General features: G+C 61.1%; 51 protein-coding genes (2 of these 51 cut by a window edge). 19 read left to right on the forward strand and 32 right to left on the reverse strand.

What is annotated here, in order from left to right:
• The 5 genes from B9A97_RS01955 to B9A97_RS01975 all read right to left on the reverse strand — a co-directional run.
• Positions 1-316, reverse strand: the beginning of a protein-coding gene (locus B9A97_RS01955) for a biuret amidohydrolase (RefSeq protein WP_084363277.1). Its footprint begins 404 nt before the window's first position; only the first 316 of its 720 coding nucleotides appear in the window; it begins with the start codon at positions 314-316; its stop codon lies beyond the left edge, outside the window.
• Between the two features lie 10 nt (positions 317-326).
• Positions 327-1,247 (reverse strand): ABC transporter permease, encoded by a 921-nt coding sequence (locus B9A97_RS01960; RefSeq protein WP_084363278.1) that lies wholly within the window; start codon positions 1,245-1,247, stop codon positions 327-329.
• The gene (locus B9A97_RS01965; RefSeq protein WP_084363279.1) at positions 1,244-2,350 is read right to left on the reverse strand and encodes an ABC transporter permease; all 1,107 of its coding nucleotides are present in this window, start codon (positions 2,348-2,350) and stop codon (positions 1,244-1,246) included. The genes B9A97_RS01960 and B9A97_RS01965 overlap by 4 nt, the downstream gene beginning before the upstream one ends.
• A gap of 175 nt (positions 2,351-2,525) precedes the next feature.
• Complete coding sequence (locus tag B9A97_RS01970; RefSeq protein ID WP_084363491.1) at positions 2,526-3,635, reverse strand: BMP family ABC transporter substrate-binding protein; 1,110 nt, start codon at positions 3,633-3,635, stop codon at positions 2,526-2,528.
• A 283-nt stretch (positions 3,636-3,918) separates the two neighbouring features.
• Entirely contained in the window at positions 3,919-5,253 is a 1,335-nt protein-coding gene (locus B9A97_RS01975; protein WP_084363280.1) for an 8-oxoguanine deaminase, read from the reverse strand.
• Between the two features lie 173 nt (positions 5,254-5,426).
• Here B9A97_RS01975 and B9A97_RS01980 point away from each other — a divergent pair, with 173 nt between their 5' ends.
• Entirely contained in the window at positions 5,427-5,741 is a 315-nt protein-coding gene (locus tag B9A97_RS01980; protein ID WP_084363281.1) for a hypothetical protein, read from the forward strand.
• 61 nt (positions 5,742-5,802) lie between these two features.
• Here the strand turns inward: B9A97_RS01980 and B9A97_RS29260 are convergent, their stop codons facing one another.
• The 16 genes from B9A97_RS29260 to B9A97_RS02055 form a co-directional block, all read right to left on the reverse strand.
• A complete protein-coding gene (locus B9A97_RS29260; RefSeq protein WP_244564087.1) occupies positions 5,803-5,931 on the reverse strand; it encodes an NAD(P)(+) transhydrogenase (Re/Si-specific) subunit beta in 129 nt (42 codons plus the stop codon).
• A gap of 2 nt (positions 5,932-5,933) precedes the next feature.
• Positions 5,934-6,791 (reverse strand): DUF4261 domain-containing protein, encoded by an 858-nt coding sequence (locus B9A97_RS01985; RefSeq protein WP_084363282.1) that lies wholly within the window; start codon positions 6,789-6,791, stop codon positions 5,934-5,936.
• A 59-nt stretch (positions 6,792-6,850) separates the two neighbouring features.
• Entirely contained in the window at positions 6,851-8,284 is a 1,434-nt protein-coding gene (locus tag B9A97_RS01990) for an NAD(P)(+) transhydrogenase (Re/Si-specific) subunit beta (protein WP_084363283.1), read from the reverse strand.
• An 18-nt stretch (positions 8,285-8,302) separates the two neighbouring features.
• Entirely contained in the window at positions 8,303-9,877 is a 1,575-nt protein-coding gene (locus B9A97_RS01995) for a Re/Si-specific NAD(P)(+) transhydrogenase subunit alpha (RefSeq protein ID WP_084363284.1), read from the reverse strand.
• A gap of 297 nt (positions 9,878-10,174) precedes the next feature.
• Positions 10,175-10,900 (reverse strand): ParA family protein, encoded by a 726-nt coding sequence (locus tag B9A97_RS02000; RefSeq protein ID WP_084363492.1) that lies wholly within the window; start codon positions 10,898-10,900, stop codon positions 10,175-10,177.
• A gap of 120 nt (positions 10,901-11,020) precedes the next feature.
• Entirely contained in the window at positions 11,021-12,112 is a 1,092-nt protein-coding gene (locus B9A97_RS02005) for a protein-glutamate methylesterase/protein-glutamine glutaminase (RefSeq protein WP_084363285.1), read from the reverse strand.
• 8 nt (positions 12,113-12,120) lie between these two features.
• Positions 12,121-12,981 (reverse strand): CheR family methyltransferase, encoded by an 861-nt coding sequence (locus B9A97_RS02010; RefSeq protein WP_084363286.1) that lies wholly within the window; start codon positions 12,979-12,981, stop codon positions 12,121-12,123.
• 10 nt (positions 12,982-12,991) lie between these two features.
• Entirely contained in the window at positions 12,992-13,474 is a 483-nt protein-coding gene (locus B9A97_RS02015; protein WP_084363287.1) for a chemotaxis protein CheW, read from the reverse strand.
• Positions 13,475-13,476: 2 nt separating this feature from the next.
• Complete coding sequence (locus B9A97_RS02020; RefSeq protein WP_084363288.1) at positions 13,477-15,387, reverse strand: methyl-accepting chemotaxis protein; 1,911 nt, start codon at positions 15,385-15,387, stop codon at positions 13,477-13,479.
• A 169-nt stretch (positions 15,388-15,556) separates the two neighbouring features.
• A complete protein-coding gene (locus tag B9A97_RS02025) occupies positions 15,557-17,380 on the reverse strand; it encodes a methyl-accepting chemotaxis protein (RefSeq protein WP_084363289.1) in 1,824 nt (607 codons plus the stop codon).
• 196 nt (positions 17,381-17,576) lie between these two features.
• Positions 17,577-19,499: a HAMP domain-containing methyl-accepting chemotaxis protein gene (locus tag B9A97_RS02030; protein ID WP_084363290.1), complete on the reverse strand. Its 1,923-nt coding sequence runs from the start codon at positions 19,497-19,499 to the stop codon at positions 17,577-17,579.
• Positions 19,500-19,689: 190 nt separating this feature from the next.
• On the reverse strand, positions 19,690-21,372 hold the full coding sequence (locus tag B9A97_RS02035; RefSeq protein WP_084363291.1) for a methyl-accepting chemotaxis protein: 1,683 nt from the start codon (positions 21,370-21,372) through the stop codon (positions 19,690-19,692).
• 41 nt (positions 21,373-21,413) lie between these two features.
• Positions 21,414-21,896: a chemotaxis protein CheW gene (locus B9A97_RS02040; protein WP_084363292.1), complete on the reverse strand. Its 483-nt coding sequence runs from the start codon at positions 21,894-21,896 to the stop codon at positions 21,414-21,416.
• 14 nt (positions 21,897-21,910) lie between these two features.
• Entirely contained in the window at positions 21,911-23,941 is a 2,031-nt protein-coding gene (locus B9A97_RS02045) for a chemotaxis protein CheA (RefSeq protein ID WP_084363293.1), read from the reverse strand.
• Positions 23,938-24,306, reverse strand: coding sequence for a response regulator (locus B9A97_RS02050; protein ID WP_084363294.1), 369 nt, complete (start codon positions 24,304-24,306; stop codon positions 23,938-23,940). Before B9A97_RS02050 ends, B9A97_RS02045 begins: the two co-directional genes overlap by 4 nt.
• Positions 24,307-24,308: 2 nt before the next feature.
• Entirely contained in the window at positions 24,309-24,623 is a 315-nt protein-coding gene (locus B9A97_RS02055; RefSeq protein ID WP_084363295.1) for an STAS domain-containing protein, read from the reverse strand.
• Between the two features lie 311 nt (positions 24,624-24,934).
• Between B9A97_RS02055 and B9A97_RS02060 the strand changes: the two genes are divergently transcribed.
• Positions 24,935-26,674: a hypothetical protein gene (locus B9A97_RS02060; protein ID WP_084363296.1), complete on the forward strand. Its 1,740-nt coding sequence runs from the start codon at positions 24,935-24,937 to the stop codon at positions 26,672-26,674.
• 114 nt (positions 26,675-26,788) lie between these two features.
• On the opposite strand, the gene B9A97_RS02065 is transcribed toward B9A97_RS02060, so the two are convergent.
• The 9 genes from B9A97_RS02065 to B9A97_RS02105 form a co-directional block, all read right to left on the reverse strand.
• On the reverse strand, positions 26,789-28,747 hold the full coding sequence (locus tag B9A97_RS02065; RefSeq protein ID WP_084363297.1) for a polysaccharide biosynthesis protein: 1,959 nt from the start codon (positions 28,745-28,747) through the stop codon (positions 26,789-26,791).
• Complete coding sequence (locus B9A97_RS02070) at positions 28,731-29,291, reverse strand: sugar transferase (protein WP_084363493.1); 561 nt, start codon at positions 29,289-29,291, stop codon at positions 28,731-28,733. Before B9A97_RS02070 ends, B9A97_RS02065 begins: the two co-directional genes overlap by 17 nt.
• Before the next feature lie 167 nt (positions 29,292-29,458).
• Positions 29,459-30,445 carry an NAD-dependent epimerase/dehydratase family protein gene (locus tag B9A97_RS02075; RefSeq protein WP_084363298.1) on the reverse strand — a complete coding sequence of 329 codons (987 nt, stop codon included), beginning with the start codon at positions 30,443-30,445 and terminating at the stop codon, positions 29,459-29,461.
• Between the two features lie 90 nt (positions 30,446-30,535).
• Positions 30,536-31,387, reverse strand: coding sequence for a GNAT family N-acetyltransferase (locus tag B9A97_RS02080; RefSeq protein ID WP_084363299.1), 852 nt, complete (start codon positions 31,385-31,387; stop codon positions 30,536-30,538).
• Positions 31,384-32,130, reverse strand: coding sequence for an aspartate/glutamate racemase family protein (locus tag B9A97_RS02085; protein WP_084363300.1), 747 nt, complete (start codon positions 32,128-32,130; stop codon positions 31,384-31,386). Before B9A97_RS02085 ends, B9A97_RS02080 begins: the two co-directional genes overlap by 4 nt.
• Before the next feature lie 17 nt (positions 32,131-32,147).
• Positions 32,148-32,963: an ABC transporter permease gene (locus B9A97_RS02090; protein ID WP_084363301.1), complete on the reverse strand. Its 816-nt coding sequence runs from the start codon at positions 32,961-32,963 to the stop codon at positions 32,148-32,150.
• 2 nt (positions 32,964-32,965) lie between these two features.
• Positions 32,966-33,871 carry an ABC transporter permease gene (locus B9A97_RS02095; RefSeq protein WP_084363302.1) on the reverse strand — a complete coding sequence of 302 codons (906 nt, stop codon included), beginning with the start codon at positions 33,869-33,871 and terminating at the stop codon, positions 32,966-32,968.
• Positions 33,872-34,140: 269 nt separating this feature from the next.
• Positions 34,141-35,430: an ABC transporter substrate-binding protein gene (locus B9A97_RS02100; RefSeq protein WP_084363303.1), complete on the reverse strand. Its 1,290-nt coding sequence runs from the start codon at positions 35,428-35,430 to the stop codon at positions 34,141-34,143.
• 56 nt (positions 35,431-35,486) lie between these two features.
• A complete protein-coding gene (locus tag B9A97_RS02105) occupies positions 35,487-36,566 on the reverse strand; it encodes an ABC transporter ATP-binding protein (protein ID WP_084363494.1) in 1,080 nt (359 codons plus the stop codon).
• A 259-nt stretch (positions 36,567-36,825) separates the two neighbouring features.
• On the opposite strand from B9A97_RS02105, the gene B9A97_RS02110 reads away from it, so the two are divergent.
• Positions 36,826-37,539, forward strand: a complete 714-nt coding sequence (locus tag B9A97_RS02110) for a GntR family transcriptional regulator (protein WP_084363304.1) — start codon at positions 36,826-36,828, stop codon at positions 37,537-37,539.
• A gap of 45 nt (positions 37,540-37,584) precedes the next feature.
• On the opposite strand, the gene B9A97_RS02115 is transcribed toward B9A97_RS02110, so the two are convergent.
• Positions 37,585-38,352, reverse strand: coding sequence for an IclR family transcriptional regulator (locus B9A97_RS02115; protein WP_084363305.1), 768 nt, complete (start codon positions 38,350-38,352; stop codon positions 37,585-37,587).
• Between the two features lie 156 nt (positions 38,353-38,508).
• On the opposite strand from B9A97_RS02115, the gene B9A97_RS02120 reads away from it, so the two are divergent.
• The 8 genes from B9A97_RS02120 (at position 38,509) to B9A97_RS02155 (ending at position 47,084) form a co-directional block, all read left to right on the forward strand.
• The gene (locus B9A97_RS02120) at positions 38,509-39,261 is read left to right on the forward strand and encodes an SDR family oxidoreductase (protein WP_084363306.1); all 753 of its coding nucleotides are present in this window, start codon (positions 38,509-38,511) and stop codon (positions 39,259-39,261) included.
• Between the two features lie 7 nt (positions 39,262-39,268).
• Positions 39,269-40,150, forward strand: a complete 882-nt coding sequence (locus B9A97_RS02125; RefSeq protein ID WP_084363307.1) for an amidohydrolase family protein — start codon at positions 39,269-39,271, stop codon at positions 40,148-40,150.
• Entirely contained in the window at positions 40,147-41,667 is a 1,521-nt protein-coding gene (locus tag B9A97_RS02130) for a sugar ABC transporter ATP-binding protein (RefSeq protein WP_084363308.1), read from the forward strand. The genes B9A97_RS02125 and B9A97_RS02130 overlap by 4 nt, the downstream gene beginning before the upstream one ends.
• The gene (locus B9A97_RS02135; protein WP_084363309.1) at positions 41,664-42,662 is read left to right on the forward strand and encodes an ABC transporter permease; all 999 of its coding nucleotides are present in this window, start codon (positions 41,664-41,666) and stop codon (positions 42,660-42,662) included. The genes B9A97_RS02130 and B9A97_RS02135 overlap by 4 nt, the downstream gene beginning before the upstream one ends.
• Before the next feature lie 126 nt (positions 42,663-42,788).
• Entirely contained in the window at positions 42,789-43,736 is a 948-nt protein-coding gene (locus B9A97_RS02140) for an ABC transporter substrate-binding protein (RefSeq protein WP_084363310.1), read from the forward strand.
• A gap of 56 nt (positions 43,737-43,792) precedes the next feature.
• A complete protein-coding gene (locus tag B9A97_RS02145) occupies positions 43,793-44,647 on the forward strand; it encodes a fumarylacetoacetate hydrolase family protein (protein WP_084363311.1) in 855 nt (284 codons plus the stop codon).
• Between the two features lie 67 nt (positions 44,648-44,714).
• The gene (locus B9A97_RS02150) at positions 44,715-45,491 is read left to right on the forward strand and encodes an L-fucose dehydrogenase (protein ID WP_084363312.1); all 777 of its coding nucleotides are present in this window, start codon (positions 44,715-44,717) and stop codon (positions 45,489-45,491) included.
• Between the two features lie 75 nt (positions 45,492-45,566).
• Positions 45,567-47,084, forward strand: coding sequence for a UxaA family hydrolase (locus B9A97_RS02155; RefSeq protein WP_084363313.1), 1,518 nt, complete (start codon positions 45,567-45,569; stop codon positions 47,082-47,084).
• 28 nt (positions 47,085-47,112) lie between these two features.
• Here B9A97_RS02155 and B9A97_RS02160 read toward each other — a convergent pair whose 3' ends face one another.
• Complete coding sequence (locus B9A97_RS02160; protein WP_084363314.1) at positions 47,113-48,054, reverse strand: LysR family transcriptional regulator; 942 nt, start codon at positions 48,052-48,054, stop codon at positions 47,113-47,115.
• A 168-nt stretch (positions 48,055-48,222) separates the two neighbouring features.
• Here B9A97_RS02160 and chvE point away from each other — a divergent pair, with 168 nt between their 5' ends.
• The 8 genes from chvE to B9A97_RS02200 all read left to right on the forward strand — a co-directional run.
• Positions 48,223-49,293 (forward strand): multiple monosaccharide ABC transporter substrate-binding protein, encoded by a 1,071-nt coding sequence (chvE, locus tag B9A97_RS02165; RefSeq protein ID WP_084363315.1) that lies wholly within the window; start codon positions 48,223-48,225, stop codon positions 49,291-49,293.
• A 120-nt stretch (positions 49,294-49,413) separates the two neighbouring features.
• Positions 49,414-50,949, forward strand: coding sequence for a multiple monosaccharide ABC transporter ATP-binding protein (gene mmsA / locus B9A97_RS02170; RefSeq protein ID WP_084363316.1), 1,536 nt, complete (start codon positions 49,414-49,416; stop codon positions 50,947-50,949).
• Entirely contained in the window at positions 50,949-52,160 is a 1,212-nt protein-coding gene (gene mmsB, locus B9A97_RS02175; RefSeq protein ID WP_084363317.1) for a multiple monosaccharide ABC transporter permease, read from the forward strand. Before mmsA ends, mmsB begins: the two co-directional genes overlap by 1 nt.
• Before the next feature lie 10 nt (positions 52,161-52,170).
• Positions 52,171-53,142, forward strand: a complete 972-nt coding sequence (gene araD1 / locus B9A97_RS02180) for an AraD1 family protein (RefSeq protein ID WP_084363318.1) — start codon at positions 52,171-52,173, stop codon at positions 53,140-53,142.
• A gap of 56 nt (positions 53,143-53,198) precedes the next feature.
• Positions 53,199-54,944 (forward strand): L-arabinonate dehydratase, encoded by a 1,746-nt coding sequence (gene araD, locus B9A97_RS02185; RefSeq protein WP_084363319.1) that lies wholly within the window; start codon positions 53,199-53,201, stop codon positions 54,942-54,944.
• A gap of 116 nt (positions 54,945-55,060) precedes the next feature.
• Entirely contained in the window at positions 55,061-55,996 is a 936-nt protein-coding gene (locus B9A97_RS02190) for a Gfo/Idh/MocA family protein (RefSeq protein ID WP_084363320.1), read from the forward strand.
• Positions 55,997-56,026: 30 nt separating this feature from the next.
• A complete protein-coding gene (locus B9A97_RS02195) occupies positions 56,027-57,541 on the forward strand; it encodes an aldehyde dehydrogenase (NADP(+)) (protein WP_084363321.1) in 1,515 nt (504 codons plus the stop codon).
• Between the two features lie 7 nt (positions 57,542-57,548).
• Positions 57,549-57,671, forward strand: the start of a protein-coding gene (locus B9A97_RS02200; RefSeq protein WP_348532385.1) for a 2-dehydro-3-deoxygalactonokinase. 840 nt of this gene lie beyond the right edge of the window; the window shows 123 of its 963 coding nt (coding positions 1-123); it begins with the start codon at positions 57,549-57,551; its stop codon lies beyond the right edge, outside the window.

The raw sequence follows: 57,671 nt of genomic DNA on the forward strand, positions 1-57,671 counted from the left end.
GCTGCGAGCGCCAGCGCTTGTTGGCCGGCAGGTCGGCAAGGTCAGGCCGGTGTCCCTCGCGGGTGTGGATGATATGGAAACCCTTCTCGCGCATCGCCCCCAGCAACTTGCGGATCGGCTCGATTGGCGCACGCGTCAGCGACAGGTCATAGCCCATGCTGTCGACATAGCCGCCGGGACCGCAGAAATCCGTCTGCATGTCGATGATGATGTGTGCGGTGTTTTCAGGCCGCAGATCGCCATCGAAAGGCCAGCTATAGGGCGTGGCCGCGACCGGGCCTTCCACCTCAAGCGTCGTTTGGGTTCTGTCCAGCATGACCTTCCTCCTATTTGACGATCGAGAGTTCGCCCGGCGCCTCGCGCGCCGAAGCCTTGGATTTGGCCGCCGCAATCATGATGAACAGCGTCAGGATGTAGGGAGCGGCATTGAAGAAATAGTAGCCCTGACTGATTCCGACAGATTGCAGCGCCGGACCAATGGCGCCGGCGGCGCCGAACAGCAGGGCGGCGGCAATGCAGCGCAGCGGGTTCCACCGGGCGAAAATCACCAGTGCCACCGCCATCAGGCCCTGGCCCGAGGACAGCCCTTCGTTCCAGCTGCCGGGATAGGACAAAGACAGGAAGGCCCCGCCAATGCCGGCGAGAAAACCGCCAAGCGCCGTTGAGAGAAGCCGCACCAGATCGACATCGATACCCATGGCGCGAGCGGCTGGTGCCGAATCCCCCGTGATGCGCACCACAAGACCAAAGCGCGTATTGGCAAAGGCCCACCAGAAGAACAGCGCAACCAGGATGCCGACGAAAAACAGCGGATTGACCTCAAGCGCGGCCCTGAGTTCCGGGACGTCGCTCCAACCGCCAAGCGGCAGGGATTCCAATCGCGGCGCCGAGGGCTGGATGTAGGGCTTGCCGAAGAAGAAGGCGAGGCCGGTGCCAAGCGACATCATGGCGATGCCGACCGCGATGTCGTTGACCCGCGGCAGCTTGCAGATATAGCCGTGCATCACACCGAGGCAGAGCCCACCACCGCCGGCGGCGAGAACACCGAGCCAGGGAGAGCCGCTGTGATAGGAGATGGCATAGGCCAACATGGCGCCGAGCACCAGATTGGCCTCTAGCCCGAGATTGATCCGGCCCGACTTTTCCGTCAGCGTTTCGCCCAGTGCCACGAACATGAATGGCGTCGAGACCCGGATGGCACCGCCCAGCATGGCGATCAACACAGTTCCAAATGCAACCTCGTTCATGTGCGTTGCGCCTCCGCAGGCTGTTTGAAGATCTTGAAACGGCCATAGAAGGTCTCGCTGACCAACAGCACCACGAACAGGATGCCCTGCAGCACCAGCGCTGTTGCATCCGGCATGGCCATGCGCCGCTGGATCAATCCGCCCGAGGCATCGATCGCGCCGAAGAGGATGGCGACCGGGACGATGACAAGCGGATTGTGGCGGGCAAGGAAGCTGACCAGGATGCCGGTAAAGCCATAGCCGGCCACCAGCGAGGCATTGGCCTGGCCATGGATCGCACCCACCTCATAGTATCCGGCCAGCCCGGCGCAGGCGCCGGCAATCGCCGTGCAGGCCAGCACCAGAAAGCCGACGGGCAGGCCCTGCGCCAGCGCCGCCCGCGGATTGCCGCCGGTGACGCGCGCCGCAAAACCAAATGTGGTGCGCGACATCAGGAACTGCAAAAACACCGCCATGACGATGCCGGCCACCAGACCCCAATGCACATCGGTGCCGGGAATGTTGCCGACCATGTAGTCTTTACCAACAGGGACCGTGGACGGCTTGTTGGCCGAGGCCGGATCGCGCAGCGCCCCCTCGACAAAGAAATTCATGATGGCAATGGCGATATAGGTCAAAAGCAGGCTGGAAATGGTCTCGTTGACACCACGACTGTGCCGCAGCCAGCCGGCAATCGACATCCAGGCGCCCCCGGCCGCCATGGCCGCAAGCGCCATCAGCGGCATGGTGAGGATGGGCGGCACACCGGCCTGCACCAAGGGAACACCGATCGCCGCTGCGGCAAACCCGCCAAGCACCAGCGCGCCCTCGCCGCCCAGCACCGTCAAGCCAAGCTGCGCCGGGATGGCAAAGGCAAGCGCAGCCAGGATCAGCGGCGATGCCCTTTGCAGCGTGTTCTGGAAGGAAAAGGAAGTGCCGAAGCCACCCGTCCAGACCAGCCGGAAATAATCGATTGGCGATTTGCCTAGAAGAAGGAGAAACAGCGAGAAGATCAGCGCCGAAACCAGAACCGCGCCGAGCGGTATGGCGATCTTTTCCGCCATCGAACGTAACATGGCGCCATCGGGCGCGGATCGGGCATTCGCGGAGACTATGGTCGCCATGGGGTTCCCTCGCTGAACTAGCCTTGCTGGATTGCGGTCCGTTAGGTCTCGATGCCTTTTAGACAGCACAAAGAGACTGCCCCTCATCCGCCTGCGGATCCCCTCGCTCCATTACGGAGAGAGGGTGCGCCGAGCGAAGCGGAGGTCAGGGGCAGCCTGAAACGCTACCCAAACATCAGGTCACAGAACCAATGACGCCTTCCAGGAGATAGCCCATGCCGTCGAGCGCCGGGTCGTAGTTGTCATATTCCTTGTCGATCACGACAGTGCCCTTGTTGTCCTTGAGCGGACCGACATAGATCGGCTTCTTGGCCTTGAGATCGGCAATCGCTGCGTCCGCAGCCTTGATCGCCTCCGGCGTCGCGCCCGCGCCATAGGGCGTGTTCTGGATCATGTCGTTGTGATAGCCGCCGGCGACGAAGTTCGGCAGCGCCTCACCCTTCGAGAGCAGGTCGGCATACATCTGGTAGATCGTCGTCCACTTGTATTCTGCGCCGGTGATGAAGCCTTTGGGAGCCAGGGGTGCCTGGCTGGCATTGTGACCGCAGGTCTTGGCTCCCCGACCTTCGGCCGTTTCGATGACAACCTTGGGACCATCGACATGGCAGGTGATGACATCGCAGCCGGCATCGATGAGCGCATTCGTCGCCTCGGCCTCGCGCACGGGCATGGACCATTCACCGGTGAAGATCACCTGCACTGTCGCGTTCGGGTTGGTCTTGCGCGCGCCCAGCAGGAAGGAGTTGATGTTGGACAGCACCGAGGGGATCGGCTTTGCCGCGACGAAGCCCAGCTTGCCTGTGGGGCTGGACGCGCCAGCAGCAACACCATCGACATAATGCGCCTGGTTGAGATAGCAGAAGTAGGAGCCGGCATTCTTGGGATCGCCCTCCTTCCACAAGGGCGCGGCATGGCGGAATTCCACATCAGGATATTTCTTCGCCAGATCCACCACGAACGGGGTGTAATAGCCGAACGAGGTCGCCAGGATCAGGTTGGCGCCATCGAGATTGATCATCGATTCCATGGACTTGGAAACGGCATCCGTCTCCGGCACGTTCTCTTCTTCAAGCACGGTGACGCCAGGCACCTTCTTCAGCACTTCCATGGCCACCGCATGCGCCTGGTTCCAGCCGAAATCGTCCCGGGGGCCGACATAGACCGCACCGATGACCACGGGCTCAGCGGCCTGGGCTGCGACGCGCCCGAACGGCAACGTTGAAGCGGCAAGCCCCGCAGCACCAACCTGCAAGAGTTTACGTCGGGAAATTGCATGATGAGGCATGATCGAGCTCCCTGTAGCTGTGTTGATCAGGCGGAACCACATCCGGGCGCCATCCTGACCAATAAGGAATGCAATCGCCGTGCCAGATTATACAATTGGAAACCAACGCGCTTTCCTATGGTTTTCAGGCGCTCTGCCACGTCACTCCGAACCGCATCGTCTGAATTTTGGCTATAAAACAGACACGTGTAGTTCATGTGTCTGTTTTTTGATCTACTGACATAAAATTGCATACAATTACTGCGGCCTATTTAGTGAGCTGTGAAGTCAGGCGTCCCCCAGCTCACAAAAACTTTCGTGCTGCTGCACTGTGCTCGATCATCAGCCTTTCCAGATCGACGCCGACGGGCATCCGGTCTTCCACCCGCCATTGCCCGGCCACCATCATGCGGTCGGCACGGTTGGCACCGCAATGCACCAGGGCCGCAATCGGATCATGCGCGCCGGAGAACCGCAATTCATCAAGCGTGAAAAACGCCATGTCGGCCTGCATGCCCACGGCGATCCGCCCGATATCCTTGCGTCCGAGGCAACGCGCAGACCCCTCGGTCGCCCAACGCAGGGCATCCCGATGCGTCACGTCTTCCGCCGATTTGTAGTGCAGCCGGTTGACCATGAGGGCATGACGAACCTCCTCCATCATGTTCGAGCCATCATTTGACGCCGAGCCGTCGACACCCAGGCCGACGGGGCTGCCGGCGGCCTCAAGCTCGCGGGTCTTGCAAAAGCCGGAGGCCAAGACCGCATTGGAGGTCGGGCAATGGCAAACGCCGACACCGTGGCGGCCCAGCTTTTCGCAATCGTCGCATGTGAAGTGAATGCCATGACCGAGCCAGACGCGCGGCTGCAGCCAATGGGCATCCTCCAGCCAGTCGATCGGCCGATAGCCGAATTTCTCCAGGCAAAAGGCCTCTTCATCCTCGGTTTCGGCGAGATGGGTGTGCAGCCGCAGATCATGCTTTTCCGCAAGGGCCGCGCTCTCCCGCATCAGGCGCAGCGACACGCTCATCGGCGCACAGGGGGCCAGGGCAATCTGTGTCATCGAGCCTTCGGAGGCATCATGATAGAGCCCGACAACTCTTTCGCAATCCGCGAGGATCTCGTCTTCGTCCTGCGCCACGTGATCCGGCGGCACGGCGCCATCCTTGACCGACAAGGAAATACTGCCGCGGGTGATCGTCGCGCGGATCCCAAGCGCCCGCGCCTCCTGCACCTCGATATCGACGGCGTCGCGGACATCAGGCGGAAACATGTAGTTGTGATCCATGGCCGTGGTGCAGCCGGACATCAAGAGCTCAGTCAGCGCCACCCGCACACCCAAACGAAACATGTCGCGATCAAGACGGCCCCAGATGGGATAGAGCGTCGTCAGCCATGGAAACAATTGCTTGTTGATCGCCTGGGGATGCGCGCGGCTCAGCGTCTGGAAGAAGTGGTGATGGGTATTTATGAGGCCGGGAATGATGACGTGACGGCGCGCATCCCACCATTGATCAACCGGCCTCAGGGGTTCACCGCCAGACGCGATCAGCTCGACGATCCGGCCGTTTTCCACGACGACACCACCATCCGCGTTCTCTGCCAGAATGGCCAGCGGGTTCTTGATCCAAATGCGCATGAGAGACCTCCAAAGGACAATGGAAATCTCAAAGCAAACCGCATGCCAGCCATCATCAAGACCGGCAGGCGGTGGTTGACTAAGCAATAGCGTTAATAATCTCGGAACTTTTGCGTCTGGTGAGGGGTTGTGACCGTGTAAATGATCCCAAGACAGTGAGAGGAGTCACGTCTATGAAAACCAAATTGATGACCGCGACCGCTTTTTCGTTGCTGATGGCATTCGGTGCCGCCACCGCCCAGTCGACCTCTGACGGCGCGTCCGGTTCGCAGAATTCGGGCACCGGCTCAGTAACCCAGCAGCCCTCTCAGGGCACTGGCGGCCAGCAGATCGACCCTGGTGTGACCAACAGCACGACCCAGAGCACCACGGGTGACTCCACCGCCCAGCCCGACTGCGATCCGTCGAACACCCTGACGGGCCAGGAGCAGACCGCCGCTCCGCAGCAGAACACGGACGGCACGACGGCTCAGCGCCCCGCCTGCTGAACCTAAGGGTTCCCACATCCATGGCCGGAACATCAAATGGTGTTCCGGCCATTTCCTTTGCTTATTTTATCATCGGCAGAAGTTCGCTGACGGACTTCTTGGCGTCGCCGTAGAACATCCGCGTATTCTCCTTATAAAACAGCGGATTTTCGATCCGCCCGTAAAATCTACCTGAGAAACAATCCCCCACCGTCAATTTACCGTTTGAGGAACCAGCGTGTATGAGGGGCCATCACTCGACAAGGCTTTTTCCCTTTTCTGTATACGCATCATCAGGCTGCCAGGCTCTTCACCACCGAGCGTATCGTTATGTTTAATTTTCTTCCAGTTACCCAATATGTATGATGATACATCCAGCAACAAGGATACCGCCTCATCTCGGCGGGTTAAGTCGACCTCCATTTCGACCTCCCTGCCGACGAACTCCGACATACCCACCGTGGTGAGTCCCCAACTACCGCCTTCTTCCCCGGACTTGAAAGATAATACGCGCTGCACAAAAGAGGTTGGCCTGGCTATCTTGAACCACTCCAACCTGTGCCATAATATGGCAGGCCATCTGCCTTGATAAGCTTCCGCAGCGGCTTTAACGACGATCTGTGCCGGCATTAAATTTCGAGCTTTCAGCCCCCAATGCCCGGTTATCGCCCCAGGAAAACGGCTTGCCGCTCCCGCGAGCAAAGTAAGGCCGCGCGCGACTCTAAGAGGGTTAGCACTTTCGTGGGATCGAATTCCAATGACCAAATGCGCCTTGGTCCTGACAATTGCCTCCGAACCACCTCCCCACAATATGTTCTGCCGGGCCGCCCAATGAAATTCGTCCATGGTAGGAGCGACAGGATATAGGATAAGGCCATAAAGCTGATCGTCGACCGAAACTATCCATATGTTTTCTGGATTCTCATTCGAATCGAGAATGTCGAAACGAACATTTGGAAACTGACTTGCGAATACCGTGGCTAAATCTTGCAGTAGGTTGGGCACCACGCGATCAAAAAATACCATAGATATGAACTGCATGAACACGCCACGAGTGAAATCATCAGCCACAATACAGAAGGACCCGCGAATGATACGCAGGCCCTTCCATAAGCATCACGATATTACGATCACTTTATCATCGGCAGCAGTTCGCTGACGGACTTCTTCGCGTCGCCGTAGAACATCCGCGTATTCTCCTTGTAGAACAGCGGATTTTCAATGCCGGAATAGCCCGTGCCCTGGCCACGCTTGGACACGAAGACCTGCTTGGCCTTCCACACCTGCAGCACCGGCATGCCGGCGATCGGCGAGTTCGGATCCTCCTCGGCGGCCGGGTTGACGATGTCATTCGAGCCAATGATGATGACCACATCCGTCTGCGGAAAGTCCTCGTTGATCTCGTCCATCTCCATGACAATGTCATAGGGAACCTTGGCTTCGGCCAGAAGCACGTTCATGTGCCCCGGCAGACGACCTGCCACGGGATGGATGGCGAAGCGCACTTGTTTGCCCGCGGCCCGGAGCTTGCGGGTGAGTTCCGACACCGCCTGCTGCGCCTGTGCCACCGCCATGCCGTAACCGGGCACGATGATCACGCTGTCGGCGTCATTCAGCGCGTTGGCGACACCTTCCGCATCAATGGCGATCTGCTCGCCTTGGATTTCCATCGCCGGACCCGTGGTCGTGCCGAAGCCACCCAGGATGACGGAGATGAAGGAGCGGTTCATCGCCTTGCACATAATATAGGACAGGATCGCACCGGACGAGCCGACCAGAGCGCCGACGACGATCAGCAGGTCGTTGGACAGCGAGAAGCCGATTGCCGCGGCAGCCCAGCCCGAATAGCTGTTCAGCATGGATACCACCACCGGCATGTCGGCGCCCCCGATGCCCATGATCAGGTGATAGCCGATAAAGAAGGCCAGCAACGTCATCAGGATCAGCGTCCAGGCGCCGGCACCGTTGACATACATGAACAGGAAGATCAGCGAGAAGATCGCCGCGCTGGCATTCAGCGCGTGACCGCCGGGCAGCTTCTTCGCCTTGCCGTCCACCTTGCCGGCCAGCTTGCCGAAGGCAATCACGGAGCCGGTGAAGGTAACCGCGCCGATGAAGACGCCGAGGAAAACCTCGACCTTCAGAATAACCTGCTCGACGCTATCCTTGTGAGCGAGCACGGCGGCAAAGCCTTCAAGCGACGCACGAGCAGCCTCGTCCATGGCCAGCACGCGCACCAGTTCGATATGGGCGTTATAGCCGATGAAGACCGCGGCCAGGCCAACCAGCGAATGCATGGCCGCAACGAGTTGCGGCATCTCGGTCATCTGCACGCGCTGCGCGACGATCCAGCCGATCACGCCGCCACCTGCAATCAGCAGCACGGAAAGGAGCCAGAGACCCGCGCCGGGACCGACCAGCGTCGCGACAACCGCCAGACCCATGCCGGCAATGCCATACCAGACAGCGCGCTTGGCACTTTCCTGGCCGGATAGGCCACCGAGAGAGAGGATGAAAAGAACTGCCGCAACAACATAGGCGGCCGTGGTGAAACCGTAATCCATCTGATCTATCCCGCCCACTTACGACTTCTGGAACATGGCAAGCATGCGTCTGGTGACCATGAAACCGCCGAAGATATTGATGCCTGCCATGAAGACCGACAGCGCGGCCAGCACGATCACGAGATAGCTGCCGGAACCGATCTGCATCAGGGCGCCCAGGATGATGATCGACGAAATGGCGTTGGTCACCGCCATCAGCGGCGTGTGCAGCGAATGCGACACGTTCCAGATGACCTGGAAGCCGACGAAGCAGGACAGGACGAACACGATGAAATGGCTCATGAAGCTCGCCGGCGCAAAGAGACCGGCCAGCAGGATAAGCGCACCGCTGCCGACGAGCAGCGCAACCTGGTTGCGGGTCTGCTCCTTGAAAGCGGCCACTTCCTTGGCGCGCTTTTCCTCAGGCGTCAGCTCCTTGACCTTTTCCTTCGGCTTGGCGGCGGCGATGGCCTGTACCTTAGGCGGCGGCGGCGGGAAGGTTATGGCACCCTCATGGGTGATCGTCGCACCACGGATAACATCGTCCTCCATGTTGTGGACGATCTTGCCATCCTTGGCCGGCGTCAGGTCCGTCATCATGTGACGAATGTTGGTGGAGTAGAGCGTCGAGGCCTGGGCGGCCATCCGGCTCGGAAAATCGGTGTAGCCGATGACGGTGACGCCATTCGGTGACACGATCTTCTGGTCGGCGACGGTCAGGTCGCAGTTGCCGCCGCGCTCGGCGGCGAGATCGATGATGACCGAACCCGGCTTCATCGCCGCCACCATGTCGGCGAGCCACAGCTTCGGAGCGTCGCGGCCAGGGATCAGCGCCGTGGTGATGACGATGTCGATGTCAGGCGCGATCTCGCGGAACTTCTTGAGCTGCGCCTCGCGGAATTCCGGCGACGACGGGGCTGCATAGCCGCCTGTCGCGGCGCCATCCTGGGCGGGGCCGGCAAAATCGAGGAACACGAAATTGGCGCCCATGGATTCGATCTGCTCGGCCACTTCAGGGCGAACGTCGAAGGCATAGGTGATCGCGCCAAGCGACACGGACGTGCCGACGGCCGCGAGACCCGCAACGCCGGCGCCGATGACCAAAACCTTGGCCGGCGGGATCTTGCCAGCGGCGGTTACCTGGCCGGTAAAGAAGCGGCCGAAATTGTTGCCAGCCTCAATCACAGCGCGATAGCCGGCGATATTGGCCATGGAGGACAAGGCGTCCATCTTCTGGGCGCGCGAAATGCGCGGCACCATGTCCATGGCGATCACGTTTGCGCCGGTGCCCTTCGCCTGCTCCAGCAGATCCTTGTTCTGCGCGGGATAGAAGAAGGAAATCAGCGTCTTGCCGGCGGAGAGCCGGGACACTTCCGATGGCTCCGGCGGCCGCACCTTGGCGATCACATCGACAGAAGCCCACAGGTCCTCGGCTGACGGTGCCACCTCGACGCCCGCTGCACGATAGGCATCATCCGAAAAACCGGCGGCAAGCCCGGCGCCCGTCTCTATCGCGCAATCATAGCCCAGTTTTTTCAGCTGGGTGGCGCTGTCAGGGGTCATCGCAACACGCGCTTCCCCGGCAAAAATCTCTCTTGGCGACCCGATCTTCAAGCCAATCTCCCTAACAACATTTCAGGAGATGCGGCCTCGCGGTCCCTTATGCCCGCGCGACCAGCCCCCCTCTGGTGCGCGCGATCATAGAGAAACGAATTCGGTGTGCCAACCATTCGTTAACGGTTCGAACCGATTGAAATTGAGTGGATTAACCGGAATTTCGACCTGCCCCAGGCGACCGTCACAAAAGCGACATTCATAGCGTTTTGGGGGCCAACTTGTGCCTGCCAGCACAATATCCACTGGCGGATTCGCCTGTGGAAAGGCTTGGCCGCGGCGTGAATATCGACGATATTAGGCCGCTGTGCGCACCTGAGGCGTCATTCCGGCCTTTGCACCGACATGGGTCAGCGCCAGACGCATGGCGGCATAGGAGAGGATCTCCTCGGCAAAGGCACGGGCATTTTCCTGCGCCTTGTAGAGATTGGTGACGCTCGCCGGATCCATGGTGTAGAGCGTCCCGCCGCTGGAGAAGATGTCGCGGAAGGCGGCGCGCTCGATGATCGGCGTGTCGAGCACATGCACCCGACGTTCCGCTAGCAACTGCTTGACCACCTGCAGCGCGCGGGTCGTCACCATCGAATTGACCCGCGTCAGCACCACCGAATGCGGAATGCGGATGCTGGCCTTGTCCTCCAGGTATTGCAGTAGCTCGATGACATGGGCGCCGCCCTGGGCATCCATGGCGCAACCCTGGATCGGGATCAGCACGTGGTCGGAATAGCCGATGGTCTTGGCCAGGAGCGGGCTTCTCGCTCCGGGCAGATCGACCAGGATGAAATCCGAGACCGCCTTGTATTCCGTGATCAGCCGCTCGATGGAGGCCATCGTCACATAGGGAATGACCTTGATAGTCGTCCGGTCGCCGGTGGTTTCGCTCCAGCGATTGATCCAGTATTGCGGATCGGCATCGAGAATGGTGACCCGATAGCCCATGCGCTCCAGTTCGGTCGCCAGCAGCATGACCGCTGTTGTCTTACCGGCGCCACCCTTCGTATTGGCAAAGGTTATAACGGGCATGGATCGGTCCTTCGCAAGAACTTTGTTCCGCCTCGCAGCCCCCACGACCCGAAGCAGTTTCATACTTCCATGGTCGCTAATTATGGTTAACAAAGTCTGAAGGCCCGATGGCACCCAGTGCTATCTTCGCTTGTCCGCCGCCTGGATTTCGCGTGCGATCTGGTCAAGCGGCACGATCTTGTCGACCCCGCCGCGGGCAATCGCTTCCTTGGGCATGCCGAAGACGATGGAACTCGCCTCGTCCTGCGCCACCGTGAAGGCTCCGGCCTCATGCATCTCCAGCATGCCGCGGGCGCCGTCGTCGCCCATGCCGGTCATGATCACCCCCATCGCATTACCGCCGGCGGCCCGGGCGGCCGAGCGGAACAGCACGTCCACAGAAGGCCGGTGGCGGGAGACGAGCGGACCCTGCCGCACGGACACATGGTAGCGGGCTCCCTGCCGCTCCAGCAGCATGTGGTGATCGCCGGGCGCGATCAGCACGTGGCCACGCAGCACGGGATCGCCGTTCACCGCCTCCTTCACCTCCATCTCGCATAGAGAGTTGAGGCGCTTGCTAAATGCCGCCGTGAAGCCGGCCGGCATATGCTGGACGATGATGATGCCGGGCGTATTGGCTGGCAGCTTTTCCAGCATCTCCCTGAGCGCTTCGGTGCCGCCGGTGGAGGCGCCAACGCAGACCACCATTTCCGTGGTCTTCGCCATCGCGCGACCGCTGGGCGGCGGAAGCACGGCATCGGCAGTGAGCTTCGCGGGCGCCCCCGCGAGGGAAGCCGAGCGACGCTCGGCCTTACGCGGCCCACCGAGCCTTGCCTGCGCGGCGCTCTTGACCACCTCGCAAATCCGCATGCCCGATTCCGCCAGATGATCCGCCGCGCCGATCTTTGGCTTCAGGATCACGTCGACGGCACCCGCTTCGAGCGCCTGCAGCAGGGTTTCCGACCCCTCTTCCGTCAGCGAAGAGCACATCACGACGGGAATGGGATGCTGGGACATGAGCTTGCGCAGGAAGGTGATGCCGTCCATGCGCGGCATCTCCACATCAAGCGTGATCACATCAGGTATCTCTTCCTGGATGCGCCGCGCCGCGACGAAGGGATCCGAGGCGACGCCGATGACTTCGATACCGGGATCCTGTTCCAGAACATGGGTCAGAGCCTGCCGCACGCTGGCGGAGTCGTCGATGATCAGTACGCGGACACGCTTTGGCATATGCTGGCCTACACTTTGCGAAAGATCGTATTGGCAACCTGCTTGATAGGCAGGTCGAAGCCTGACACCGTCTCGGAGTGACCTATAAACAGATAGCCGCCCGACACGAGATTGTTGCAAAGCCGCGTCAGCACCCTCTGCTGGGTCGGCTTGTCGAAGTAAATCATCACATTGCGGCAGAAGATGATCTGCATCGGATCCCCGACCCGATATTCTTCATCCATCAGGTTCAGACGGGCAAAGCCAACCCGAGAGCGCAATTTCGGATGAATGCGAATCTCCGGGCGGCTGGGATCAACATGCTGAAGCGCATATTTCTGCCGAAGCGCGGGCGGAACAGGAGCCACCATGTCACGCGGATAGATGCCCTTGCGTGCCGTCTCCAGCACTTCCGTGCTAAGGTCGGTGGCGAGAATACGGTAGTGCGAATTCAGCGCCGGCTCGATATGCTCTTCCAGGAGCATGGCAATCGTATAGGGCTCCGCCCCCGTGGAACAGGCAGAGCTCCAGACACGCAGCTTCGGGCCGAACACCTGATCATAGGTCGGCAGCACATGCCGGACCAGATATTCGAAATGGTTCGGCTCGCGAAAGAAGTCGGTCTTGTTGGTGGTAACTGCATCGATGAGATAGATCGTCTCCGATTCCAGCCCATCTTCCTTGAACAGATACTCGCAATAATCATCAAAGGTGCCATGGCCCGTCACGCGAAGGCGACGGCGCAGCCGCCCCTCCAGCATGGTCCGTTTGCCCGGCGGCATCTTGATGCCGGAATAATCATAAATGAAAGACGCCAGTCGGTTGAAGTTCCGATCACTGATCCGGTCTTCACCGAAGGCACTACGCGCTGCGGACGCACTCATACTCATACTCCGGTGGTCAGGCCACCTGTCTCGGTGCCAGAATTGCCGTATCGTCGCTGGACAACAGGCGAGTCAGGTCGATGATCACGACGAAACCGTTATCGCGGCGTACTACACCGGCAATATAGTCCGATTTCCAGCGGATCCCGATCTCGGGTGCGCCTTCGATCTGGTCCTGCCGGAATGGCGCGACCTCGAAAACCCTGTCCGCGACCATGCCCAGGGTCAGGAGCCGGCCCTCGAACGGAATGTCGAGCACCAGCACGCGCGTATTGGGCGTCGGCTCCGTGGCCGTGAGGCCGAGCTTCAGGCGCAGGTCTATGGTGGGAACGCCCTGCCCCCGCACGTCCCGAAGGCCCATCAGGTAATCGGGGCCATTGGGGATCTTGAACAGTTCCTCATGATCGAGGATTTCGCGAACCACCCCGACGGGGACGGCGAAGATCTCGCGGCCCAAGGCGAAAGTGACATACTGTGCTTCTGCTGATGATGCGGCCATGATTATGCGCTCTCTCTATAGTGAATATCATCGGTATCCGGTCCGCCCATCGTCATATCAAGGGCGAAACCCTTGAGGCGCGCCTGCTGGGCGGAAAGGCTGTGTTGCTGCTGGGATGACATGCCCGGCGCTGCGGCCGGCCGATGCGCGGCCCTGGTGGCGGCCTTAGGCGCTGCCTTGGCAGCCGCATCCACCTTGAAGAAGGCAATCGAATTCTGGAGTTCTTCCGCTTGAGCGGCCAGTTCCTCCGAGGTTGCCGACATTTCTTCCGAGGCCCCGGCATTCTGCTGGGTGACCTTGTCGAGCTGCTGGATCGCCTCGTTGATCTGCATGGCGCCAACATCCTGCTCGCGGCAGGCGGCGGAGATTTCCGAGACCAGCTCGGCGGTTCGGCGGATGTCCGGTACGAGTCGGCTCAGCATTTCGCCGGCTTCCTGGGCGGACAGGACGGTTTCCGCAGACATCATGCTGATTTCGGCGGCAGCCGACTGCGAACGTTCCGCAAGTTTGCGGACCTCGGAGGCCACCACGGCAAAACCCTTGCCATGTTCGCCGGCACGAGCGGCCTCGACAGCGGCATTGAGGGCCAAGAGATCGGTCTGCCGGGCGATTTCCTGGACGATGGAAATCTTGGCGGCAATCGTCCGCATGGCGCCGACGGCCTTGTTGACGGCCGCTCCGGAAGCGTCCGCATCCTTGGCGGACTGGCGGGCGATCTTCTCCGTCTGGGCAGCGTTTTCGGCATTCTGCTTGATGTTGGCAGCCATCTGCTCCATCGAGGCCGAGGCCTCTTCCGTTGCGGCAGCCTGCTCCGTTGCCCCCTGCGAAAGCTGTTCCGAGGAGGCCGAGAGCTGCTGGCTTCCGGCCGAAACATTGACGGCGGCGGCGAGCGTGTCAGACACCACGCCGCGCAGGCGCTGCACCATGCTCTGCAGCGCAACACCGAGTGTATCGCGCGGTGACAGCGGCCGTGGAGTGGCCATCAGGTTGCCCTCGGCAATCACATTGGCGACCTCGGCGGTTGTCCTGAGGTTTTTGACCATCGACTGCATGGCGATGCCCAGCGCGTCCTTATCCGACAACGGCTTCACGTCGACGGAGAGATCGCCGGCGGCGATCTGATCGGCAATCGCTGCGGTGTTGCGCAGGTTGGCGGTCATGACATTGACCGTGGCCACCACATCCTTGATCTCGTCGTTGGACTTGACCGAAAGCCGATGATCGAGATCACCGATGGCAACGGCGCCAACGGCTTCGGAGACGGTCCGCAAGCCACGGCTGATGCCGAGCGTAATGAAAAATGCTGCGACGATGGCGATCATGGTGGCTGCTGCTGCAACCGCCAGCATGATATTCCGCGTCAGGACATAATTGGCTTCGGAAAACTGCTCGGCCTCATGAAGATGAACCACTGTCGTCTTGATGATCTCGCCAAGCGGATCGGTGACCGCATCGGCAGCCGCACCCATGGCCTTTTCCGTCGAGCGGATGATGGCATCCTCCCTCTGGCCTGATCTGATCAGGGCGATGACGGACTCGTCACGCGCGTGGAACGCATCGAGGCCGGACACTGCCTGTCTCCAAAGATCTCGCTGCTCGTCCCCGGCCGTCGCCGCCAGATCCTTCAGCATCGCCTCGCTTTGCTGCCGCGACTCCGCCCGGCTTTGCGAAAAGCGGTCGATATCTGCCGGCGTCGTCAGCACCAGCATCGTGCGCTGCATGCGCAGCGTGTCGAAGATGAGGGCCTGGGTCTGGCGCATCTTGTCGAGGCGCAAGGCATAGCGTTCAACGACCGTCATCATTTCAGAGCGGGCCGACGACAGGGAAAACAAGCCCGCCGCCGCGATGCCGGCCAAGCACAAGATGAGAAAGCTGAAGGCCAGCACCAATTTCAATCTGATCGTAAATCTCATGCTGCGTCTCCTTGACTCCGGAAAACGGACCAATTCCGCCAGGCATCAACCATTCGCGTTGTCGAGGGCCCGCGACATGCCGTTCCCTCTCGCCTTTACTCCCGGCTAGCCGGAACAAACTCGGATCGAAGTCCCCGCCCGGAACGCTCCAGCCGGGGACAACAGAATCTTAGGCGCTTTCACGGAAATGAGCGTCGTCCTCGTCGGGTCCGCCCATCGCCATGTCGAGCGCGAAGCCCTTGACCCGAGCCTGCTGGCCAGCAACGCTGTGCTGCGGCGCAGGCGCCCTCGGAGCGGCAGCCGGTTTGCGTGCGTGGGCCGGAGCAGCGGCGCTGCGAACGGGAGCCGGCTTGCGTGCCGTCGCCTTGCTACCGGCCATATCTACCTTGAAGAAGGCGATGGAGGTCTGCAGCTCTTCCGCCTGGGCGGCCAGCTCTTCCGAGGTTGCCGACATCTCTTCCGAGGCCCCGGCATTCTGCTGGGTCACCTTGTCGAGCTGCTGGATAGCCTCGTTGATCTGCGAAGCCCCGACATCCTGCTCACGGCAGGCGGCGGAGATTTCGGAGACGAGTTCCGCGGTCTTGCGGATATCCGGAACCAGGCGGTTCAGCATATCGCCGGCTTCCTGGGCCGACAGAACGGTATCGGACGACATGGTGGAGATTTCCGCAGCCGCAGACTGCGAGCGTTCTGCAAGCTTGCGGACTTCCGACGCGACGACGGCAAATCCCTTGCCATGTTCGCCGGCACGAGCGGCCTCGACGGCGGCGTTGAGGGCGAGCAGGTCGGTCTGACGGGCGATTTCCTGGACGATGGAAATCTTCTCGGCAATGGTGCGCATGGCGGCCACGGCGCGGGTCACGGCCTCGCCACTGACTTCGGCATCCCTGGCAGACTGGCGCGCGATCTTTTCCGTCTGGGCCGCATTGTCGGCGTTCTGCTTGATGTTGGCTGCCATCTGCTCCATCGAGGCAGAGGCCTCTTCAGCGGAGGCCGCCTGTTCGGTCGCACCCTGCGATAGCTGCTCGGACGAGGCCGACAGTTCCTGGCTGCCGGACGAGACGTTGTCGGCGGCAGACAGAGCATCGGCAACGACGCCTCGCAGACGCTCAACCATGCTTTCCAGCGACAGACCCAGCGTGTCCTTGTCCGATAGCGGCTTCGGAGCAACGGTCAGGTCGCCATTGGCAATCTGGTTGGCGATGTTCGCGGTATTGCGCAGATTTCCGGTCATTGTCTGCATCGACGAGACCAGATCCTTGATCTCGTCATTGGAGCCATGGTTGATCTCGTGATTGAGGTCACCAATGCTCACCGCATTCGACAATTCGATGGCCCGACGAAGACCTCGGGAAATGCTGAGCGAAATCCAGATGGCAACGACTGCGGAAAAAACCAGAACCGCAATGACGGTACCGATCAAGAGGTTTTTGGAGGTTTCATACTGGACGTTAGTAGCTTGGTCGGTAGCGCTGAGATCGTTGGCGATCGCATCGTTCAACTGGCCAAGGGCAGCCAAAAGCGTGGCGGTAACCTTCGCGCCCTCGCCCATGGAGATCACGCCAGCACGCGTATTGGATTCGGTGGTATTCTCCCGGGCCAGCGCGAGAATCTCGTCCTGCAGTTCCAGCCATTGCGGGAGGGTCGTCCTGAACTCAGCAACCTTTTCCCCGATCGCCGGAGCCTGTTCTTTGTCCAGATTTGCCAGGATTTCCGTAATCCTGCCGCGCGCGTCCGCAACCTCTTTGAAATAACCGGAGATTTGATCCGGGTCGGTATTCAGGATCGCGTTCTTTTCAGCCCTGATCGAAAGATAGACGGTGTCGGACAGATCGCTGGAATTGCGAAGATTAGCAGCGGGGCCTTGAATGATGTCGGTGATCGCCTGGTTCAAGCCAGACAGGTTCGTGATTGCGAGCATAGCCATCCCGCAGGTCATCATGATGATGAACCCGAAGGTCAAAGCCAGTTTCAGTTTAATCGTAAATCGCATCGATGCCCCCTGGCTGCGAAATCTATCCTGAGCCTTTGACAATTCGCAGGCTCTGCTCCTCCGGTCTCGATGATGCAGGGGGGCGATGCATTCACGCCTGCAGCTTGTCTTCCGGCTGTCGCGACCCGAGACGCTCATGATCCGGGTCTCGCCTCGGCTTCGGGCCGAGGCTTATTCGTGTAGGCGGGACTGTGCGTCAGGCACTTTCCCGGAAATTCCTGTCATCGGCATCAGGCCCACCCATGCTCATATCAAGGCTAAACTCCCTTGCACGTGCCTGCTGGGCTGCAACGCTCGTAGCCGAATACGCCGGGCGCTGGGCGACCACCGGCTTGCGGCTCGCGGCACTCGCCGCGCGACCATTGCCAGGCTTGGCCGCAGATTTTGCGTCCGCCGTCTCCACCTTGAAGAAGGATATGGAGTTCTGCAGTTCCTCGGCCTGCGCTGCCAGCTCTTCCGAGGTCGCCGACATTTCTTCAGAGGCGGCGGCGTTCTGCTGGGTCACCTTGTCGAGCTGTTGGATGGCCTCATTGATCTGGCTTGCACCGATGTCCTGTTCGCGGCAGGCCGCCGAAATCTCGGCAACGAGTTCGGCTGTCTTGCGAATGTCAGGCACGAGCCGGTTCAGCATTTCACCGGCTTCCTGTGCCGACTTCACGGTGTCGCCGGACATGGTCGAGATTTCTGCGGCGGCAGACTGCGAGCGCTCGGCGAGCTTGCGCACCTCCGAAGCGACGACGGCAAAGCCCTTGCCATGTTCGCCGGCACGGGCGGCTTCGACAGCAGCGTTAAGTGCCAGCAGGTCGGTTTGCCGCGCAATCTCCTGCACAATGGAGATTTTCTCGGCGATGGTGCGCATCGCTGCGACAGCGCGGGCAACGGCCTCACCGCTGGTCTCGGCGTCCTTGGCGGACTGCCGGGCAATCTTCTCCGTCATGGAGGCATTGTCGGCGTTCTGCTTGATGTTGGCCGCCATCTGCTCCATCGAGGCGGAAGCTTCTTCGGCTGCCGCTGCCTGTTCCGAGGCGCCCTGCGACAGCTGCTCGGAGCTGGACGATAGCTGCTGGCTGCCGCTGGACACGTTGTCGGCGGCCGAAAGCGAATCCGCCACCACGCCGCGCAGGCGCTGCACCATGCGCTCCAGCGCCAGGCCCAGCATGTCCTTGTCGGACATCGGCTTCGGCGTCGCCATGAGATCGCCGTTGGCGATGCGGTCGGCCACTTCGGCGGTCGCCCGCAGATTGGTCACCATGCCCTTCATGGCCAGGCCGAGCACATCCTTGTCGGACAGCGGCTTTGCCATCACAGTCAGGTCGCCCATGGCAATCCGATCGGCCATGGAAGCGGTTTCCCTGAGGCTGGCGGTCATCACGTTGACGGTGTCGACCAGGTCCTTGATCTCGTCATCGGTCTTCACATCGACCTTCTGGTCGAGGTCGCCGACCGCAACCGCCTTGGCAACGCCAATCACCTTCTGCAGGCCGCGATTGATGCCAACGGCGATCCAGATGGCGGCGGCAATGGCGAACAGAGAGGCGATCACGGCAACGGCGATCAGCTCAAGCCGTGTCAGCTCGTAGTCACTGTCGGATTTAACCTTGGCTTCCTGAAGATGGCCCCGATAGGTCTCGATGCCCTTGTCCAGCGTCTCCGTCAGAGCCAGGGCATGTTGGTGCCCTTCGCCCGCAGAGAAGGCGATCGCCGCATCCTTGTTGCCGGAAAGGACGAGGTCCTGGAGATGATCGTCTCCGGCAACGAACCTGTCGGTCGCGGTCTTCAACTCGTCCCAATAGGCTCTGGTCGCAGCGGTCGCCGTGGCGGACAAATCCGCCAGGTGCTTCTGCAACTCCTTATGCCCTTCCTTGCTCTGCGCGATAAAGCGCTGAGCATCTTGTGCTGTGGTCGCCAGGATCATGTTCTTCTGGGCATCGACCACGTCAAGGGTGATGTCATTGAGCTCATGGATGCTGTCAAGGCGAGCGGCCGTGACATCCACCACCTCATCCATGCCATCCTTCATCGAGGACAGGCTCAATATCCCAAATCCGGCGGTACCCGCCAGCACGAGTACCAGAAACGCAAAGACCAAAGTCAGCTTCAGTTTAATCGTAAACCGCATTGATAGCCCCTGTTCCTGACCAAATTTCCAAGGTCATCGCGCTTTGGCGACAAGCTTCCTGGTTCGGTATGCCAAGCAGGGGGGCGATGCATTCACGCCTGCGGTAGACTTTTTCAGCTCATGAAGCTGTCATGCTCCAAGTGCCGGCCCCGACCATCCGCCGGGGCCCTGTATGCGATGGCAGCCGAAATCACGCGCTTTCGCGGTAGTGAATGTCGTCGGCGTCCGGTCCACCCATGGCCATATCAAGAGCGAAGCCCTTGACGCGAGCCTGCTGGCCGGCGACCGAATTCGGCGCCACCCGATGCTGCGGCATATGCGCAACTTGCGTCTTGCGGGCGGGCGTTGCTGCCGGCTTCTTGGCAACCGGTTTCGTGCCTGCCATATCCACCCTGAAGAAGGCGATGGAGGTCTGCAGCTCTTCCGCCTGGGCGGCCAGCTCTTCCGAGGTCGCCGACATTTCTTCCGATGCCCCGGCATTCTGCTGGGTCACCTTGTCGAGCTGCTGGATCGCTTCGTTGATCTGAGACGCTCCGACATCCTGCTCGCGGCAGGCAGCGGAGATTTCCGAGACAAGTTCGGCGGTCTTGCGGATATCGGGAACCAGGCGGTTCAGCATGTCACCAGCTTCCTGGGCCGACAGCACGGTGTCCGACGACATGGTGGAGATTTCCGCGGCCGCAGACTGCGAACGTTCTGCAAGCTTGCGCACTTCGGAAGCAACAACCGCAAAGCCCTTGCCATGTTCGCCGGCACGGGCAGCCTCGACGGCAGCGTTCAGGGCCAGAAGGTCGGTCTGACGGGCGATTTCCTGGACGATGGAAATCTTCTCGGCAATGGTACGCATGGCGGCAACGGCACGGGTAACGGCATCGCCCGAAGCTTCGGCGTCCTTTGCGGACTGACGTGCAATCTTTTCCGTCTGGGCCGCGTTGTCGGCGTTCTGCTTGATGTTGGCTGCCATCTGCTCCATCGAGGCAGAGGCTTCTTCAGCGGATGCCGCCTGTTCGGTCGCGCCCTGGGACAGCTGCTCGGACGAGGCCGACAGTTCCTGGCTACCGGACGAGACGTTGTCGGCGGCGGAGAGAGCATCGCCGACGACACCGCGCAGACGCTCGATCATGACATTCACGTAGCCAAGCAGTTCGCCGATTTCGTCCCGGGTGGTGATGGCCGCGGTCTTGGTCAGGTCACCTTCGGACACGTCGCGCACGGCAACCATCGCCCGGTTCAGGCCGCGGCTGATCGTGATGGAGATCCAGACGGCAGCGGCGAGCGCGATGAGGATAGCACCCGTTGCCAGGGCGATCATGGTGTTGCGGGTATCGTCATACAGCTTCTCGGTATTCGCCTTGGCTTCCGTCATCTGCTGCTTCGACAAGACGACGAGTTCGTCGATCAACGTGCCCAGATCGTTGGCAAGTTCCCGAGCCTCGGTCACGGACAGGCGCTGCGCCATATCCGTATTGCCGGCCAGGATGCTCTCACGGATCCGATCATCAACGGATTCAAACTTGCGAGAAACCTCGTCGATTTTCAACCAGCGCGGCTTGCCCTGTTCCGTTGCCAGCAACAATGCTGCATCCAGCGCCTGGTGCAGATCCTTGCGGGCCAGATCGCCCTTTTGCTGGGAATTGGCAATCTCGGCGGGCGAGGTGGCCACGAGCATGTTCTTCTGCTGCCGGATGCCTTCAAGCTGGGCGATGTTGATCTGCTGGGCATATTCCAGGCGAGCGGCAGGACCTGCAATCAACCTGCCGATCTCGTCATTCATGGAGGAAAGACTGATCATGCTGTAGCCGACGGCTACCCCAAGCAGCACGACAAGAAATCCAAAGGCCAAAGCCAGTTTCAGTTTGATAGTAAACCGCATCTCAAAAAATCCCCCGAGATAGCCCCCTAAGTGGCCCCCGTTTAGTGCTCGTTCCGTGAGGCGAAGATCGCCTGCATGTTCGGTACGATGATGAAGTCCTGTCCGCGTTTGACGAGGCAGTGGATGAAATCCGGCCGCCAGCGCATGCCGACACTCGGCGGCGGCTCACTGGCGGTACGGTCTAGCGTGGTAACTTCATGTACCTTGTCGGTGCGCACACCGATCAGCGTCGGCTCGCCTTCAATCTCGAGCTCAATGACGACTATGCGGCTTTCGATTGTCGGCTCAGTTGCCTCCATGCCGAAAGCCAGACGGATATCCGCAAGCGGTATGACCTTGCCGCGGAAATTGATGACACTGCCGACGAACGCACGGGCGCCCGGTACGGCGGTTTCCGGCAACAGGTCCAGGATTTCCTGGACGATCACCGCGTCGAAAGCGAAGGTTTCACCTGCCAGTTCGAAGGTGAGAACCTCTGCCTCGCTGGCCGTCCCCCAATAGTCGGCCGCTACACTGTTTGTCATGGATATTGCTTCACTCATCCGGCCGCGCGCAAATGCGCCTCCTGCTGTTGGCCCGATGCCACCAGATGGGCGACATCGAGGATAAGAGCGACGCTGCCATCCCCGAGGATGGTTGCACCCGAGAAGGTCGCGACGTCATGGTGCAGCTTGGATAGAGACTTGATAACGGTCTGGTGGTCGCCGATGATCTGGTCGACAACGAGCCCGACGCGTTCAGTGCCGGTCGAGATGACGACGATCTTCTGGAACGGATCCGGCTTGGTGCCTGTCCTGAACAGCTCACGCAAGCGGATATAGGGCACGAGGCTTTCGCGCAGCGAGATGAAGCTGCGGCCGCGCGAGCGCATATCGTCCTCGATCGACAGTTCCAGGCATTCCTCGACAGCCGAAAGCGGTATGACATAGGCGCCCTTGCCGACCCGGATCAGCAGGCCATCGATGATGGCGAGCGTCAGCGGAATGCGCAGCGATATCTCCGAGCCCTGGCCAGGATTGCTGACCACGTCGATCGCGCCGCGCAGGGCTTCCACCGTCTTCTTCACCACATCCATGCCAACACCGCGGCCGGAAAGATTGGTGATCGTGGCGGCAGTGGAGAAGCCCGGCTGGAAGATCAGTTGCAGCAGTTCCTGGTCGGACAGGACAGCGCCCGGCTGAATGATGCCGGAGGATTCCGCCTTGGCGCGCACCCGCTCCCGATTGATGCCGCGGCCATCATCCTTGATGGTGATGATGACTTCGCCACCGGACTGGCGCGCGGACAGCTGGATACGCCCGGCCTCGGGCTTGCCCGCGGCTGCACGTTCGGCCGGCGGTTCCAGGCCGTGGTCGATCGAATTGCGGACCAGGTGGACCAGCGGATCGGCCAGGCGGTCGATAACCGTCTTGTCCACCTCGGTGGTCTCGCCTTCGGTGACCAGTTCGATAACCTTGCCGGTCTCTCGGGAGAGATCATGCACGAGGCGGCGGAAGCGGCCGAAAAGGCTGGCGACGGGCATCATCCGCAGCACCATCATGGTGTCGCGAAGCTCGCCGGACAGGCGCTCGATATCTTCGGAAACGGCGCGAAGCTGAATCTCAACGCTGGCATCCGCCAACTGGGACAGGCGCGACTGGGCGATCACCAATTCGCCGACCCGGTCCATCAGTTCATCAAGACGTTCGGCCGGGACGCGGACGTTTTCAGCGACCTTGGCCGGCTGCCGGCTGTCATTCGCTGCATCCTTGGCTGCTGCAGAAGCGGCGGCGGCAACCGGCTCAGGCGTGGCAACCACCGGAGCAGCAACAGCTTCCGCAGGCTTTGCGGCTTGCGCGACCGGAGCCCCGCCGGCTTCGCTGATCTCGAGCTGCATCTCGTCCATCACGAAGATGAAGACATCCTCGATCGCGTCGCGGCCGCTCTTGGTCGTCAGCGTAACATCCCAGGCAAGATGGATATCCGTGGGCTCCAGCAGATCGATCGGTGGAACGGCCTTGGTGTCCGCAACCACGATGCAAGTGCCGAGTTCCCGCAATTCGTCGAGCAGACCAAGCGGATTGGTGCCGTTGGCCATGGCGTTTGTCGGCAGGCTGAAGCGAATCTTCCACGTCTTCTGCCCATCCTGGGTTTTGACAGCGGTAACAGGAACCGCTGCAGAAGCGCCGGCAGGCACGGCAATTGGCGCTCCCGCCTTGCCATCGACTGCCATCTGCAGGTTCGTCAGCAGCACGAGGCTCGTCTCTTCGTGATCGCCATTGGGCTGGTCGATCAGGGCGCGCATGTGATCCTGTGCAGCAAGAACGGCCGACACGAGTTCCTGCGTCGCCGGCACATCGCCCTTGCGCACCCGATCAAACGCGGTTTCGCAATGGTGCGTGAACGCGGCCAGCGCATCGAAGCCAAACATCGCGCCGGAGCCCTTGAGCGTGTGGAGCCCACGGAAAACCGCGTCGATCTGGTCCTTGTCATCCAGCCGGTGGGTTAGATCCAACAGCCCCGCTTCAATCTGCTCCAGCAGTTCGGCGGCCTCGGTTAGAAAAACGGCAATCGGATCGGTCGCGCTCATTTGCCGAGAACCTTCTTTGCGATTTTCACCAGGCTCTCGGGATCGAAGGGCTTAGTCAGCCAGCCGGTCGCGCCGGCGGCTTTTGCCTGGCTTTTGATTTCGCCGTCGGATTCCGTGGTCAGGAACACGACCGGGATACCCATATGCGCCGGGATCTTGCGCAGTTCCCGGATCATCGTCAGGCCATCCATGTTGGGCATGTTCAGATCGGTGATCACCAGGTCAAAGCTGCCGCCATTGAGCTTGGCGAGCCCATCGCTACCATCAACCGCCTCGGTGACCTGATAGCCGGCATTGGTCAATGCGATGCGGGTGGTCATGCGAATGCTGGCAGAATCATCCACGGTCAAAATCTTTGCACTCATTACTATGCTCCTTGATGAAACCAGAAACGCGCCCGGTCGGGCGTCAGGGAATCGGTGAATCCGGCCCTGGTCAGGACCTCGCGAAGCGCGGGCCCCACCGGCCGCGACAAGGCCAGCGTCTTGCCGCGCTGCTCCGCATAAAGCCTCGCCGATTCCATCAGCTGCACGAAGCTTGCATCTGCCTCGGTGGCGTCTGACAGCTCCACTACCAAAGATTGGCTAGTCTCCAGCCCCTCCTTCAGCGCGGCATGCACGGGATGGATAGACCGGACGTTGAGCGGGCCCGCGAAACGAACGATATGAGGTTCGGGTTGCATCTGATCTCCAGAGGTAGATTCGCGCTAAAATCACTGTATTTCTGGAGAATCCCAGCACATCATTAATGGCCGGTAAAAGAGCGACGTCAAATTTCAGACATTTTAAAAAAGAGAGTTCTAATTTTAGAAAAAATGCAATATTAACCAATAGGTTGAAATTCTCAGATGTTGGTGTCCAGTTTTAATTCAATTTGCGGTTTTCCCTGTCATCGTGTCGATCAAGCCACGAATGGGTGTCGCTAGCGCCGCGACGTGGCCGCAGGTTCCTGCACAGCAAAGAACAACAAAAAACAAATCGCGAGACATACGGGATGAAGCAGAAATCGAACACCGCCAAGGCCCAAATTGGAATCCAGGGCCAGGCGATCGTCGACCGGCTGGAGCATGCGCGCGGACGCATCGAAAAGCGTTTCCTCGACGGCGGAACGGTCCTGTTGTCCATCCTGGATTCGATCGACAAGCTCGTCTCCACCCTTGATCACGTGACCGGCTCACTGGATGAAGAGGCCGCAAGCCGCACCAAAACGGCCCTGACCGGCACCATGAACGAACTCTCCCGGCTGCCGGACTTAGAAAAGAACCGCCAGGAAGACCTGGTCGCCGTATCGGCCATCGAAAAGCAGCTGCGCCTGCAGGTGGCGGACATGCGCGAGACATTGCGCTATCTCCGGACCTTCGCCATCACCGCCAAGATCAGTGGCGCTGTCATTCCAGACTTTGCCGGTTTCGCCGCCGAGATCATCGAACGCATTCAGTTCGGAACCACCCAGGCAGAGCTTTTTGCCGAAAAGCTGGACGGCCTTGCTGCCAAAGTCTCGCCCGCGACGAAGCGCGGCCGCCAGATCCTGGAGAGCTATGCGGTCCTCATCCCGGGCATCGTCACCGATCTCGCAGCAAGCGCCGACCAGCTGAACGGTCATCACCGCGAACTCGCCAATACGGCCACAACCGTGCGGCAACTCGCCGGCGGCGTCCAGATGAAGCTCGCGACTGTCCTTTCAGCGATGCAGGTCGGCGACATCACTCGCCAGCGCATCGAACATTGCCAGCTGGCATTCCAGGTTCTGGGGGAATATCTCGACACCCCCGCCGGCAAGAAGCTCAAGGAAGCACAGCGCGCCCGCCTATGGCTGCTGATACGCCAGCTCGTATCGCGCCAGCTCGAACAAACCCATGCCGATTTCGACCGCGATACGTCGAAGATCGTCAGCACGGTGTCGAGCTTCGATGCCGAAATTCGGCATATCCTCCACCTCGGCTCGAAGATGAAGCCCGATGACGACGATGCCAGCGGCAGCATCATCCGCCAGCTGGAATGCAACATCGCCAAGGCGAAGGACATTGTCCACCAGGTGGAAGCGGGCGCGATCGAAGCCGATGCGCTTTGCCAGAGCACCGAGGCCATCGTCAACGAACTGGTGCAGAGCATCGAGGTGGTAAAGGTCGTCCGCACCGACATCCAATACATGGCGCTGAACACCAATCTTCGCTGCAGCAAGATCGGCGAGGAAGGTCGCGCAATCAACGTGATCACAGCCGAACTGCGCAATTTCGCCGGCCTGATGGACGGAACGGCGGAAAATATCCTTGTTTCGCTCCAGTCTCTGCAGACCACCGCCGCGCGCATGCGTGGCACCGGCCCCACTGACGGGACCGACGAACGGCTAGAAACCCGCCTCGCCAGCGCCTCCGACAGCATTCATGCAGCAGCCGACCAGATGGACGCCAGCCTGAAAAACCTGGACGAACAGGGCCGCGCGGCCGCCACCCTGATGAAGAAGGCAATCCCGCAACTGGACTTCAACGCCGAGCTTGGTGAGATCCTTGCCGAATGCACGGCGCTGAGTGCCCCGGAAATCGATGAGGTGCCGGCGCTCGACGACATCGCGTCAGCGCTGGAAGAGATCGCTCCCCGCATCTACAAGAGCTATACGATGGTGGCGGAGCGCGATATCCACGCCGAGATTCTCGGCCGCCCGGCCAGCGCGCAGCCCGTTGTCGAGCAGGTCTTCGACAATGACGATGATCTTCTGGAGACCGCGCTCTTCTAAAGCATGTCTCCCAAAAGTGGGCACCGGTTTTGGGATAAAGACATGCGAAAACAAAAGTCTACAGCAGGCCGCATGAATCCGAATCAACGCGACCTGCTGTAGAGCGTTGCTTATTTACTGGGCAGCCGAGGGCAGGTCACAAACCTCGCCATTCGGCTTGTAGCCCGATACCAGCTCCTGGAGATAGGCGCGGATTTCAGCCGGGTCATTGCGGCGCAGAACCGTATCAAGGGCTACAAGCCTGGGCTCGAGCTGGGTCCAGGGAAGGAAATCTTCCGAACCCTTCATGATGCGCGGATGATCCGTTGTCTGGACGTTGTCACCGATCAGCAGCTCCTCATAAAGCTTTTCGCCCGGCCGCAAGCCGATGATCGAGATGGCGATATCGCCATCCGGATGCATCTCGTCCTGGACCGTCAGGCCCGAAAGCTCAACCATTCGATAAGCCAGATCGATGATCTTGACCGGCTCGCCCATGTCTAGCAGGAACACGTCGCCGCCCTCAGACATCGCACCGGCCTGGATTACCAGCTGTGCAGCCTCCGGGATCGTCATGAAATAGCGGGTGACTTCGGGATCGGTGACGGTTACCGGACCGCCATCGAGGATTTGCTGGCGGAACAAGGGCACCACCGAGCCGGATGATCCGAGCACATTACCGAATCGTACCATCGAAAAATTCGTGCATGAGCCTGCGGGCTTATCGGTACGATGGGCCAGCGCCTGAAGAATCATCTCGGCCAGCCGCTTGCTGGCCCCCATGACGTTCGGCGGTCGGACCGCCTTGTCGGTGCTGATCAGCACAAAATCGCTGACGCCAAGATCAATGGCAGCAAGCGCAGCGGTGAGCGTCCCGAAGGCGTTGTTGCAGACACCGGCGGCGACATTCACTTCCACCATCGGCACATGCTTGTAGGCAGCGGCGTGATACAGCGTTTGCGGCTTCCACGTCTGAAGCACGTGGCGCAAACGTTTTTCGTCGTTCACATTCCCAAGTATCGGCACGAGCCGGACATCCGAGAGACCCGCCTTCTCCGCTATATGCATCAGTTCCGAATGGATGGCGTAGAGCGAATACTCGCTTTGCTCGTAAAGCAGCAATCCTGCAGGTCCGTTTACAAGGATCTGCCGACAGAGTTCGCTACCAATAGACCCCCCTGCCCCAGTCACCAGCACCACCTTGCCGCGAATGCTCTTGTCCAAGAGGTTCTTGTCCGGGGCAATGGCGTCACGCCCAAGCAGGTCCTCGATCTGCAATTCGCGCAGCGCCGAAACCGTGATGTGGCCTTGAGCAAGGGCTGTCAGATCCGGCACCGTGCGGATCGTGACCTTCGCCTTGCTCAACTGATCGGCAATCTCGGCGCGCCGCTTGCGGCTAACCGAGGGTATGGCCAGCAGCACATCGCGAATGCCGACCGTCTCGACCAGGCCCGGAAGATCCTGCGGGTTGTAAATCGGCAGGCCGTTCATGATGCTGCCCTGGAGCAACGGATCGTCATCCAGGAAGCCATGAACCTTCAGCTCATTGCTGTTTGACAGCGCTGCAGCCAGCTGACGACCCGCCGTGCCGGCTCCATAAATGACGACCCTGGTCTGGCTCGCATTGGTGCGCAGGATGCTGCGATAGGCGTCACCGAGCCAGTAGCGGGTTCCCATTCGCGACAGGGCGACGGCAATCAGCAACAGAAGCGGCTGCAGGATACCGACCGTGCGCGGCACGCCGGGCACGCTGACGGCCGTGAAGATCGTCATGAAGGCAAGGCCGTAGATCGCCACGGCCTGCACCACGGTCACGAAGGCCGACAGACCGGCATAGCGGAAAATGGCGCGATAAAGCCCCATGGTGATGAAGATCGGCAGCGCCAAAGCCAGAGACACCGGCACGGGTAGCCACATGATGCCAGAGAGCGGCACCCATTCATCGAGACGCAGGTAATAAGCGAGCCAGACGGTCAGCACGCAAAGGCTGGCATCCACAAGCACGGCGAGCACACGCTTGGCCACACGCGGTAGCGCCAGCAGCCGGATCGCATATCGATTCCCGGGCTTTCGCCCGTCAGTGCGTGACGCCATGCCTGCCCAATACCCTTGTCGCCGTCATGAACAAAATGCGCAGGTCGAACAGGACCGAACGCCGCTTCAGGTACTCTTCGTCGAATCTGACTTTTTCTGGGATCTCCAGTTCGTCCCGTCCATTGACCTGGGCCCAGCCGGTCAAACCCGGCGTCAGCCTATGCACGCCGCGCTCCGTGCGCAATGCAATCAGATCGTGCTGATTAAAAAGCGCCGGTCGTGGTCCCACAAAGCTCATGTCGCCATTGAGAATTGACCAGAGCTGCGGCAACTCATCCAGGCTCGTCTTGCGCAGGAACGAGCCGATCGGCGTCAGAAATGCCTTGGGGTCACTCAGCAGATGCGTCGCGACGACAGGCGTATCCGTCCGCATCGTCCGGAACTTCGGCATGCGGAAGACCTTGTTGTTGCTCCCCACACGATCGGACCAGTAGAGCGCAGGTCCCTTCGAGGTTAACCGCACGGCCATGGCCACCATCAGCATCGGCACGATGAAAACCACCAGTGCCATAAAGGCCAGCATGAAATCAAAACTACGTTTCAGCACGGATTCTTTGCCAACCAGGTGGAAAACAGGACAGCCCAAGGCGACGATGTCCCATTTGGAACAATATCCGAGGTTGCTTTACCGCCTTGTTCAAAGTGAAGCAAGCACCCGCTCCCAAGCAATATCTGGGTGCATCGCTCGGCATCCCGGGTCCTCGGTCCCCCTTACGTGGCATTCTGCTTCATCGCGTTTCTCAAGGCCGCCATCGTATCCGTCTGCGGCTTCCAGCCGGTGGCCGCCAGATGGCTGGAACTGGCGATCAGGTCGCGACTTAACGTTTCCCATTTTGCCCCTTGGCCCGCGAGCGTCGCTGCAAATGCAAGCAGAGCCGAGGGCAGCACGAAGAGCGATGACGGCCTGCCGAGCCCATGCCGAAGCGCCACCACGATATCGCTGACGGCAAGCGGATGGGCGTCGGCAACGAGAAAGGTTCCGCCATCCGTGGCTTGGCTCTCCATGCAATGCAGGACCGCCCGGCACAGCGCATCGCGGTCCACCAGGGAACGCCGGGCGGTCAGCGCGGCGAACGGCAAGGGCATCGGCAGGGCTGCCAGCCTTGCAAGCGTCGCGAGATTGCCCCCGACGCCAGGTCCATAGACCAAAACAGGTCGCAGGATGGAGAAATGGGATGGCGTCAGCGCATTGGCAACCGCGATCTCGCCGGCAAGTTTTGTCCGGCCGTAGTCGTCCACCGGCTCCGGCTTGGCATGTTCGGTAAGCACACCCCGAAAACTGGCACCGCACTGCGCCCGACTGGAGGAGACATAGACCATCTTTCCCGGCAAGGACCGGGCGGCGGCATCTGCCAACCGCTTGGTCAGCAGAAAATTCGCCTGATGATAGGCTTTCTTCGACTCCTCCGCGGACAAGCGCGTATGTGCGATGGCCGCGAGATGGACGATATGATCGACGCCCTCCAACAGTGCATCGAAAGCCGCGTCGGGCGCCTTGTCCGGTGACGGCAACCGGCGGATGTCGGCAGCACCATCAGGCACCGCCCCCGCAGGCTCGCGCGAGGCTGCGATGACGCGATAACCGGACTTGGCGAGAAGCGGAACGAGCGCCCGTCCGACAAAGCCGCGGGCGCCGGTCACCAGAACGGCAACGCCATGCGCGCCGGAACCTACACGCTCGATAACGCCTTCAGACACGCCTCAACCTCGATCTCATTGCAATGACGCCGCCGTTATAGGCTGCTTGCTGACATCAGCCAATTGCCATCCTTGCAATAGGGCTTGCGCCTATCCCAGTTCCAGTGTGGTGACGGCGAAGACGCCATCCTGGCGCAAAACGGGTGGTGTGCCGCGATACATGCGGGCGGTCACGAAGCCCCTCTGAAATCCTGCCGCTTCGAGCAGCTTTGAGAATTCGGAACTGGTCTCGGGCACATCGAGATGAATAGGACCACTGCCAATGGCCTGCGCCAGTCCGGTCACCAGTGCCCAGGCGGTCTCCGCGTCATCCGCGAAGACCGGGCCAATCTTGTGTCCCTCCAGGCAGCGCCGGGCGACCGCATAGCCGACCAGGACATCGCCCCGCATGGCAAGCCTGGCAATGCGTGGCTCAGCCACCCACCGAGACAGGAAGTCATTCCTCTCTGCGGGAAAGCACCGCCGATCATAGGCCGCAACCGCAGCCATCATGGCAGGGTTCAAGTCAACAATCGCGACGATGGAGGAGCCGTCGGAGAAGGTCTCTGCGGGCCCACTCCAGCGGTAAGTGTTGTATGCGGGGCGAAAGCCCATGGCCGCATAATTGGCCTGCTGCGCTGGCACGCCGTCCAGTCCGATCGTGCGGCCCTCAAGATGCCGCATACCGGCGTCCCAGACCTCTCTGCCATATCCCAGGCCGCGCTTGTCAGGCCGGCAGATATAAAGGCCGATGAAACCGAAATCCTCGCCGTAGCGGACGGCGGAAATGCCCGCGACCATCTCGTCGCCCACAAATCCGCTAAGGAAGTCCTGTGGGTCTGCGGCCAGGAACGGCTCGGCATCGGCGATCCCCGGATTCCACCCCTCCTCTGCCGCCCATCGGAGCAGCAGGCGGAGATGGTCGAGATCCAGTGGGCGAATTTGCAGGGAAGTGCTGGTCATGCCTTGACTATAGCAGAGGGGGCGAAGCTCGCCATCAGGCCCAGATAACTCTTGGAGACCGGCGTGGCATAGGCGCCGCGCTTTGCGGTGGAAAGGCCGAGTGCAACAAGGCTTTCCGCCTGCTTCACCGCGGCCGCCACGCCGTCCACCACCGGCACGCCGAATTCCCGCCTGAGATCCGCCGTCAGGTCCGCCATGCCGGCACAGCCAAGCACGATCGCCTCCGCCTTGTCTTCCCTCAGCGCTGCGGCAATCTCGTTGCGCAACCGGTCCCGCGCGTTGGATTGGGGATCCTCCAGCGACAGGACGGGGATATCCGCGGCGCGCACCTTGCAGCGCCCGCCCATGCCGTAGCGATGCACGAGATGCTCCAGCGGCAGCCGCGAGCGGTCCATCGTCGTAACGACGGTGAAGCGCTGCGCGATAAAGGCGGTCGCCGACAAGGCTGCCTCGCATATGCCGATGACCGGAATACCTGCGAGCGCCCGGGCCGCATCCAGGCCGGTATCGTCGAAACAGGCGATGATGGCGGCTTGCGCGCCGGCCTGTTCGCCCCTGGCGATCTCGACCAGCAGGCCCGGCACCGCAAAGGCCTCGTCATAATAGCCCTCGATGGAGACAGGCCCCATGGACGAGGTGACGGCCGTGATTTCCGTCGTGGCGTTTGCCACCCGGCTGGCGGAGTCCGCAATGGTCGCCGTCATGCTGCGGGTGGTATTCGGATTGACGATCAGCAATTTCATGGGAATGTCAGGGCCTGTCAGCGGGTGCGGCGCCGGTTCATGGCAATGATGATGCCAAGTGTTCCGGCGATCACCAGGAAGGAAAAGACCGTCGTCACGGTGCCGAGCGCATAGAGAACCGGAGTCGTGACATTGGTCGTCATGCCGTAGATCTCGAGCGGCAGCGTGTTGTAGGTGCCCGAGGTCATCAGCGTCCGGGCAAATTCGTCATAAGACAGCGTGAAGCCGAACAGACCGACCCCGATGAGGCTGGGGGCGATGATCGGCAGAACCACATGGGCAAATGTCTGCCAGGAGGTCGCCCCGAGATCGCGAGCCGCCTCTTCGTAGGAGGGTGAGAAGCGGTTGAAGACCGCGAACATGATCAGCACGCCAAACGGCAGCGTCCAGGTGAGATGCGCGCCAAAGGCCGAGGAATACCAGGCGGGCTGCACGCCGATCTGGTTGAACACGACGCCGATGCCGAGCGAGATGATGATCGAAGGCACGACGAGGCTGGCAACCGACAGGTAGAACAGTGCCGTTGCTCCGTAGAACTTGCGGCGGAAGGCAAGTCCCGCCAGCACCGACACGACCACCGTGACCAGCATGACCATGATGCCCAGCATCAGCGACCGGCGGAAACTGCCACCGAAATCGCCCACCGCCTGTTTTTCGAACAAATTGAAGAACCAGTGCAGCGACACTCCATTGAGCGGGAAGGTAAGCCCTCCATTAGGCCCCTGGAAGGACAGGATCAGGATCGCCGATAGCGGTCCGTAGAGAAACAGCACGAACACCGCGAAGAACGCCGCGAGAATGTAGAATTCCTTGCCTCGCTTGTCAGCATACATGGTCAGAGCTCCTTGCGGATATCGACGATGCGCAGGATGCCCGCGACCATCATGAGGACGAGGATCAGCAGCACCACGGCATTGGCGGCGGCGGCCGGATATTGCAGCAGCGACATCTGGTTCTTCATCATCAGCGCCACCGACGCGCTCTGGCCGCCGGACATCACCTGCACGGTGGAGAAGTCGGCCATGACCAACGTGACGACGAAGATGGTGCCGATTGCCATGCCCGGCTTGGCGAGCGGCAGGATGACATTGGTCAGGATCTGCCACCCACTGGCTCCCGCGTCGCGCGCCGCCTCGACCAGGGATTTGTCGATGCGCATCAGCGTGTTGAAGATCGGCGTGACCATGAAGAGCGTGTAGAGATGCACCATGGCGAGCACCACGGCAAAATCGGAATAGAGCAGCCATTCGATCGGCTGCGAAATGACGCCTGACCCGACCAGGGTGGAATTGACGAGGCCGTTTCTGCCGAGCACCGGGATCCAGGAAATCATCCTGATGATGTTCGAGGTCAGGAACGGCACGGTGCAGACGAGGAAAAGCACCATCTGCATAGCCGAACTGCGGATGTGGAAGGCGAGGAAATAGGCGACCCAGAAGCCGACGAAGAGCGTGATCGCCCAAACCAGGAATGCAAACTTCAAGGTATTGAGATAGGTCCGCCAGGTGACCCACGAGCCCAGCGTCTCCTCGTAGTTGAAGGTCACGAAATCAGGATACATCTGCGCAAAGTCGTAATCCCAGAAGGACACGACCGTGATCATCAGGATCGGAACCAGCAGGAAACAGAACAGGATCACCGTCAACGGCGTCGCCTGCAGATAGGCGGCAAGCCATGCCGGCAAACGGATCTCCCGCCTCGGCTTCGGCTCTCCGACCCCTATGAACCTGACTTCTGCCATGGATCTTTGTTCCATTGATTGTGTGCCGAACCCCCCTCTGTCCTGCCGGACATCTCCCCCTCAAGGGGGGAGATCGGATGGAGCGACGCTATGCCCAAAAGTTACGAGCGGCCCAGTGTCCCAATGATCATGTAGCGGGTATTCAGACAGTGGAGCATGCCGACCGATCGAACACCTGCCGATCTCCCCCCTTGAGGGGGAGATGTCCGGCAGGACAGAGGGGGGTACGACGTGCACCCCCTTCGATGTTGCGAAGAACGCAACCCAGCTTATGCCGCGATGAACTCGTTCCAGCGGCGGACCATGTAGCGGTCTTCGTCCATGACGGAGTTCCAGCACGCGACCTTGCCCATACGCTCTTCGAACGAGCCGCCATCGCGCACGGCGCCGGCCTTCTCCATGACCTTGCCATCGGGGGCGACGATATCGCCCTGGGCCGGCTTGCCCTCGACCCAGAAGCCCCATTCGTCGGGGGACATGAATTCCTTGGCGGTTTCCATGGCGGCCGAGTAGTAGCCCTGGCGGTTGAGATAGGCGCCAACCCAACCGGACGTGTACCAGTTGATATATTCATAGGCAGCATCGAGCTGGGCGCCCTGCAGGTGCGCGGCAAGGCCGAGACCACCGCCCCACGAGCGATAGCCTTCCTTGAGCGGCTGGTACTTGCAGGCGATACCCTTGGAGCGCACGGCGGCAACGGCCGGCGACCACATGGACTGGATGATGACTTCGCCCGAGGCCATGAGGTTGACGGATTCGTCGAAGCTCTTCCAGAAGGCGCGGAACTGGCCGTCCTTCTTGGCCTTGATCAGGAAGTCGATGGTGGCGTCGATTTCCGCCTTGGTCATGTTGCCCTTGTCGGCATACTTGATGTTGCCCATGGCTTCCATGATCATCGCGGCATCCATGATGCCGATCGACGGAATATTGAGGATCGAGGTCTTGCCCTTGAAGGCCGGATCCATGATGTCCGCCCAGGTGGTGATCTCGCGGCCGACGAGGTCAGGACGAATGCCAAGGGTATCGGCGTTGTAGATGGTCGGCATCATCGTGAACCATTCGGTTTCCGACTTTGCGAAGGTCTTGTCGCCGGGCTTTTCGACATAGCCGACCGTGTGCGGGGCGGTGCCCTGAGCGATGACGCTGTCGGGGGTCAGCTTGCCGTTCTTGAACAGCGGCACGACCTTGTCATAAAATTTGAGCTTCTTGGTATCCATCGGCTGGATCACGCCGGCGGGGAACACCTTCTTCAGGATCCAGTATTCGATGTCGGCAATGTCGTAGGAATTGGGCTGCGTGACCGCGCGCTGTGCCGCAGCGTCCGAATCCGTCGCCGTCATTTCCAAGGTGATGCCGAGATCGGCCTTGCACTTCTCGGCGATGGCGTTGAGGTTCGAAACGCCGGTGCCGAACTGGCGCAGCGTGATCGGGTTCTGGGCCCATATGGTGGGGAAACCGGTGATGGCCCCCGAGCCGGCAGCGAGACCGGCGGCGGCAGAGGCCGTCTTCAACAGGGATCGGCGGGTCAGCCCCTTGGTCTTCTTTGGCGTATCGGTCATGCGCTGTTCTCCTTCTGTGAGTTTATTGATTTCGTTTGCTTTTTGGCCACCGGCCGTCACACGCGTCCCAGCACGATGGCATCGGCAGCACTCCAGGATAGCGGGACGGCATCGCCGACCTTGGCCGGACGGGCGAAATAGTCGGTGTCGCTGAGGATCACGGTGAAGTCCTCGACCCCGGCGCCGGCCACGACGAGTTTGACGCTCGCGCCGCGATATTCGACATTCGAGACGATGCCGGTGAAGCCGAGCCCGGGAATATCGGTTTCCGAAAGACGGACATGATCCGTACGCACCGCCATATCGAGGGAGGCTCCAATGTCCGCCTCTCCCAAGGCCTGAAAACGTCCGCCACTGGACACGTCGATCATCACAGCGCCGTCGGCGGCCTCCGCCACCTTTCCGGAAATCACATTGTGATCGCCCATGAAGCGGGCCACGAACGCCGTTGCCGGCCGCTCGAACACCACGCGCGGATGGGCCGCCTGCTCGATGCGCCCCTCGTTCATGATGACGATCAGGTCCGCCAGCGCCATGGCCTCTTCCTGGCTATGGGTGACATGGACGAAGGAGATGCCGAGCGAGGTCTGCAGCTTCTTCAGCTCCGCCCGCATCTTGATCTTCAGGAAGGGATCGAGCGCCGACAGCGGCTCGTCGAGCAGCAGCGCCTCGGGATCGGTGATCAGCGCACGCGCCAAGGCGACGCGCTGCTGCTGCCCACCCGAAAGCTGCGCGGGCCGGCGCGAGGCATAGGCATCGAGCTGCATCAGCGACAACATCTCGCGTGCCTTAGCCTGCCGCGCCTGCTTGTCCACACCCTTCATTTTCAGGCTGAAGGCGACATTGTCGACAAGATCCAGGTGCGGAAACAACGCATAGGACTGGAACATCATCGCCGTGCCGCGCCTGGCCGGTGGCAGATCGGTGACATTCACATTGCCCATCAGCACGTCGCCGCTGGAGGCGCCCTCATGCCCAGCGATCATGCGAAGCGTGGAGGTCTTGCCGCAGCCCGACGGACCAAGAAGGCAGCAATAGGTGCCTGCCGGTATCTTCAGACTAATCGCGTCCACCGCGGTGGTTTGACCATAGATCTTGGTCAGTGCGGCCAATTCTATTTCTGCTGCCTTTGTCATCGACATCCCTCTGCCTGCCGATAGACATGCATCAGGCGTGCCAAGTCCGAATTCCAGGAAACTGGCCGGATATTGCCGCCGGCATAAGCGTCGATATGATTGGCTGCACGAAAACGCATCCGTGCATGCACAAAAAATCATCTTTTGTGTTCGAAACATATCCAAGATTGTACGCAATCTTTTTCGGCGATTGTTGACGGCCGATATTCCCTAACCGAGGCCCAGCAGGTACAACATTGCGAGCAAGCGGACGGACATCATGAACATCGCACACAAAGGCCAACTGGGCATCGACCCCAACCAGGAAGACCGCGCCAAGGCAATTCGGGACCAGTTGCGCGACGCCATCGTTGATCGGCGGCTGGCGCCCGGCACAAAGCTGTCGGAGGCCGAGGTCGGAACCCTGTTCGATGTCAGCCGCACCGTCGTCCGTTACGCCCTGCAAATGCTGGCCTTCGAAGGCCTGGTGAAAACGGAGCGCAATCGCGGTGCCTTCGTGTCCAATCCGTCCCCCGAAGAGGCCCGCCACGTCTTCGCCTCCCGCCGTCTGATCGAGCCGGGCATTGTCGCCGCCGCCGCCGAGCGCATAACGCGCGCCGACATCGATGCCTTCCGACAGCAATTGCAGGAGGAGGACCGGCACCGGCATGTCCGCGGGGCCGAGGCCCGCCGCGCGGAAATCAAAGCATCCGGCGATTTCCATCTTCTGCTGGCAAAGGTGGCGGGCAATACGATCCTGGAAAAATTCATGGACGAGCTTGTCGCCCGTTCATCCCTGGTCATCGCGCTCTATGGACGCAGCGGCGTCTCAAGCTGTGGTCATGACGAGCATCTCCACATCCTGGAAGCGCTGGAAAGGCGCGATGTGGAAAAAGCCACGGGCCTGATGCTGCACCACATCGACCATATAGAGGCCGATCTGGACCTGCGGCAGCAGGAGGGCCTGACGCTCAAGGATGCGCTGTCGCTGTAGCCAGACCCAAACAACGGTGTCACTGCAGAGTGACGTGACTCAAAACTAAGATAAAGACAGCCTGGCACACAGGGCCTGCAGCCGTTCCACAATCGCCATGCGATTGCCGCCATCGGGAAGGTCGAGCCTCTGGGCGAATGCGCATGTGATGACGGCGATGGCATCACCACCAGGCGCCAGAATGGGCACGGTGATATCCTGCACGCCCAGCAATTGCTGGCTCGCACCAATACGATAGCCCTGGTCCCGCACCTGCTGCAGTTGCGGCTCCATGGACGCAAGCTTCTCCGCCTGGCCCGAGTTTCCCCATAGCGCAAGAGTCTCCTCGCGCTGCAGCGGCGCTTGAAATGCTGTGAGCACGATTCCCGAGCCAGTGGACAACAGATCCAGTTCGGCGCCGACGCGGACATGGAACTCCCACACATCAGGAGGACTGGACTGGGCAATAACCACCGCTCCGCCCTGTCGCTGAACCACGAGATGGCAGGACTGATGGGACTGACGGGCAAACTCATCCATCAGCGGCAAGGCCTGTGCGACGAGCCGGCGAACAGGCGGGTGCCGATGGGCCAACAGGAACAACTTCATCGTCAGTTCGTAGCGGTCGCCTTCCGCCGAGCGCGCTACGTAATTTCGCGCCACGAGCCGCTCCAGCATCCGGTATATTTCGGAGGGGCTGCGGCCCATTGCCTTGACGATTTCCGCCCGTGTCAGGCCCTTCGGCTCGTCCGCTAGCAGTTCGAGAATATCGAGCCCCTTATCGAGGGCGGGCGCGCGATATCGATCCAACTTATCGTCAGGTTGTGCAGCCATCGGTCGACAGTCCCTCCCTTTGCGACGACTTGTTAGGGCTAGTCGTCTTGGCTGCCAATAACGCAATTTTCGGGTTGCCACGTCAATTCATTTTTGAATATAGTGTTCACATGTAAAAAAGACGTGCATCAGCACGCGGCATGGGAGGAGACAGACATGCGGCTCAAGGGCAAGACGATTCTCATTTCGGCTGCCGGCCAGGGTATTGGTCGCGCCAGCGCGCTCGCCTGCCGTGCTGAAGGCGCAACCGTGATTGCGACCGATGTCAACGAGGCCGCGCTTGAGAGCCTTCACGCCGAAGCAGCAGGCGGCATCGAAACCCGCCGGCTTGATGTGACCGACCCCGCTGCAATCATCGCTTTGGCCTCGGAAATCGCCCCTCTCGACGGCCTGTTCAACTGCGCCGGTTTTGTCCATAACGGCAACATTCTCGAATGCTCCGACGACGACTGGGACTTCAGCTTCAATCTGAACGTCAAGGCGATGTTCCGGATCATGAAGGCGGTGATGCCGGGCATGCTGGAGCGGGCACAATCGACCGGCACCGCCTCTATCCTCAACATGGCCAGCATGGCGTCGTCGGTGAAGGGCTTTCCAAACCGCATGGCCTATGGCGCCAGCAAGGCGGCCGTGATCGGGCTGACCAAGGCGGTCGCCGCCGATTTCGTCAAGCAGGGCCTTCGCTGCAACGCGCTCTGCCCCGGCACGGTCGATACACCCTCGCTAAGGGGCCGCATCGCCGCTTCGGCGGATCCGGTCCAGGCGGAGAAGGACTTCATCGCGCGCCAGCCCATGGGGCGGCTCGCCACCGTGGACGACATCGCGCCGATGGTCGTCTACCTGCTGTCTGACGAGTCGCGCTTCGTGACCGGCCAGGCGGTGCTTGTCGATGGCGGCGTCACGATTTGAGGGCGTCATGGAAAAAATCGACGCCCACTGTCATTTCTGGAGCCTCGAAAGAGGCGACTATGGCTGGCTGAGCCCCGACAACGCCGCCCTCACGCCCATCTACCGGGATTTCGGTCCCGCTGAGATGAAGTCGCTGGCGGCAGCGGCCGGCGTTTCAAGATATGTCGCCGTCCAGGCAGCGCCGACCGAGGCCGAGACACGTTACCTGCTGGACCTCGCATCCAAATATCCCGAGATTGCCGGCGTGGTCGGCTGGGTGGACCTGACGACCGCCGACGCAGCGGAGCGGATCGCTGATCTTGCCCGAAACCAGCTGCTGAAGGGCATTCGCCCGATGCTGCAGGACTTGGCCGAAGACGACTGGATCAATACGGCCCCAACAGACGCAGCCCTTGCTGCCCTCGCCGCCTCCAGCCTGCGCTTCGACGCGCTGGTTCTGCCGCGGCATCTGATGGCGCTGGAGCCCTTCATTCTCGCCCACCCCACTCTGCCCGTGGTCATCGACCACGCAGCAAAGCCGGCGCTGGGTGCGGCTGCTGACGATCCTCGTCATCAGATGTGGACAGCCGGCATGGAGCGCCTTGCGGCGATACCCCATGTTCACTGCAAGCTCTCGGGGCTGCTCACCGAGATGCGGCCCGATCAATATGCCGGCATCGACAAGGCCATTTCCGTTCTCCGGCCTTACGTCACCAAGCTTCTGGAGTGGTTTGGGCCGGACCGCCTGATCTGGGGGTCTGATTGGCCGGTGCTGACCCTGGCAGGCCCGCACGATTTCTGGGTCACCGTGGCGCAGTCCCTGCTCTCGGACCTAACGGCAAACGAGACGGCTGCAATCTTCGGCGGCAACGCAAAGCGCTTTTACGGCTTGGATGAGGTGATGGCATGACCGATCTTGTCCGCATGACGGGAATCGAGAAGCGTTTTCCCGGGGTGCACGCGCTGAAATCCGCGCGCTTCGAGCTGAAGGCCGGCGAGGTTCATGCCCTCATGGGCGAGAACGGCGCCGGCAAGTCGACCATGATGAAGGTACTGTCCGGCATCTATCAACCCGATGAAGGCACGATCGAGATCGACGGCAAGCCCGTGGTGATCAACGGCCCGCGCGCCGCACAGGCCTTGGGCGTTGGCATCATCCATCAGGAACTCTCCCTGATGAACGACCTGACGGTCGCCCAGAACATCATGATCGGCAAGGAGCCGCGCAAATCCTTCGGTCGGCTGGACGAGGCGGCGCTGAACCGCCAGGCCTCAGACATCCTCAAGACCATGAATATGGCAATCGATCCCCGGACTTTGGTCTCGACGCTGACCATCGCCCGACAGCAGATGATCGAGATCGCCAAGGCCCTGTCGAACAAGTCCCGCATCCTGATCATGGATGAGCCGACGGCCGCCTTGACGGACCAGGAAATCGCGGAACTCTTCACCATCATCCGCAAACTGAAGGCGGAAGGCGTGGGGATCGTCTACATCTCCCACAAGATGGACGAGTTGAAGCAGATCTCCGACCGCGTCACCGTGATGCGCGATGGCGAATATGTGGGCACCGTCAACGCCGCTGAGGCACCGGTGTCCCAGATCATTTCGATGATGGTTGGCCGGGCGCTGACCGACGAAGCGGTCGTCATACCGGATCTTTCCCGCGCCGAAACCGCGCTGGAAGTGCGCGGCCTGTCCCGCGGCCGCGAGATCCGCAATGTCGGCTTCACCCTCAAGAAGGGCGAGATCCTCGGCTTTGCCGGCCTGATGGGCGCCGGCCGCACGGAAGTCGCCCGCGCCATCTTCGGCGCCGACCCCCGCGAGGCCGGAGAGATCATCGTCCACGGCAAACCCTGCGACATCAAGACGCCGGAAGATGCCGTCCGCGCCGGCATCGGTTATCTCTCCGAGGACCGCAAGCATTTCGGCTTGGCGCTCGGCATGGATGTGCGCGCCAATATCGGCATGGCCAGCATGAAGGACTTTTCCGACGGCCTGGGCCGCATCGACGAAGGCCGCCTGAAGACCATTGCCAAGGACTATATCGCGACGCTCGCCATCCGCACACCGAGCGACCGGCAGGAGGTACGCCTGCTCTCGGGCGGCAACCAGCAGAAGGTCGTCATCGCCAAGTGGCTGCTGCGCAATTGCGACATCCTGATTTTCGACGAGCCGACGCGCGGCATCGATGTCGGCGCCAAGGCCGAAATCTATCGGCTGCTGGCCGAGCTTGCCGCTCAGGGCAAGGCGCTGATCGTCATCAGTTCGGAACTGCCCGAAGTGCTGCGTGTGTCGCATCGCATCGCGGTCATGTGTGAGGGACGCCTGACGGGCATCCTGCCGGGGGGAGCCGGCACCAAACAGGAGGATATAATGCATCTCGCCACCCAGCGCGAGACCATGAGGGAGGGAGTTTCCGCATGAACGCCATAGCATCAAAGACCTCGCCGGCTTCCTGGCTCAAGGCCTCGGGCGCGCACCAGAAGTTGCTGGCCTTCGCCAGCCTCATCGTGCTGATGATCGTCTTCAGCCTCGCCTCGCCGAACTTCCTGCAGACGTCCAACATCATCGCCATCCTGCAGGCAACCAGCGTCAACGGCGTTCTGGCCATCGCCGCGACACTCGTGATCATTACGGGCGGCATCGATCTTTCGGTCGGCACGCTCATGACCTTTTGTGCCGTGATCGCCGGCGTCGTGCTGACCTATTGGGGCATGCCGCTACCGCTCGGGATTGTCGCTGCGATCGCCACCGGCGCGCTGTGCGGGCTGATCTCCGGCACGCTGATTGCCAAGATGAAGATCCCGCCCTTCATCGCCACGCTCGGCATGATGCTGATCCTCAAGGGCATGTCCCTGGTCATATCAGGCACCAAGCCGATCTATTTCAATGACACGCCCGGCTTCCCCTATATTTCCACCGGCTCGCTGATTGGCTCGCTGGTGCCCGGCCTGCCGATCCCCAATGGCGTGCTGATCCTGTTCCTCGTCGCCGGCGCCGCCGCCTATATTCTCGGCCGCACCGTTCTGGGCCGCTACTGTTTCGCGCTGGGTTCGAACGAAGAGGCCGTGCGCCTCTCCGGCGTCAACACCGATGGCTGGAAGATGGCGATCTATGCTCTGGCTGGCGGAATCTGCGGCATTGCCGGCCTGCTGATCGCCTCGCGGCTCAACTCCGCCCAGCCGGCGCTTGGCCAGGGCTACGAACTGGACGCGATCGCGGCTGTGGTCATCGGCGGCACCTCGCTCTCGGGAGGGCGCGGCACGATCATCGGCACCATTATCGGCGCGCTGATCATGTCCGTGCTGCTGAACGGCCTGCGCATCCTCTCGGTTGCCCAGGAATGGCAGACAGTCGTTACCGGCTCGATCATCATCGTCGCGGTCTATGCCGACATGGTGCGACGCCGGAAGGCATAAAACCTATCTCCCGAGGCCCTCACTGGCTTCGGGGTGAAATACCGGCCACAAGGCCGCAAGGGAGAGAGGGCGGTCTACGCCTCGGAGGAGACTAATTCGCCTATCGTGAACACAAAGGAGGATACCATGTTCACCAGACGTACGCTTATCGGCGCGGTCAGCGCCATTGCAGTCATGGCTTCGGCCGGCTTTGCCCAAGCCCAGGACAAGCTCTACATCCCGCTGATTTCCAAGGGCTTCCAGCATCAGTTCTGGCAGGCCGTGAAGGCCGGCGCCGACAAGGCGGCAGCCGAATTCAACGTCGAAGTCACCTTCGAAGGTCCCGACAATGAAACCATGGTCGACAAGCAGATCGACATGCTGACGGCCGCCCTCGGCAAGAAGCCGGCCGCGATCGGTTTTGCAGCACTCGACAGCCAGGCGGCAATCCCGCTCTTGAAGCAGGCCCAGGACGCCAAGATCCCGGTCGTCGCCTTCGACTCCGGCGTCGACAGCGATATCCCTGTTGCCACCGCCTCCACCGACAACCTCGCCGCAGCTGCTCTCGCAGCCGACAAGATGGCGGAACTGATAGGCGGCGAAGGCAAGGTTGCTCTCGTGGTCCATGACCAGACCTCGCGCACCGGCATTGACCGTCGCGACGGCTTCGTCAACCAGGTCAAGGCCAAGTATCCGAAGATCGAAATCGTCTCGATCCAGTACGGCGCCGGCGACCAGCTGCAGTCGACCGAAATCACCAAGTCGATCCTGCAGGGCAATCCGGACCTCAAGGGCATCTTCGGCGCGAACGAAGGCTCGGCCATCGGCGTTGTCAATGGCGTGAAGGAAGCCGGCCGCTCCGGCATCGTCATCATCGGCTACGATTCGGGCGCTGCCCAGAAGAAGGCCATCATGGATGGCGCCATGGCCGGCGCGATCACCCAGAACCCTGTCGGCATCGGCTACGAGACGGTGAAGGCCGCCGTTGCTGCAGCAAAGGGTGAAAAGGTCGAAAAGAACATCGACACGGGCTTCTTCTGGTACGACAAGTCCACCATGGACAAGCCGGAAATTGCCGCAGTCCTGTACGACTGATCAGTTCGTCAATCGCCCCGGGGGAAACCCCGGGGCAAACCTATGGATGTGAAACCATGAAACTTCTCCGCTTCGGCCCAAAGGGTCAGGAAAAACCGGGCCTTCTGGACAGCGACGGCCGCGTTCGCGATCTCTCCGGCCATGTCGCCGATATCGCAGGCAGCGTTCTGGAACCGGAAGGCATCGCCAAGCTCAAGGCGATCGATCCTGCATCGCTGCCCGTGGTCGAAGGCAAGCCGCAACAGGACCTGCGTCTCGGCGCCTGCGTCGGCTCGATCGGCAAGTTCATCTGCATCGGCCTGAACTATGCGGACCATGCCGCCGAAAGCAATCTGCCCGTTCCGGCAGAACCCGTGATCTTTAACAAGTGGACCTCGGCCGTCGTCGGTCCTGACGATACCATTGAAATCCCGCGCGGCTCGCAGAAGACCGACTGGGAAGTCGAACTCGGAGTCGTCATCGGCAAGGGCGGCAAATATATCGAGGAAGCCGATGCGCTGTCCCACGTGGCCGGCTATTGCGTTGTCAACGATGTGTCCGAGCGCGAATACCAGATCGAGCGCGGCGGCACCTGGGACAAGGGCAAGGGCTGCGACACCTTCGGCCCGACAGGCCCCTGGCTGGTCACCCCGGATGAAGCAGGCGATATCAACAACCTGAAAATGTGGCTTGATGTCGATGGCGTGCGCCGCCAGACCGGCACGACCGCGACCATGGTCTTCAATGTCGCCCACATTGTCTCCTATGTCAGCCGCTTCATGTCACTGCAGCCGGGCGATGTCATCTCCACCGGCACGCCTCCGGGCGTCGGCATGGGCTTCAAGCCGCCGATCTACCTGAACGGTGGCGAAGTCATCACGCTCGGCATCGAAAATCTTGGCAGCCAGCGACAGAACGTCGTCCGGACCTGATCCCCGACACACCTCCGGCCGGCGGCACCTGATGCCGCCGGCTTTCCCATTATGCAAAGGAAGAACCATGGATCTCGGACTGAAGGACAAGGTGGTCATCGTGACCGGCGGCGCGGCGGGCATTGGCGGAGCGATTTCGGAATGCCTTGCGGCCGAAGGCGCCATCCCCGTCATCTTTGCGCGTCGCGAGCCAGAGGCTTCTTTTTTGGCAGGCCTGAGGGACAAGAGCCCGAAAGCAGGCTGGGTCCAGGTTGAACTATCAGACGATGCCCAATGCGAGGCAGCAATATCGGAGACCATCTCCCGCTTCGGCCGGATCGATGGCCTCGTGAACAATGCAGGCGTCAATGACAGCGTCGGGCTGGAAGCCGGCGCCAAGGAATTCCGTGCCTCGCTTGAACGCAACCTGATCCATTATTACCTTCTGGCGCATCTGGCATTGCCGCAGCTCAAGGCCAACAAGGGCGCGATCGTAAACATATCCTCCAAGACCGCGATCACCGGCCAGGGCAATACCTCGGCCTATGTCGCCGCCAAGGGGGCGCAACTGTCGCTTACCCGGGAATGGGCAGCGGCACTGGCCAAGGACGGTGTCAGGGTCAATGCGGTCATCCCGGCCGAGGTCATGACGCCGCTTTATGAGAATTGGCTGAAGACATTCGACGATCCGGCCGCGCAATTGGCCGAGATCGTCAAGCGCATCCCGCTCGGCACGCGCATGACCTATGCGGAGGAAATCGCGGCAACGGTTGTGTTTGCGCTGTCAGACCGCGCCGGCCACACCACAGGCCAATGGCTCTTCGTAGACGGCGGCTACACCCATCTCGATCGCGCGCTGACCTGAGGGGCATCGCGCATCACAATCGCTTTCAGGGCGGACGGGGCAGGTGAGCGCCGGCAGCCATTCAGGGAGAAGGTCATGGTACAGAACAGCATTCGGCTCCATCCGGAAGACAATATCGAAATTGCGTTGCGAGATCTCGCTGTCGGTGACGCGCTGTCCGAAAGCGACGTGTCGGTGAAGGAGCCGGTGGGACGCGGCCACAAGATCGCAACGACCCGGATCGCGACTGGCCAGAACGTTATCCGTTACGGCCAGATCATCGGCCAGGCGAAGGCCGATATCGAACCCGGCGCCCATATCCATGTCCACAATCTCGGCATGGGCGAGCATACCCAGGATTATGCCTTTGCCAGCCGCAACACGCCCCTGCCGGAGATCCATGAGCCGCGCACCTTCATGGGTTATCATCGCGCCGACGGCAAGGTCGGCACTCGCAACTATATCGGCATCCTGACCTCGGTGAACTGTTCCGGCTCGGTCGCGCGCTTCATCGCCGAGGCGGCCGAGAAATCCGGCATGCTGGATGATTTCCCGAATGTCGATGGTATCGTCCCGATCGTTCACTCCACGGGCTGCGGCATGTCCGGAAAGGATGAGGGCTATGCCACCCTGTTCCGGACGCTGACTGGTTATGCCCAGAACCCGAATTTCGGCGGCATTCTGCTGGTCGGCCTCGGCTGCGAAGTGCTGCAGATCCCCGACCTCGTCGGCGGCAAGGCGCTGCGCAAGGACGGCGTTCTGCGCTACATGACCATCCAGCACGAGGGCGGCACCCGCAAGACCATCGCCAAGGGTCTGGAAGAACTGCGCGAAGTGGCGGCCTTTGCCAACAAAGCCGAACGCAAGCCCGCCCCCGTCTCCGAGATCGTCATCGGCATGCAATGCGGCGGCTCCGATGGCTATTCCGGCATTACCGCGAACCCCGCACTCGGCTATGCATCCGACCTTCTGGTGCGCCATGGCGGCACAACGATCCTGTCGGAAACCTCCGAAATTTATGGCGCAGAGCACCTGCTGACCAGCCGCGCGGAGACGGTTGAGGTCGGCGAAAAGCTGATCGAGCGCATCCACTGGTGGGAGGATTACTGCGCCCGCAATGGCGGCGAGATGGACAACAACCCCTCCCCCGGCAACAAGCGCGGCGGCCTGACGACCATCCTTGAGAAATCGCTGGGCGCGGTGGCGAAGGGCGGCACGGCACCTCTGCGCGGCGTCTATAAGTTCGGCGAGAAGATCGACAAGAAGGGCTTCGTCTTCATGGACAGCCCCGGCTTCGACCCCTGCTCGGTCACCGGCCAGGTGGCGTCGGGCGCAAACCTCATCGTCTTCACGACCGGCCGCGGCTCGGTGTCCGGCTACAAGCCCACCCCCTGCATCAAGCTCGCCACCAACACGGAAATGTATGAGCGCTTGAGCGAGGACATGGACCTAAACTGCGGCGACATCGTCACCGAAGGCGTCAGCATCGAGGAAAAGGGCCGCGAACTCTTTGAACTCATCATCCGCGTCGCCTCCGGCGAGGAAACCAAGAGCGAGGCCCTCGGCTTCGGCGGCGCAGAATTCGTGCCGTGGCAGATCGGCGCCGTGATGTGACACCAGCCGGGCTGACGCGCCATGTGCGTCAGCCCCTGTTCTGAATGTCGATCTCGCGCAAAACCAGTTCGTGCAACCGCGCAGCAACCGGCGTCAGGCGCTTCCCCTTGAGCATGATCAGGTGATACGGCACGACGGAGACGGGCGCGGAGATATCGAGTCGGCAGAGACCCGTCCCGGATGTGTATCGACAGAGCAAATCAGCGACCTCCCGCGACATCGGCGCGATTGCATTGGACGACGCAAGCGTCGCGATCATCACCAGAAGCGACGTCGTGTTAACGATGTTGGACGGAATCGGTGCAGATTGCAGGATGAAAGTATTCTCCAGAGCCTGCCGCATGGGCGCTCCCGGCGCCTGCATGACCCACGGAAAATGGACCAGGTCTGCAATTTTTAGGTGTACTGCATCCGCCAGCGGATGGCGCTGATGGACCAGCAGATCGACCTCTTCCTCCAGCGCACCTGTGATGCTGAACTGCCGCGCATCCACGCCTGACGGCACGCGCCCGAGCACAAAATCGTGATGGCCGGCGAGCAGATCCGAGATCAGCGTACCGCTGGCGGTGACGTCGACATGGATGTCTGCCGTCTCGGCCTCCGCCTTCAGAGCCTGGATCGCGGGCACGATATAGCCCACTGCACCGCCCGTAACGGCCCCAACCCGCACGGTTCCGGTCAATCCGCGCTTGATCGCATCCACCTCGCGCGCAGCCTCGCGGATCTCTTCCAGAAGGTTCTTTGCCCGGCGCGCCAAGGCACTTCCCACGGGCGTCGGCTCCATGCCCTTGGGCGTGCGCACGAAGACCGGGGCCTCGATCAGCCGCTCTATTTCCGACAGCATCCGCGAGGCCGCAGGCTGCGAAATGGACAGGACATTGGCCGCCAGACTCAACTGTCGCGTTTCCTCGACGGCACGGATGAGACTGAAGTGTTTGGGCAGCAAGCGGGTGGCGATACGATCGGACATGCCTCAACATATCATTTCTGGTATGGCTGATGTCAAATATTTCATTTGATCGATATGAAGTGGGCGATAAGAGTTGCGCCGGATCACGCCGCATTGTCTGCGTGTGGTTCTCATCCCGGGCGGCCAGCAGACGGAGCTGGGGCCGCCGGGTCACCAAGGGAGGTTCCTGTGAAAAAGCTCACAACTCTATTCGCGTCGATTGCACTCGGCGTATCGCTCCTGACTTCGGGCGCTTATGCGCAGGACAAGGGCACGGTCGGCATCTCCATGCCCACCAAGACGTCGACCCGCTGGATCTCCGATGGCGAGACCATGGAAAAGCTGTTCAAGGACGCCGGCTACACCCCGGACCTGCAGTTCGCCGATGACGACATCCCGAACCAGCTCGCCCAGATCGAAAACATGGTCACCAAGGGTGCCAAGGTTCTCGTGATCGGCGCCATCGACGGCACCACGCTGTCCGACATCCTGCAGAAGGCCGCTGACGCAGGCGTCAAGGTTATCGCCTATGACCGCCTGATCCGCGACTCCGGCAATGTCAGCTACTACGCCACGTTCGACAACTTCCAGGTTGGCGTTCTCCAGGCAACCTCGCTGGTCGATGGCCTGAAGGCCAACTTCGGCGACACCAAGCCTTGGAACGTTGAACTGTTCGGCGGTTCGCCGGATGATAACAACGCCTTCTTCTTCTACGATGGCGCAATGTCGGTTCTGCAGCCCCTGATCGACAAGGGCGACATCGTCGTCAAGTCCGGCCAGCAGGGCATGGACCAGGTCGGTACGCTCCGTTGGGACGGTGCAGTTGCACAGGCCCGCATGGAAAACCTGCTCTCCTCGACCTACACCGATGCCAAGGTTCACGGCGTTCTGTCTCCCTATGACGGCCTGTCGATCGGCATCCTGTCGGCTCTGAAGGGCGTTGGCTACGGCTCTGGCGACATGAAGATCCCCGTTGTCACCGGCCAGGACGCCGAACTGCCGTCCGTCAAGTCGATCCTGGCTGGCGAACAGTACTCGTCCGTCTTCAAGGACACCCGCGAACTGGCAAAGGTCACCGTCGGCATGGTTGAAGCCATCATGGGCGGCAAGGAGCCTGAAGTTAACGACACCAAGACCTACGACAACGGCGTCAAGGTTGTTCCGTCCTACCTGCTGAAGCCGGTAGCCGTGGACAAGTCCAACGTCCGTGACCTGATGGTCTCGTCCGGCTATTACACCGCCGACCAGATCGACAAGTAATCACACCTGTCGTTTCGGGGTCCACGAGCGATCGTGGGCCCCTTTTTATCACGCTGAGGCAACTCGCGCTTTAAGCCCGGCCCCCGATGCATCATCCGGGTGGGCACTGGAATTCTGCACATGGACAACATCATTCTCGAGATGCGAGGCATCACCAAGACATTTCCGGGCGTGAAGGCGCTGGACAATGTCAGCTTCAAGGTTCGCGAAGGCGAAATCCACGCGCTCGTCGGTGAAAATGGCGCAGGCAAGTCGACCCTGATGAAGGTTCTGAGCGGCGTCTATCCTGCCGGCACCTATGACGGCGACATCTATTACGACGGTGAAGTCCGCCGTTTCTCGACGATCTCCGACAGCGAGCATCTCGGCATCATCATCATCCACCAGGAACTGGCGCTTGTGCCGCTCCTGTCGATCGCCGAAAACATCTTCCTCGGCAACGAGGTTGCAACGAACGGCGTCATCCGCTGGCCCGAGACATTCGCGCGCACCCAGGCGCTGCTGGAAAAGGTCGGCCTGTCGGATTCCCCGACCACCCGCATCACGGATATCGGCGTCGGCAAGCAGCAATTGGTGGAAATCGCCAAGGCGCTGTCCAAGAAGGTGCGCCTTCTGATCCTCGACGAGCCGACCGCATCGCTCAACGAGAAAGACTCCGACGCGCTGCTGACACTGCTGATGGAATTCCGCAAGCAGGGCATGACGTCGATCATCATTTCCCACAAGCTCAATGAGATCCGCAAGGTCGCCGACCAGATTACGGTCCTGCGTGACGGCGGAACGGTTGAGACGCTGGACTGTCACAAGGAAGAGATCAGCGAAGACCGGATCATCAAGGGCATGGTCGGTCGCGACATGGAAGACCGCTATCCGCCGCGCACGCCGAAAATCGGCAATACGCTGCTCGAGGTCAAGAACTGGAACGTCTTCCACCAGCACCACCGCGATCGCCAGTTCTTGCACGACGTAAACTTCAACGTCCGCGCTGGCGAAGTCGTTGGCGTCGCCGGCCTTATGGGCGCTGGCCGCACCGAGACCGCGATGAGCCTCTTCGGCAGGTCCTGGGGCCATCGCATCTCAGGCGAAGTGCTGATGCATGGCAAGCCGGTCGATGTCAGCACGATCCCGAAGGCGATCGATGCCGGTCTGGCTTACGTGACCGAGGACCGCAAACATCTCGGCCTCGTGCTCGCCAACAACATCAAGGAAAACACGACGCTTGCCAATCTTCCGGCGGTGTCCAGCAACGGCGTGATCGACAGCCGTCGTGAAGCGAGCGTTGCAACGGACTATCGCACCAAGCTGCGTATCCGCTCGCACTCGATCTACCAGGAAACGATCAACCTCTCGGGCGGCAACCAGCAGAAGGTCGTTCTGTCCAAGTGGCTGTTCACCAATCCCGAAGTCCTGATCCTGGACGAACCCACGCGCGGCATCGATGTCGGCGCAAAGTTCGAAATCTACACCATCATCAACCAGCTTGCCGCTGAAGGGAAAGGCATCCTGATGATTTCATCGGAAATGCCGGAACTTCTTGGAACCTGCGACCGCATCTACGTCATGAACGAAGGTCGCATCGTCGCCGAGCTTTCGAAGGAAGAAGCAAGCCAAGAGTCCATCATGCGTGCCATCATGCGCTCTGGGGAGAAACACTAATGGCCATCGACACAAAAACAGAAGCACCCCAAATGTCCGTGGGCAGCTATCTCCGCAACAACATCCGTGAATACGGCCTGCTGATCGCACTCGTCGTGATCATGTTGTTCTTCCAGGTCATCACCGGCGGCGTGCTGTTCCGTCCGGTCAACATCACCAACCTGGTGCTGCAGAACTCGTTCATCGTCATCATGGCGCTTGGCATGCTGTTGATCATTGTCGCCGGGCACATCGACCTCTCGGTCGGCTCGATCGCGGCCTTCATCGGCGGGGTCTCGGCCACCATGCTGGTCACCTGGGGATGGCACTGGGCGCTGGTCGTACCGCTGTGTCTGGTCATCGGGGGCCTGGTTGGCGCCGCACAGGGCTATTGGATCGCCTACCAGAAGATCCCGGCCTTCATCGTCACTCTGGCCGGCATGCTGGTTTTCCGCGGCCTGACCTACCTGGTCTTGTCGAACCGTCCACTCGGCCCGTTCCCCAAGGATTTCCAGGTCCTGTCGACCGGCTTCGTTCCCGACTTCCTGACGTTCGTGAACCCGGTGCCGGAGACCATCCAGAACCTTGCCGCGCTGGTCATCGTCGTTATTCTCGTTGCGCTGGCAATCTGGAACGGTATGCGCGAGCGCCAGATCAATCTGCGTCACGGCACCGAGAATGAACCCTTCGTCTTCTTCGTCGTGCAAATGGGCATCATCAGCGCGGTCGCCCTTTTCCTCGGCTTCCAGCTGTCGACCTATCGCGGACTGCCGAACGTTCTCGTCGTGATGGGCCTGCTGATCGCAATCTACTCCTTCCTGACCACCAGGTCGGTCATCGGCCGCCGCATCTACGCGCTGGGTGGCAACGAGAAGGCCGCGAAGCTCTCGGGCATCAATACCGAGCGCCTGACATTCTACGCCTTCGTCAACATGGGCGTGCTTGCAGCACTCGCCGGCATGATCATCGCTGCCCGCCTCAACTCGGCAACCCCGAAGGCCGGCGTCGGCATCGAGCTCGACGTCATCGCGGCCTGCTTCATCGGCGGCGCTTCGGCGTCCGGCGGCGTGGGCAAGATAACGGGCGCTGTCATCGGTGCCTTCATCATGGGCGTCCTCAACAACGGTATGTCCATCATGGGCCTTTCGATCGACTACCAGCAGCTCGTCAAGGGCCTGGTACTGCTCGCTGCCGTCTTCTTCGACGTCTACAACAAGAACAAGTCCGCCTGAGGTAATACTGATGTTTCTGTCGCAAACCAAGGACGGCCGCGTTATCTGCCGTGAGGGCGATGTTGCCCGTATCGTTCCCGGCGTGGCATCGACCTATGACCTGGCGACGGCCGCCATCGCGGCCGGCCAGACGCTGGCCCAGGCGATTGCCGCACGCGGCGCCGGCGATACCGTCGATCTGGCAGCACTGGCCGCCGACGGCGCGCTCGACTGCCCGATCCGCCATCCCGATGCCGCCCATATGTACCTGACGGGCACCGGGCTTACCCATCTCGGTTCGGCCTCGACCCGCGACAGCATGCATGCGGGCGGTGATACCGCCGGGATGACGGACTCGATGAAGATGTTCCGCATGGGTCTGGAAGGCGGCAAGCCCAAGCCCGGTGAAAAAGGCGTGGCGCCGGAATGGTTCTATAAGGGTAACGGCGTCAATGCCGTCGGTCCCGCCGCAGCACTGGTGTCGCCCTCTTTCGCGCTTGATGGTGGTGAAGAGCCTGAAATGGCCGGCTTCTACATCATCGGTCAGGACGGTACGCCCTATCGCCTGGGCTTCAGCCTCGCCAACGAGTTTTCCGACCATGTGACGGAAAAGATCAACTACCTCTACCTCGCCCATTCCAAGCTGCGGCAGGCATCCTTTGGTCCTGAACTTCGCGTAGGGCGCCTGCCAGACAGCGTCGAGGGCATGTCGCGCATCCTGCGTGGCGGCAAGGTCGTCTGGGAAAAGCCGTTCCTGTCGGGTGAAGCCAACATGTCGCACACCTTCGACAATCTTGAGTACCACCACTTCAAGTACGACCTGTTCCGTCAGCCCGGCGACCTGCATGTTCACATGTTCGGCACCGCAACGCTGTCCTTCGCCGACAAGTTCGTCACAGAGCCCGGCGACGTGTTTGAGATCGAATCGGCCCAGATGGGCCTTGCGCTCCGCAATCCGCTTGAGGTTGCGGCCGAAGCACAGATTACCGTGAAGTCCCTCTAGGGATCGCGCGGCGTCTGTCCGCGCATCCCCGAGACGAAAAAGAATCGAGATACGCCATGAGTGGTTTTAAGCCGGCGGCCTGGCCCCGCAAACTGAGGTCGCAACATTGGTATGGCGGCAACAGCCGCGATACGATCTATCATCGCGGCTGGTTGAAGAACCAGGGCTACCCGCACGATCTCTTCGATGGCCGCCCGGTCATCGGCATAATGAACACCTGGTCGGACCTGACCCCATGCAACGGCCATCTTCGCGAACTGGCGGAGAAGGTCAAGGCCGGCGTGTGGGAAGCCGGCGGCTTCCCGGTCGAAGTCCCCGTGTTCTCGGCGTCGGAAAACACCTATCGTCCGACGGCTATGATGTATCGCAACCTCGCTGCACTCGCAGTGGAAGAAGCGATGCGTGGCCAGCCGATCGACGGCGCCGTGCTTCTGGTCGGCTGTGACAAGACCACGCCCTCGCTGGTCATGGGTGCGGCCTCGACCGACATCCCCTCGATCGTCGTCACCGGCGGCCCAATGCTGAACGGCTATTTCCGGGGCGAGCGCGTCGGCTCCGGCACCCACCTGTGGAAATTCTCCGAAGCCGTGAAGGCCGGCGAAATGACCCAGGAAGAGTTCCTGGAAGCCGAACAGTCGATGTCCCGTTCGTCGGGCACCTGCAACACCATGGGCACCGCCTCGACCATGGCGTCGATGGTGGAATCGCTCGGCATGGCCCTGTCGGGCAATGCGGCCATTCCGGCTGTCGACAGCCGCCGCCGCGTGATGGCGCAACTGTCCGGCCGCCGCATCGTGCAGATGGTCAAGGACGACTTGAAGCCTTCCGACATCATGACCAAGCAGGCGTTTGAGAATGCGATCCGCACCAACGGCGCGATCGGCGGCTCCACGAATGCGGTCGTGCACCTGCTGGCCATGGCCGGCCGCGTTGGCGTCGACCTGACGCTCGACGACTGGGATCGCTGTGGTCGCGATGTCGCGACCATCGTCAACCTGATGCCATCGGGCAAATACCTGATGGAAGAGTTCTTCTATGCCGGCGGCCTGCCTGTCGTGCTGAAGCGCCTCGGTGAAGCCGGCAAGCTGCACAAGGATGCGCTGACCGTTTCCGGCGGCACTATCTGGGACGAGGTGAAGGACGTCACCAACTGGAACGAGGATGTCATCCTCCCGGTCGAGAAGGCCCTGACCCAGCAGGGCGGCATCGCCGTTCTCCGCGGCAACCTCGCGCCCAAGGGCTGCGTGCTGAAGCCTTCGGCCGCTTCCCCGCATCTGATGAAGCATCGCGGCCGCGCCGTGGTGTTTGAAGACATCGACGACTACAAGGCGAAGATCAACGACGAGGCGCTCGATATCGACGAGACCTGCGTCATGGTCCTGAAACATTGCGGTCCGCGTGGCTATCCCGGCATGGCCGAGGTCGGCAATATGGGCCTGCCGCCGAAGGTGCTGCGCAAAGGCATCACCGATATGGTGCGCATTTCCGACGCCCGCATGTCCGGCACGGCCTATGGCACAGTTCTGCTGCATACCTCGCCGGAAGCCGCCCGCGGTGGCCCGTTGGCGATTGTCAAGAACGGCGACTTCATCGAGATCGACGTCGCAAACCGTCGCGTTCACCTCGATATCAGCGACGAGGAACTGCAGCATCGCCTGGCCGCCTGGCGCCCGCCGGTGGAGCCCCCGACAAGCGGCTATGCCCGCATGTTCCACGACCATGTCGAGGGTGCAGATACGGGCGCGGACTTCGACTTCCTCAAGGGATGTCGCGGTAGCGACGTGGGCAAGGATTCCCACTAATCCATAGTGATCAGCGGGCGCCAAAAGCGCCCGCCTTCATGAAAAGACGACGACAACAGCTCGACGACGGTCGCGACGCACTAGTCCGACCCTGACGATCCAGGAGCACGAGAACCATGACATCGACCGGCCGCATCGCATTGGCGCTCGCAGGCGTCGGCAAGATTGCCCGCGACCAGCACATCCCCTCCATCGAATCCGGCTCCGACTTTGCGCTGGCGGCCGCCATCAGCCGCAACGGCAAGATCGATGGCGTCGAAAACTTTGTCGATTATGACGCCTTCCTGGCCGCTCGGACCGATATCACTGCGGTTTCGCTCTGCACGCCGCCGGAAGTCCGCTTCGACATGGCCAAGAAGGCGATCAAGGCAGGCCGGCATGTTCTCTTGGAAAAGCCCCCGGCCACCACCATCGGCGAAGCCGAGGCCATGTCGGTACTGGCGAAAGAAGCCGGCGTGACCCTGTTTGCGACCTGGCACTCGCGGTTTGCCGATGCCGTCAAGCCGGCCACGGAATGGCTCGTCGGCAAGACGATCAAGAAGATCGAGATCATCTGGAAGGAAGACGTGCGCCGCTGGCATCCGGGCCAGGCCTGGATCTGGGAAGCCGGCGGCTTCGGCGTCTTCGATCCCGGCATCAATGCACTGTCCATTCTGACCGCGATCGTGCCGGGCGCGATCACCGTAAACCACGCCAAGCTTTCTTTCCCGTCCAACCGCCAGCAGCCGATCGCGGCCAGCCTTGCCATGAGCACGGCCGAAGGCGCGCCGATCGTGGCCGAGTTCGACTGGCGCCAGGAAGGTCCACAAACCTGGGACATCCTAGTTGAAACCGACGCCGGAAAACTCCAATTGAGCAAGGGTGGCGCTGAAATGTTCGTGGACGGCGTGGCGGTTGCAACCGGACACGATCGCGAATATTCAGGCATCTACCAGCGATTTGCCGAGCTCATCCGCAATGGACAGAGCGACGCCGATTATCAGCCCCTGCGGCTCGTTGCCGACGCATTCCTGCGCGGCGAACGTCACGACGTTGACGCCTTCATCGAGTAAGGCATCGACGCTCAGGAAAGGAAGACCAATATGTCCTATGAATATACCGGGAAGCACCTCGTCGCCGGCGAGTGGGTGGCAACCGAAAAGCAATTTTCCTCCGCACCGGCCCACGGACCTGTCCGCCAGTTCTCCGTTGGTTCGGCGGATCTCGTGGACCGCGCCGTCAAGGCCGCCGAGGCAGCATTCGAAACCTATGGCTATTCGAGCCGCGAACAGCGCGCCGCTTTCCTCGAGGCAATTGCCGAGGAAATCGACGCACGCGGTGACGACATCACCGAAATCGCCATGCAGGAAACTGGCCTGCCGCAGGCCCGTCTCGTCGGCGAGCGTGGCCGCACCACCGGCCAGCTGAAGCTCTTCGCCTCCCATATCCGTAAAGGCGAGTATCTCGACAAGCGTCATGATGCGGCCCTGCCTGATCGCCAGCCGCTGCCGCGCCCGGAAATCTTCCTGGTTCAGCGCCCGATCGGCCCGGTCGGCGTGTTCGGCGCGTCCAACTTCCCGCTCGCCTTCTCCGCGGCTGGCGGCGACACCGCCTCGGCGCTGGCAGCCGGCTGCCCCGTTGTCGTCAAGGGCCATGATGCCCATCCCGGCACCGGCGAAATCGTTGCCGCTGCCATCGATGCAGCGATCAAGCGCACCGGAATGCATCCGGGCGTCTTTTCGCTGATCCAAGGCGGCAGCTTCGAAGTCGGCACTGCGCTCGTCAAGCATCCGCTGATCCGCGCCGTCGGCTTCACCGGCTCGCTGCGCGGCGGCAAGGCTCTGTTCGACCTTTGCGCCCAGCGCCCGGAACCGATCCCCTTCTTCGGCGAACTCGGCTCGGTCAACCCGATGTTCATGCTGCCGGAAGCCATGTCCAATCGCGGTGAAGCGCTCGCCAAGGGCTGGGTTGGTTCGCTGACCATGGGTGCGGGCCAGTTCTGCACCAATCCGGGCATTGTGGTCACGCTGGCCGGTGCCGACAGCGACGCATTCGTCGAGACGGCCAAGTTGGCGCTTGCCGATGTCCAGCCGCAGACCATGCTGACGGAAGGTATCGCGAATGCCTATCGCGATGGAGCGAAGAAGTTCGCTGCCGCCGATGGCGTCAAGACCCTTCTCACCTCCACCTGCGACCTGCGCAACGCGACACCTTACCTGTTCGCGACGACGGGCCAGGAATGGCTTTCCAACCATGCGCTCGGTGAAGAAGTCTTCGGCCCGCTCGGCATGATCGTGACGGTATCGGATTTTGACGAGATGGTTTCGGTTGCCCGCAGCCTCGAGGGCCAGCTGACCTGCACGCTGCATCTTGATGCAGGCGATGCGGAACTCGGCAAGAAGCTGGTTCCGATCCTGGAGCGTAAGGCCGGCCGCCTGCTGGCTAACGGCTTCCCGACCGGTGTCGAAGTCTGCGACGCAATGGTTCATGGCGGCCCCTACCCGGCATCGACCAATTTCGGCGCGACATCGGTTGGCACCATGGCGATCCGCCGCTTCCTGCGTCCGGTGAGCTACCAGAACTTGCCGCACGGCCTGCTGCCGGAAGACCTGCAATAAGGAAGTCATGATGTCCGCCGGAGACAACTCACCTGTGACGGGCGCGGCCTTTGCCGCGCTCGCAGACTGGGGCACCAGCAATTTCCGGCTTTGGCTGGTCGATCGTTCCGGAGCGGTCCTGGCGGAGCGT

It is taken from the genome of Rhizobium sp. RU36D (genome assembly GCF_900176345.1).
Classification (GTDB): Bacteria; Pseudomonadota; Alphaproteobacteria; order Rhizobiales; family Rhizobiaceae; genus Allorhizobium.

Coding starts and splice junctions, on each gene's coding strand:
- B9A97_RS01960 (WP_084363278.1), bottom strand. CDS start 1,247: ATGAACGAGGTTGCATTTGGAACTGTGTTGATCGCCATGCTGGGCGGT.
- B9A97_RS01965 (WP_084363279.1), bottom strand. CDS start 2,350: ATGGCGACCATAGTCTCCGCGAATGCCCGATCCGCGCCCGATGGCGCC.
- B9A97_RS01970 (WP_084363491.1), bottom strand. CDS start 3,635: ATGCCTCATCATGCAATTTCCCGACGTAAACTCTTGCAGGTTGGTGCT.
- B9A97_RS01975 (WP_084363280.1), bottom strand. CDS start 5,253: ATGCGCATTTGGATCAAGAACCCGCTGGCCATTCTGGCAGAGAACGCG.
- B9A97_RS01980 (WP_084363281.1), top strand. CDS start 5,427: ATGAAAACCAAATTGATGACCGCGACCGCTTTTTCGTTGCTGATGGCA.
- B9A97_RS01990 (WP_084363283.1), bottom strand. CDS start 8,284: ATGGATTACGGTTTCACCACGGCCGCCTATGTTGTTGCGGCAGTTCTT.
- B9A97_RS02000 (WP_084363492.1), bottom strand. CDS start 10,900: ATGCCCGTTATAACCTTTGCCAATACGAAGGGTGGCGCCGGTAAGACA.
- B9A97_RS02005 (WP_084363285.1), bottom strand. CDS start 12,112: ATGCCAAAGCGTGTCCGCGTACTGATCATCGACGACTCCGCCAGCGTG.
- B9A97_RS02010 (WP_084363286.1), bottom strand. CDS start 12,981: ATGAGTATGAGTGCGTCCGCAGCGCGTAGTGCCTTCGGTGAAGACCGG.
- B9A97_RS02015 (WP_084363287.1), bottom strand. CDS start 13,474: ATGGCCGCATCATCAGCAGAAGCACAGTATGTCACTTTCGCCTTGGGC.
- B9A97_RS02020 (WP_084363288.1), bottom strand. CDS start 15,387: ATGAGATTTACGATCAGATTGAAATTGGTGCTGGCCTTCAGCTTTCTC.
- B9A97_RS02025 (WP_084363289.1), bottom strand. CDS start 17,380: ATGCGATTTACGATTAAACTGAAACTGGCTTTGACCTTCGGGTTCATC.
- B9A97_RS02030 (WP_084363290.1), bottom strand. CDS start 19,499: ATGCGGTTTACGATTAAACTGAAGCTGACTTTGGTCTTTGCGTTTCTG.
- B9A97_RS02035 (WP_084363291.1), bottom strand. CDS start 21,372: ATGCGGTTTACTATCAAACTGAAACTGGCTTTGGCCTTTGGATTTCTT.
- B9A97_RS02040 (WP_084363292.1), bottom strand. CDS start 21,896: ATGACAAACAGTGTAGCGGCCGACTATTGGGGGACGGCCAGCGAGGCA.
- B9A97_RS02045 (WP_084363293.1), bottom strand. CDS start 23,941: ATGAGCGCGACCGATCCGATTGCCGTTTTTCTAACCGAGGCCGCCGAA.
- B9A97_RS02050 (WP_084363294.1), bottom strand. CDS start 24,306: ATGAGTGCAAAGATTTTGACCGTGGATGATTCTGCCAGCATTCGCATG.
- B9A97_RS02055 (WP_084363295.1), bottom strand. CDS start 24,623: ATGCAACCCGAACCTCATATCGTTCGTTTCGCGGGCCCGCTCAACGTC.
- B9A97_RS02060 (WP_084363296.1), top strand. CDS start 24,935: ATGAAGCAGAAATCGAACACCGCCAAGGCCCAAATTGGAATCCAGGGC.
- B9A97_RS02065 (WP_084363297.1), bottom strand. CDS start 28,747: ATGGCGTCACGCACTGACGGGCGAAAGCCCGGGAATCGATATGCGATC.
- B9A97_RS02080 (WP_084363299.1), bottom strand. CDS start 31,387: ATGACCAGCACTTCCCTGCAAATTCGCCCACTGGATCTCGACCATCTC.
- B9A97_RS02085 (WP_084363300.1), bottom strand. CDS start 32,130: ATGAAATTGCTGATCGTCAATCCGAATACCACCCGCAGCATGACGGCG.
- B9A97_RS02090 (WP_084363301.1), bottom strand. CDS start 32,963: ATGTATGCTGACAAGCGAGGCAAGGAATTCTACATTCTCGCGGCGTTC.
- B9A97_RS02095 (WP_084363302.1), bottom strand. CDS start 33,871: ATGGCAGAAGTCAGGTTCATAGGGGTCGGAGAGCCGAAGCCGAGGCGG.
- B9A97_RS02100 (WP_084363303.1), bottom strand. CDS start 35,430: ATGACCGATACGCCAAAGAAGACCAAGGGGCTGACCCGCCGATCCCTG.
- B9A97_RS02105 (WP_084363494.1), bottom strand. CDS start 36,566: ATGACAAAGGCAGCAGAAATAGAATTGGCCGCACTGACCAAGATCTAT.
- B9A97_RS02110 (WP_084363304.1), top strand. CDS start 36,826: ATGAACATCGCACACAAAGGCCAACTGGGCATCGACCCCAACCAGGAA.
- B9A97_RS02115 (WP_084363305.1), bottom strand. CDS start 38,352: ATGGCTGCACAACCTGACGATAAGTTGGATCGATATCGCGCGCCCGCC.
- B9A97_RS02120 (WP_084363306.1), top strand. CDS start 38,509: ATGCGGCTCAAGGGCAAGACGATTCTCATTTCGGCTGCCGGCCAGGGT.
- B9A97_RS02125 (WP_084363307.1), top strand. CDS start 39,269: ATGGAAAAAATCGACGCCCACTGTCATTTCTGGAGCCTCGAAAGAGGC.
- B9A97_RS02130 (WP_084363308.1), top strand. CDS start 40,147: ATGACCGATCTTGTCCGCATGACGGGAATCGAGAAGCGTTTTCCCGGG.
- B9A97_RS02135 (WP_084363309.1), top strand. CDS start 41,664: ATGAACGCCATAGCATCAAAGACCTCGCCGGCTTCCTGGCTCAAGGCC.
- B9A97_RS02140 (WP_084363310.1), top strand. CDS start 42,789: ATGTTCACCAGACGTACGCTTATCGGCGCGGTCAGCGCCATTGCAGTC.
- B9A97_RS02145 (WP_084363311.1), top strand. CDS start 43,793: ATGAAACTTCTCCGCTTCGGCCCAAAGGGTCAGGAAAAACCGGGCCTT.
- B9A97_RS02150 (WP_084363312.1), top strand. CDS start 44,715: ATGGATCTCGGACTGAAGGACAAGGTGGTCATCGTGACCGGCGGCGCG.
- B9A97_RS02155 (WP_084363313.1), top strand. CDS start 45,567: ATGGTACAGAACAGCATTCGGCTCCATCCGGAAGACAATATCGAAATT.
- B9A97_RS02160 (WP_084363314.1), bottom strand. CDS start 48,054: ATGTCCGATCGTATCGCCACCCGCTTGCTGCCCAAACACTTCAGTCTC.
- mmsA (WP_084363316.1), top strand. CDS start 49,414: ATGGACAACATCATTCTCGAGATGCGAGGCATCACCAAGACATTTCCG.
- mmsB (WP_084363317.1), top strand. CDS start 50,949: ATGGCCATCGACACAAAAACAGAAGCACCCCAAATGTCCGTGGGCAGC.
- araD1 (WP_084363318.1), top strand. CDS start 52,171: ATGTTTCTGTCGCAAACCAAGGACGGCCGCGTTATCTGCCGTGAGGGC.
- araD (WP_084363319.1), top strand. CDS start 53,199: ATGAGTGGTTTTAAGCCGGCGGCCTGGCCCCGCAAACTGAGGTCGCAA.
- B9A97_RS02190 (WP_084363320.1), top strand. CDS start 55,061: ATGACATCGACCGGCCGCATCGCATTGGCGCTCGCAGGCGTCGGCAAG.
- B9A97_RS02195 (WP_084363321.1), top strand. CDS start 56,027: ATGTCCTATGAATATACCGGGAAGCACCTCGTCGCCGGCGAGTGGGTG.